Origin of the sequence: Kosakonia sp. H02, from assembly GCA_030704225.1 — a bacterium.
Taxonomy (GTDB): Bacteria; Pseudomonadota; Gammaproteobacteria; order Enterobacterales; family Enterobacteriaceae; genus Kosakonia.
On record CP131915.1, the window covers coordinates 1,436,741 to 1,494,411 of the forward strand.

At 54.1% G+C, this 57,671-nt stretch carries 55 protein-coding genes and 2 pseudogenes (2 of these 57 running past the window's edge); 13 read left to right on the forward strand and 44 right to left on the reverse strand.

Annotated elements, in window-relative coordinates; translation table 11 throughout:
• On the reverse strand, positions 1-888 hold the 5' portion of the coding sequence (gene dnaA, locus Q5705_06800; protein WLI78254.1) for a chromosomal replication initiator protein DnaA. The gene continues 510 nt to the left of window position 1, outside the view; 888 of the gene's 1,398 nt are visible here — the first part of the coding sequence; its start codon is at positions 886-888; the stop codon falls past the left edge of the window.
• A 603-nt stretch (positions 889-1,491) separates the two neighbouring features.
• Between dnaA and rpmH the strand changes: the two genes are divergently transcribed.
• From rpmH to Q5705_06830, 6 genes are all read left to right on the forward strand, one after another.
• Positions 1,492-1,632 (forward strand): 50S ribosomal protein L34, encoded by a 141-nt coding sequence (gene rpmH / locus Q5705_06805; GenBank protein WLI78255.1) that lies wholly within the window; start codon positions 1,492-1,494, stop codon positions 1,630-1,632.
• A gap of 17 nt (positions 1,633-1,649) precedes the next feature.
• On the forward strand, positions 1,650-2,009 hold the full coding sequence (rnpA, locus tag Q5705_06810) for a ribonuclease P protein component (GenBank protein WLI78256.1): 360 nt from the start codon (positions 1,650-1,652) through the stop codon (positions 2,007-2,009).
• Positions 1,973-2,230 carry a membrane protein insertion efficiency factor YidD gene (yidD, locus tag Q5705_06815; protein ID WLI78257.1) on the forward strand — a complete coding sequence of 86 codons (258 nt, stop codon included), beginning with the start codon at positions 1,973-1,975 and terminating at the stop codon, positions 2,228-2,230. Before rnpA ends, yidD begins: the two co-directional genes overlap by 37 nt.
• Before the next feature lie 2 nt (positions 2,231-2,232).
• On the forward strand, positions 2,233-3,879 hold the full coding sequence (gene yidC / locus Q5705_06820; GenBank protein WLI78258.1) for a membrane protein insertase YidC: 1,647 nt from the start codon (positions 2,233-2,235) through the stop codon (positions 3,877-3,879).
• Positions 3,880-3,984: 105 nt separating this feature from the next.
• Entirely contained in the window at positions 3,985-5,349 is a 1,365-nt protein-coding gene (gene mnmE / locus Q5705_06825; protein ID WLI78259.1) for a tRNA uridine-5-carboxymethylaminomethyl(34) synthesis GTPase MnmE, read from the forward strand.
• A gap of 210 nt (positions 5,350-5,559) precedes the next feature.
• Positions 5,560-6,306, forward strand: a complete 747-nt coding sequence (locus tag Q5705_06830) for a hypothetical protein (protein WLI78260.1) — start codon at positions 5,560-5,562, stop codon at positions 6,304-6,306.
• A 32-nt stretch (positions 6,307-6,338) separates the two neighbouring features.
• On the opposite strand, the gene Q5705_06835 is transcribed toward Q5705_06830, so the two are convergent.
• Positions 6,339-7,676 (reverse strand): NCS2 family permease, encoded by a 1,338-nt coding sequence (locus tag Q5705_06835; GenBank protein WLI78261.1) that lies wholly within the window; start codon positions 7,674-7,676, stop codon positions 6,339-6,341.
• 167 nt (positions 7,677-7,843) lie between these two features.
• Between Q5705_06835 and yieH the strand changes: the two genes are divergently transcribed.
• Both yieH and cbrC read left to right on the forward strand, forming a co-directional pair.
• Positions 7,844-8,509 (forward strand): 6-phosphogluconate phosphatase, encoded by a 666-nt coding sequence (gene yieH / locus Q5705_06840; GenBank protein ID WLI78262.1) that lies wholly within the window; start codon positions 7,844-7,846, stop codon positions 8,507-8,509.
• 25 nt (positions 8,510-8,534) lie between these two features.
• On the forward strand, positions 8,535-9,122 hold the full coding sequence (gene cbrC / locus Q5705_06845) for a PF03691 family colicin E2 tolerance protein CbrC (GenBank protein ID WLI78263.1): 588 nt from the start codon (positions 8,535-8,537) through the stop codon (positions 9,120-9,122).
• Between the two features lie 64 nt (positions 9,123-9,186).
• On the opposite strand, the gene phoU is transcribed toward cbrC, so the two are convergent.
• The 20 genes from phoU to asnC all read right to left on the reverse strand — a co-directional run bounded on the left by phoU (position 9,187) and on the right by asnC (position 29,238).
• Positions 9,187-9,912, reverse strand: coding sequence for a phosphate signaling complex protein PhoU (phoU, locus tag Q5705_06850; protein ID WLI78264.1), 726 nt, complete (start codon positions 9,910-9,912; stop codon positions 9,187-9,189).
• A 68-nt stretch (positions 9,913-9,980) separates the two neighbouring features.
• Positions 9,981-10,754: a phosphate ABC transporter ATP-binding protein PstB gene (gene pstB, locus Q5705_06855; GenBank protein ID WLI78265.1), complete on the reverse strand. Its 774-nt coding sequence runs from the start codon at positions 10,752-10,754 to the stop codon at positions 9,981-9,983.
• A 46-nt stretch (positions 10,755-10,800) separates the two neighbouring features.
• Positions 10,801-11,691, reverse strand: coding sequence for a phosphate ABC transporter permease PstA (gene pstA / locus Q5705_06860; GenBank protein ID WLI78266.1), 891 nt, complete (start codon positions 11,689-11,691; stop codon positions 10,801-10,803).
• Positions 11,691-12,650 carry a phosphate ABC transporter permease PstC gene (pstC, locus tag Q5705_06865; protein WLI78267.1) on the reverse strand — a complete coding sequence of 320 codons (960 nt, stop codon included), beginning with the start codon at positions 12,648-12,650 and terminating at the stop codon, positions 11,691-11,693. Before pstC ends, pstA begins: the two co-directional genes overlap by 1 nt.
• 125 nt (positions 12,651-12,775) lie before the next feature.
• The gene (gene pstS / locus Q5705_06870) at positions 12,776-13,816 is read right to left on the reverse strand and encodes a phosphate ABC transporter substrate-binding protein PstS (protein ID WLI78268.1); all 1,041 of its coding nucleotides are present in this window, start codon (positions 13,814-13,816) and stop codon (positions 12,776-12,778) included.
• Positions 13,817-14,121: 305 nt separating this feature from the next.
• Positions 14,122-15,951: a glutamine--fructose-6-phosphate transaminase (isomerizing) gene (gene glmS / locus Q5705_06875; GenBank protein ID WLI78269.1), complete on the reverse strand. Its 1,830-nt coding sequence runs from the start codon at positions 15,949-15,951 to the stop codon at positions 14,122-14,124.
• Positions 15,952-16,101: 150 nt separating this feature from the next.
• On the reverse strand, positions 16,102-17,472 hold the full coding sequence (gene glmU, locus Q5705_06880) for a bifunctional UDP-N-acetylglucosamine diphosphorylase/glucosamine-1-phosphate N-acetyltransferase GlmU (GenBank protein WLI78270.1): 1,371 nt from the start codon (positions 17,470-17,472) through the stop codon (positions 16,102-16,104).
• A gap of 292 nt (positions 17,473-17,764) precedes the next feature.
• Entirely contained in the window at positions 17,765-18,184 is a 420-nt protein-coding gene (locus tag Q5705_06885) for a F0F1 ATP synthase subunit epsilon (protein ID WLI78271.1), read from the reverse strand.
• Between the two features lie 20 nt (positions 18,185-18,204).
• Positions 18,205-19,587, reverse strand: a complete 1,383-nt coding sequence (gene atpD / locus Q5705_06890) for a F0F1 ATP synthase subunit beta (GenBank protein ID WLI78272.1) — start codon at positions 19,585-19,587, stop codon at positions 18,205-18,207.
• Positions 19,588-19,613: 26 nt separating this feature from the next.
• The gene (gene atpG / locus Q5705_06895; GenBank protein ID WLI78273.1) at positions 19,614-20,477 is read right to left on the reverse strand and encodes a F0F1 ATP synthase subunit gamma; all 864 of its coding nucleotides are present in this window, start codon (positions 20,475-20,477) and stop codon (positions 19,614-19,616) included.
• 50 nt (positions 20,478-20,527) lie between these two features.
• A complete protein-coding gene (gene atpA / locus Q5705_06900) occupies positions 20,528-22,069 on the reverse strand; it encodes a F0F1 ATP synthase subunit alpha (protein WLI78274.1) in 1,542 nt (513 codons plus the stop codon).
• Between the two features lie 12 nt (positions 22,070-22,081).
• On the reverse strand, positions 22,082-22,615 hold the full coding sequence (gene atpH, locus Q5705_06905; GenBank protein ID WLI78275.1) for a F0F1 ATP synthase subunit delta: 534 nt from the start codon (positions 22,613-22,615) through the stop codon (positions 22,082-22,084).
• Positions 22,616-22,628: 13 nt separating this feature from the next.
• Positions 22,629-23,099, reverse strand: coding sequence for a F0F1 ATP synthase subunit B (gene atpF, locus Q5705_06910; protein WLI78276.1), 471 nt, complete (start codon positions 23,097-23,099; stop codon positions 22,629-22,631).
• 58 nt (positions 23,100-23,157) lie between these two features.
• Positions 23,158-23,397 (reverse strand): F0F1 ATP synthase subunit C, encoded by a 240-nt coding sequence (gene atpE, locus Q5705_06915; GenBank protein WLI78277.1) that lies wholly within the window; start codon positions 23,395-23,397, stop codon positions 23,158-23,160.
• A 48-nt stretch (positions 23,398-23,445) separates the two neighbouring features.
• Complete coding sequence (gene atpB / locus Q5705_06920; protein WLI78278.1) at positions 23,446-24,264, reverse strand: F0F1 ATP synthase subunit A; 819 nt, start codon at positions 24,262-24,264, stop codon at positions 23,446-23,448.
• Between the two features lie 8 nt (positions 24,265-24,272).
• The gene (gene atpI, locus Q5705_06925; protein ID WLI78279.1) at positions 24,273-24,653 is read right to left on the reverse strand and encodes a F0F1 ATP synthase subunit I; all 381 of its coding nucleotides are present in this window, start codon (positions 24,651-24,653) and stop codon (positions 24,273-24,275) included.
• 617 nt (positions 24,654-25,270) lie between these two features.
• Positions 25,271-25,894: a 16S rRNA (guanine(527)-N(7))-methyltransferase RsmG gene (gene rsmG / locus Q5705_06930; GenBank protein ID WLI78280.1), complete on the reverse strand. Its 624-nt coding sequence runs from the start codon at positions 25,892-25,894 to the stop codon at positions 25,271-25,273.
• A 55-nt stretch (positions 25,895-25,949) separates the two neighbouring features.
• Positions 25,950-27,839 (reverse strand): tRNA uridine-5-carboxymethylaminomethyl(34) synthesis enzyme MnmG, encoded by a 1,890-nt coding sequence (gene mnmG / locus Q5705_06935; protein WLI78281.1) that lies wholly within the window; start codon positions 27,837-27,839, stop codon positions 25,950-25,952.
• A gap of 382 nt (positions 27,840-28,221) precedes the next feature.
• The gene (mioC, locus tag Q5705_06940; GenBank protein ID WLI78282.1) at positions 28,222-28,662 is read right to left on the reverse strand and encodes an FMN-binding protein MioC; all 441 of its coding nucleotides are present in this window, start codon (positions 28,660-28,662) and stop codon (positions 28,222-28,224) included.
• 117 nt (positions 28,663-28,779) lie between these two features.
• Positions 28,780-29,238, reverse strand: a complete 459-nt coding sequence (asnC, locus tag Q5705_06945; protein ID WLI78283.1) for a transcriptional regulator AsnC — start codon at positions 29,236-29,238, stop codon at positions 28,780-28,782.
• Positions 29,239-29,388: 150 nt separating this feature from the next.
• Between asnC and asnA the strand changes: the two genes are divergently transcribed.
• Positions 29,389-30,381, forward strand: a complete 993-nt coding sequence (asnA, locus tag Q5705_06950) for an aspartate--ammonia ligase (protein ID WLI78284.1) — start codon at positions 29,389-29,391, stop codon at positions 30,379-30,381.
• Here the strand turns inward: asnA and viaA are convergent.
• Positions 30,378-31,829 carry an ATPase RavA stimulator ViaA gene (gene viaA, locus Q5705_06955; GenBank protein ID WLI78285.1) on the reverse strand — a complete coding sequence of 484 codons (1,452 nt, stop codon included), beginning with the start codon at positions 31,827-31,829 and terminating at the stop codon, positions 30,378-30,380. The two genes, asnA and viaA, sit on opposite strands and share 4 nt — an antisense overlap.
• On the reverse strand, positions 31,823-33,319 hold the full coding sequence (gene ravA / locus Q5705_06960) for an ATPase RavA (protein WLI78286.1): 1,497 nt from the start codon (positions 33,317-33,319) through the stop codon (positions 31,823-31,825). Before ravA ends, viaA begins: the two co-directional genes overlap by 7 nt.
• Before the next feature lie 221 nt (positions 33,320-33,540).
• Between ravA and Q5705_06965 the strand changes: the two are divergent.
• Positions 33,541-34,035 (forward strand): annotated as a pseudogene (locus Q5705_06965) (KUP/HAK/KT family potassium transporter).
• On the opposite strand, the pseudogene Q5705_06970 reads toward Q5705_06965, so the two are convergent.
• From Q5705_06970 to Q5705_07000, 7 genes and pseudogenes are all read right to left on the reverse strand, one after another.
• Positions 34,036-34,983: pseudogene (locus Q5705_06970) on the reverse strand (serine hydrolase).
• Between the two features lie 137 nt (positions 34,984-35,120).
• A complete protein-coding gene (rlpA, locus tag Q5705_06975; protein ID WLI78287.1) occupies positions 35,121-36,293 on the reverse strand; it encodes an endolytic peptidoglycan transglycosylase RlpA in 1,173 nt (390 codons plus the stop codon).
• Between the two features lie 10 nt (positions 36,294-36,303).
• The gene (gene mrdB, locus Q5705_06980; protein ID WLI78288.1) at positions 36,304-37,416 is read right to left on the reverse strand and encodes a peptidoglycan glycosyltransferase MrdB; all 1,113 of its coding nucleotides are present in this window, start codon (positions 37,414-37,416) and stop codon (positions 36,304-36,306) included.
• Positions 37,417-37,418: 2 nt separating this feature from the next.
• Positions 37,419-39,320: a peptidoglycan DD-transpeptidase MrdA gene (gene mrdA, locus Q5705_06985; protein ID WLI78289.1), complete on the reverse strand. Its 1,902-nt coding sequence runs from the start codon at positions 39,318-39,320 to the stop codon at positions 37,419-37,421.
• Between the two features lie 26 nt (positions 39,321-39,346).
• On the reverse strand, positions 39,347-39,814 hold the full coding sequence (rlmH, locus tag Q5705_06990) for a 23S rRNA (pseudouridine(1915)-N(3))-methyltransferase RlmH (GenBank protein WLI78290.1): 468 nt from the start codon (positions 39,812-39,814) through the stop codon (positions 39,347-39,349).
• Between the two features lie 3 nt (positions 39,815-39,817).
• Positions 39,818-40,135 (reverse strand): ribosome silencing factor, encoded by a 318-nt coding sequence (gene rsfS, locus Q5705_06995; GenBank protein ID WLI78291.1) that lies wholly within the window; start codon positions 40,133-40,135, stop codon positions 39,818-39,820.
• Between the two features lie 243 nt (positions 40,136-40,378).
• Positions 40,379-40,996 (reverse strand): adenosylcobalamin/alpha-ribazole phosphatase, encoded by a 618-nt coding sequence (locus tag Q5705_07000; GenBank protein ID WLI78292.1) that lies wholly within the window; start codon positions 40,994-40,996, stop codon positions 40,379-40,381.
• Positions 40,997-41,094: 98 nt separating this feature from the next.
• On the opposite strand from Q5705_07000, the gene cobD reads away from it, so the two are divergent.
• Positions 41,095-42,189, forward strand: a complete 1,095-nt coding sequence (gene cobD / locus Q5705_07005; protein ID WLI78293.1) for a threonine-phosphate decarboxylase CobD — start codon at positions 41,095-41,097, stop codon at positions 42,187-42,189.
• Here cobD and nadD read toward each other — a convergent pair.
• The 4 genes from nadD to leuS are packed head-to-tail and all read right to left on the reverse strand — an operon-like array spanning position 42,164 to position 46,998.
• Positions 42,164-42,805 carry a nicotinate-nucleotide adenylyltransferase gene (gene nadD / locus Q5705_07010; GenBank protein WLI78989.1) on the reverse strand — a complete coding sequence of 214 codons (642 nt, stop codon included), beginning with the start codon at positions 42,803-42,805 and terminating at the stop codon, positions 42,164-42,166. The two genes, cobD and nadD, sit on opposite strands and share 26 nt — an antisense overlap.
• Before the next feature lies 1 nt (position 42,806).
• Positions 42,807-43,838: a DNA polymerase III subunit delta gene (gene holA / locus Q5705_07015; protein WLI78294.1), complete on the reverse strand. Its 1,032-nt coding sequence runs from the start codon at positions 43,836-43,838 to the stop codon at positions 42,807-42,809.
• Positions 43,838-44,401 (reverse strand): LPS assembly lipoprotein LptE, encoded by a 564-nt coding sequence (gene lptE, locus Q5705_07020; protein WLI78295.1) that lies wholly within the window; start codon positions 44,399-44,401, stop codon positions 43,838-43,840. Before lptE ends, holA begins: the two co-directional genes overlap by 1 nt.
• 14 nt (positions 44,402-44,415) lie before the next feature.
• A complete protein-coding gene (gene leuS / locus Q5705_07025; protein ID WLI78296.1) occupies positions 44,416-46,998 on the reverse strand; it encodes a leucine--tRNA ligase in 2,583 nt (860 codons plus the stop codon).
• Positions 46,999-47,234: 236 nt separating this feature from the next.
• On the opposite strand from leuS, the gene Q5705_07030 reads away from it, so the two are divergent.
• Positions 47,235-47,717, forward strand: a complete 483-nt coding sequence (locus Q5705_07030; GenBank protein ID WLI78297.1) for a zinc ribbon-containing protein — start codon at positions 47,235-47,237, stop codon at positions 47,715-47,717.
• Positions 47,718-47,758: 41 nt separating this feature from the next.
• Here Q5705_07030 and Q5705_07035 read toward each other — a convergent pair whose 3' ends face one another.
• From Q5705_07035 to miaB, 9 genes are all read right to left on the reverse strand, one after another.
• Positions 47,759-48,484 (reverse strand): amino acid ABC transporter ATP-binding protein, encoded by a 726-nt coding sequence (locus Q5705_07035; GenBank protein WLI78298.1) that lies wholly within the window; start codon positions 48,482-48,484, stop codon positions 47,759-47,761.
• Positions 48,484-49,158 carry a glutamate/aspartate ABC transporter permease GltK gene (gene gltK / locus Q5705_07040; GenBank protein WLI78299.1) on the reverse strand — a complete coding sequence of 225 codons (675 nt, stop codon included), beginning with the start codon at positions 49,156-49,158 and terminating at the stop codon, positions 48,484-48,486. The genes Q5705_07035 and gltK overlap by 1 nt, the downstream gene beginning before the upstream one ends.
• Before the next feature lie 2 nt (positions 49,159-49,160).
• On the reverse strand, positions 49,161-49,901 hold the full coding sequence (locus Q5705_07045) for an amino acid ABC transporter permease (protein WLI78300.1): 741 nt from the start codon (positions 49,899-49,901) through the stop codon (positions 49,161-49,163).
• Positions 49,902-50,059: 158 nt separating this feature from the next.
• Positions 50,060-50,980 carry an amino acid ABC transporter substrate-binding protein gene (locus Q5705_07050; protein WLI78301.1) on the reverse strand — a complete coding sequence of 307 codons (921 nt, stop codon included), beginning with the start codon at positions 50,978-50,980 and terminating at the stop codon, positions 50,060-50,062.
• A gap of 440 nt (positions 50,981-51,420) precedes the next feature.
• Positions 51,421-52,959: an apolipoprotein N-acyltransferase gene (gene lnt, locus Q5705_07055; GenBank protein WLI78302.1), complete on the reverse strand. Its 1,539-nt coding sequence runs from the start codon at positions 52,957-52,959 to the stop codon at positions 51,421-51,423.
• A 5-nt stretch (positions 52,960-52,964) separates the two neighbouring features.
• Positions 52,965-53,843 carry a CNNM family magnesium/cobalt transport protein CorC gene (corC, locus tag Q5705_07060; GenBank protein ID WLI78303.1) on the reverse strand — a complete coding sequence of 293 codons (879 nt, stop codon included), beginning with the start codon at positions 53,841-53,843 and terminating at the stop codon, positions 52,965-52,967.
• A 103-nt stretch (positions 53,844-53,946) separates the two neighbouring features.
• Complete coding sequence (gene ybeY, locus Q5705_07065) at positions 53,947-54,414, reverse strand: rRNA maturation RNase YbeY (GenBank protein WLI78304.1); 468 nt, start codon at positions 54,412-54,414, stop codon at positions 53,947-53,949.
• Positions 54,411-55,457, reverse strand: a complete 1,047-nt coding sequence (locus Q5705_07070) for a PhoH family protein (protein ID WLI78305.1) — start codon at positions 55,455-55,457, stop codon at positions 54,411-54,413. Before Q5705_07070 ends, ybeY begins: the two co-directional genes overlap by 4 nt.
• A gap of 141 nt (positions 55,458-55,598) precedes the next feature.
• Positions 55,599-57,023, reverse strand: coding sequence for a tRNA (N6-isopentenyl adenosine(37)-C2)-methylthiotransferase MiaB (gene miaB, locus Q5705_07075; protein WLI78306.1), 1,425 nt, complete (start codon positions 57,021-57,023; stop codon positions 55,599-55,601).
• A gap of 171 nt (positions 57,024-57,194) precedes the next feature.
• Between miaB and ubiF the strand changes: the two genes are divergently transcribed.
• Positions 57,195-57,671, forward strand: the 5' end (the start) of a protein-coding gene (gene ubiF / locus Q5705_07080; GenBank protein ID WLI78307.1) for a 3-demethoxyubiquinol 3-hydroxylase. The gene runs 699 nt beyond the window's last position; 477 of the gene's 1,176 nt are visible here — the first part of the coding sequence; the start codon lies at positions 57,195-57,197; its stop codon lies off the right edge, out of view.

Genomic DNA, 57,671 nt, shown 5'->3' on the forward strand with positions numbered 1-57,671 from the left:
CTCCGGCGGCTCGATCGCCACCGTTAAGCCCCAGCCGAAGCGGGATTTCAGACGATCCTCGACGCCGTTAATCTCTTTCGGATAACGATCCGAAGTGAGAATGATCTGCTGATTGCCTTCCAGCAGGGCGTTGAAGGTATGGAAAAATTCTTCCTGGGATCGTTCTTTATTAGCAAAGAATTGAATATCGTCAATCAGCAGCGCGTCAACGGAGCGGTAGTAGCGTTTAAACTCTTCGATCGCATTGTTTTGCAGGGCTTTTACCATGTCCTGGACAAAACGTTCGGAGTGCATATACACCACTTTGGCGTTCGGCTTTCGCGCCACAATGCCGTTTCCTACCGCATGCAGCAGGTGCGTTTTACCGAGACCGGTTCCGCCATATAAAAAGAGCGGGTTATACGCGCCGCCGGGGTTGTCTGCCACCTGGCGAGCCGCCGCACGGGCTAACTGGTTGGATTTACCTTCGACAAAATTATCAAAGGTATGTTTGATGTTTACGTTTGAGCGGTAGGTCGGTTCCGCCGGAGCCGGAACATTGTCCCAGCCAGGGCGCACGGTAGGCGCTACACGTTGCACAACGACCTGTGCCGCCTGCGCGGGCGCAGCAACGGTGGCAGGTTCTTTCAGGGTTTGGCTGACCGGGCGTGTGCCCACTTCGAAACGCAGCTGCGGGGCGTCCGTTCCGCAGAAATCGTTTAGCAGCCCATTGATATTATTGAGGTATTTATCCCTTACCCAATCGAGCACAAAACGGTTTGGCGCATACAAAGCCAGCGTGTTATCGCTCAGTTCCGCCTGCAACGGGCGTATCCACATACTGAATTCTGTGGCTGGTAACTCATCCTGCAATCGGGCAAGACACTGCTGCCAAAGCGAAAGTGACACGGCGGACTCCACTCGAACGTAAATCGATAAATAATAAAGACAGAGACATTAATCTTTTTTGACACACGTCGATAAGACCCAACTGGGTGACGTGCGAACCGCTCTTTACGGTTTTTGCCCTTAAACGATCCTGGATCGCGATCGGGACCGCGGATCATAGCGTAAACCGCGGCAGAGATCTTCTGTTTCTCACAGATTCTTCACGATTTATCCACAGGGCGAGTTGGAACCGGGTAAGTGTAAACGATCCAGACGCAGGTGCGGGACGATTTACGCCGCATATTGGAAAATTTAATGAGTAATGAGGAAATATTGCTTAAACGATCTAATGAAGATCCCGGCGGATCCTTGCTCTTTGCCATTTGCTCCGTATAATTCAGCCCCCGGCGCGTCTTGCTCTTTTTCAGGCGTCGAATACTGCTTATTTTTCGCGCAGATCTGTGCGAAAATGCGTGCGCTATAAGGAAAGAGAATTGACTCCGGAGTGTACAATTATTACAATCCGGCCTCTTTATTACCCATGGCTTGCGCGCCAGTCGTTCGATTTCCGTTCGGGCATACGCAAAAGTCAGTGAATTTATTCAAGTTTAGGTAGAAACCGCCATGAAACGCACTTTTCAACCGTCTGTACTGAAGCGCAACCGTTCTCACGGCTTCCGTGCTCGTATGGCTACTAAAAATGGTCGCCAGGTTCTGGCTCGTCGTCGCGCTAAAGGCCGCGCACGTCTGACCGTTTCCAAGTAATAAAAGCTAACCCCTGAGTGGTTAAGCTCGCTTTTCCCAGGGAGTTACGTTTGTTAACTCCCACTCATTTCACTTTCGTCTTCCAGCAGCCACAACGGGCTGGCACGCCGCAAATCACCATCCTCGGCCGCCTAAATTCGCTGGGGCATCCCCGTATCGGTCTTACCGTCGCCAAGAAAAACGTCAAACGCGCCCATGAACGCAATCGGATTAAACGTCTGACGCGTGAAAGTTTCCGTTTACGCCAGCATGAACTGCCGGCAATGGATTTTGTGGTGGTGGCAAAGAAAGGGGTTGCCGACCTCGATAACCGTGCTCTCTCGGAAGCGTTGGAAAAATTATGGCGTCGCCATTGTCGCCTGGCTCAAGGGTCCTGATAGCCCTTATTCGGGTTTACCAACGCCTGATTAGTCCGCTACTCGGGCCGCACTGCCGTTTCACCCCTACCTGCTCTCACTATGGAATTGAGGCATTGCGCAGGTTTGGAGTGATAAAAGGCAGTTGGTTGACAGTGAAACGCGTATTAAAATGCCACCCTTTACACCCGGGTGGAGACGATCCCGTCCCGCCAGGACCTTCTAAAACCAGAGAACACTAACGATGGATTCGCAACGCAATCTTTTTATCATCGCTTTGTTGTTCGTGTCTTTCATGATCTGGCAAACGTGGGAGAAGGAACAAAATCCTCCTCCGGCGCAGCAGCAGACCACGCAGACTACGACCACCGCAGCGGGTAACGCAGCCGACCAGGGCGTTCCGGCCAGTGGCCAGGGGAAACTGATAACGGTTAAAACCGATGTGCTTGAGCTGACCATCAACACCCGTGGTGGTGATGTTGAGCAGGCACTGCTCCCAACGTACCCGAAAGAGCTGGGTGCCAGCGAGCCGTTCCAGTTACTGGAAACCACACCTGAGTTTATCTACCAGGCGCAAAGCGGCCTGACGGGTCCGAACGGCCCGGATAATCCGGCTAACGGCCCACGTCCGCTGTATAACGTGGATAAAGATGCGTTTGTACTGGCAGACGGCCAGAACGAGTTGGCTATTCCGCTGACCTATACCGATGCCGCAGGCAACACCTTCACCAAGACTTTCACGCTGAAACGCGGCGAATATGCGGTGAATGTCGGCTATAGCGTGCATAACGCCGGTGCAACAGAACTGCAAGTGGCCTCTTTCGGTCAGTTGAAGCAGACCATTAATCTGCCGTCTCACCGTGATACCGGTAGCAGCAACTTTGCGCTGCATACTTTCCGCGGTGCTGCGTACTCCACGCCTGACGAGAAGTATGAGAAATACAAGTTCGACACCATCGCCGATAACGAAAACCTGAACATCAGCGCCAACGGTGGCTGGGTTGCGATGCTGCAACAGTATTTCGCCACGGCGTGGATCCCACGCAACGACGGTACGAACAACTTCTATACCAGCAATCTGGGTAATGGCGTTGCGGCAATCGGCTATAAATCTCAGCCGGTTAAAATTGCGGCAGGCCAGACTGGCATGTTGAACAGCACCCTGTGGGTTGGCCCGGAAATTCAGGACAAAATGGCTGCGGCAGCGCCTCACCTGGATCTGACCGTCGATTACGGCTGGTTGTGGTTTATCTCTCAGCCGCTGTTCAAATTGCTGAAATGGATCCATAGCTTCCTGGGCAACTGGGGCTTCTCCATCATCGCAATCACCTTTATCGTGCGTGGCATCATGTACCCGCTGACCAAGGCGCAGTACACCTCCATGGCGAAAATGCGCATGCTGCAACCGAAAATTCAGGCAATGCGTGAGCGCCTGGGTGACGACAAGCAGCGCATGAGCCAGGAAATGATGGCGATGTACAAAGCGGAGAAAGTGAACCCGCTGGGCGGCTGCTTCCCGCTGATCATTCAGATGCCAATCTTCCTGGCGCTGTACTACATGCTGATGGGCTCCGTTGAACTTCGCCATGCGCCGTTCGCCCTGTGGATCCATGACTTGTCCGCACAAGACCCGTACTACATCCTGCCGATCCTGATGGGCGTAACGATGTTCTTCATTCAGAAGATGTCGCCGACCACCGTGACCGACCCGATGCAGCAGAAGATCATGACCTTTATGCCGGTCATCTTCACGGTGTTCTTCCTGTGGTTCCCGTCAGGTCTGGTGCTGTACTACATCGTCAGCAACCTGGTGACCATTCTTCAGCAGCAGCTGATTTACCGTGGTCTGGAGAAACGTGGTTTACATAGCCGCGAGAAGAAAAGCTCCTGATACGCTGTAGGCCGGGTAAGCGAAGCGCCACCCGGCAAAAGGAATAACAAACAAAGGGCGGTCAACTGACCGCCTTTCTTATTTTGAGATTTTGGAAAATAAACCATGAGCCACAACGACACTATCGTCGCCCAGGCTACCCCACCAGGACGCGGCGGTGTGGGCATTCTGCGTATCTCTGGCACGAAAGCGCGGGACGTGGCGCAGGCGGTGCTGGGCAAACTGCCTAAACCGCGTTACGCCGACTATCTGCCATTCCTGGACGTCGACGGCACCGCGCTGGATCAGGGCATTGCGCTGTGGTTCCCCGGCCCCAACTCCTTTACCGGCGAAGACGTGCTGGAACTGCAAGGTCACGGCGGCCCGGTGATCCTCGATCTGCTGCTAAAACGCATTCTGACGCTGCCGGGGTTGCGTATTGCGAGGCCTGGGGAGTTTTCCGAGCGCGCGTTTCTTAACGATAAGCTCGACCTGGCGCAGGCGGAAGCCATTGCCGACTTGATTGATGCCAGCTCTGAGCAGGCGGCGCGTTCCGCGCTGAACTCATTGCAGGGCGCATTCTCCGCCCGCGTCAATCATCTGGTGGAAGCACTTACTCACCTGCGCATCTACGTCGAAGCAGCGATCGACTTCCCGGACGAAGAAATCGATTTTCTCTCCGATGGCAAAATCGAAGCCCAGCTTAACGATGTCATCACCGATCTCGACGCGGTTCGCGCCGAAGCGCGTCAGGGCAGCCTGCTGCGTGAAGGGATGAAAGTGGTGATTGCCGGTCGTCCTAACGCCGGTAAATCCAGCCTGCTGAATGCGCTGGCCGGGCGCGAAGCGGCCATTGTCACGGATATCGCCGGGACCACCCGCGATGTACTGCGTGAGCATATTCATATCGACGGTATGCCGCTGCATATCATCGATACCGCTGGACTGCGCGAAGCCAGCGACGAAGTAGAGCGTATCGGTATTGAGCGCGCCTGGCAGGAGATTGAGCAGGCAGATCGCGTGCTGTTTATGGTCGATGGCACCACCACGGATGCGGTCGATCCGGCGGAAATCTGGCCCGATTTTATCGCCCGTTTACCGGCAAAACTGCCGATTACCGTGGTACGCAACAAAGCGGATGTCACGGGTGAACAGCCAGGCATCAGCGAAGTGAATAATCACTCACTTGTGCGGCTTTCAGCACGTACCAGCGAAGGCGTTGATGTTCTGCGCCAGCATCTCAAGCAGAGCATGGGTTTTGATACCAGCATGGAAGGCGGCTTCCTGGCGCGCCGTCGCCATCTTCAGGCGCTGGAAACGGCAGCGGAGCACCTGCAACAGGGCAAAGCGCAGTTACTGGGTGCCTGGGCGGGCGAACTGCTGGCCGAAGAGCTGCGCCTGGCGCAACAGAACTTAAGCGAAATCACCGGCGCGTTTACCTCCGATGATTTGCTGGGCAGGATTTTCTCAAGCTTCTGTATCGGCAAATAATCGCTCATTCGGCTGTGGGCGGGCGTTTTAACGTCCGCTTTGCCTTATCACAGCGGATTTTCCTAAAGTGTTCCCTATTAGCAAAAGAAAGTGTAAAGATCATCCCTTAGGACTTTTCAGATGCGAATTTCCGCATTAAAACCTGGTCACTATGGGCGATAATGTTATTTATCGATTCGATTAACGCAGACCATTATCACGGAGCGAAAAATGGCGACACATTTTGCAAGAGGGATCCTGTCAGAAGGACATCTCGTCTCAACCCGGCTACCTCTGGCCTGCCACGACACTGCCCGCCAGCTTCCTGAACACCGCCGTTCCCGTTTTCTGGCTTCCCGGGCTTTACTCGCTGAAATGATGTTTATGCTGTATGGCGTCAGCGAACTGCCGGAGATTGAGATTGAGCCTGGTGGACGACCGAAATTCACCGATGACAGCTTGCCGAACTTCTCACTGGCGTATGCCGGAAATATGGTTGGCGCCGCCATTACGACCGAAGGCGAATGCGGCCTCGATATGGAATTGCAACGCGCAACGCGAAGCTTTCATAGCCCGCACGGGCAAAAGCACGTTTTCACCAATAACGAACAGTTGTGGATCAATAACCAAAACGATCCTAACGAAGCGCAAACCCAGATCGTGACGCTGCGTCAGAGCGTGATGAAACTGATCCACCAAATGCAGGACGATCCCGCGCGGCTTCAATTGTTACCCGGCTCCGGGCGGCTTCGTGTCGCACAGCATGCACGGGTAGAAGTGATGTGTGATGCCGAAGATGTGCTGATTTGGTCGGTCGCGGTGGCACCGGCCATTGAAAGCCTGCGCATCTGGGAATTCGATAGCCAGAAAGGGTGGCGCTATCTTGCGGATGTGCAAACGCGCGCTAACGATCCGGCTTCCCGCCTGATGCGCTTCACCAGCCTGCCTGCGGAAAAAGCGTTAACGCTAAATGAGTGAATCCCTCCCCCGGCCGGGAGAGGGAAAAGATATTAATGCGCGTCGATAAAGACGATTTTCAGCAGGAACAGCACCGCCACCACAATGACGCACGGGCTGAGGTCGCGCAGGCGGCCGGTACCGATTTTCATCACGCAGTAGGAGATAAAGCCCAGCGCGATACCCTCGGTAATGGAGAAGCTAAACGGCATCATCACGGCGGTGATAAACGCCGGTACCGCTTCTGTCATATCTTCCCATTTCACACGCGCAAGGCTGGATGTCATCAATACGCCCACGTAAATCAGCGCACCCGCAGCAGCGTAAGCCGGAACCATGCCCGCCAGCGGCGACAGGAAGATAACCAGCAGGAACAACAGACCGACCACGACGGCCGTCAGGCCAGTGCGACCACCTACGGAAACGCCGGAAGACGATTCGATATACGCCGTCACTGAAGAGGTGCCGATAAAGGAACCGGCCACTGAGGAGATACTGTCGACAAACAGCGCCTGCTTCATCCGCGGGAATTTGCCGTTTTCGTCCACCAGCCCGGCTTTATCGGTCACGCCAATCAGCGTACCGGAGGAGTCGAACAGGTTCACCAGCATAAACGAGAAGATAACGCCCGCCAGACCGATATTGAACGAGCCAGCCAGATCTACATTGCCGACGACGGTTGCCACGCTTGGCGGCGCGGAAACAATGCCGTGATATTGCACATCGCCCAGCAGCCAGCCCAAAAGCGTCGTCACCACAATGGAGACCAGCACGGCGGCGTGGATATTACGCGACGCCAGAATGGCGATGATGAAGAAACCAAGAACGCCCAGCAGCACGCTGTGTGAGGTTAAGTTACCAATGCTAACCAGCGTATCTTTGTTCGGCACAATCACGCCCGCGTTTTTCAGGCCCATCATGCCGATAAACAGACCGATACCGCTGGTGATGCCGACGCGCAGGCTGACCGGGATATTGGCAATCATCCAGTAACGCACGCGGAAAATGGTCAGCAGCAGCAGACCGACAGCGCCCCAGAATATTGCGCCCATACCGATTTGCCAGGAAAGCCCCATTGCGCCAACGACAACGAACGCGAAGAAGGCGTTCAGGCCCATTGCCGGTGCCAGCGCCACCGGCAGGTTGGCAAAAAGCCCCATCAAAATACTCCCGAAGGCAGCAATCAGACAGGTGGTCACAAATACTGCGCTGGTATCCATCCCGGCGACGCCCAGAATCTGGGGGTTAACAAAAACGATATACACCATCGTCAAAAACGTCGTGAAACCGGCGATTACTTCGGTACGTGCCGTTGTACCGTGCTCGCGCAATTTAAACACGCGGTCGAGCAATCCCTGGTTTGAGGCCTGGGAAGTCTGTTGTTGGCTCATTATCAATTTCCGGAATAGGAGGGAAAATTCGTCGCTATCCTATACCAAAATGAGACAATGTTGACGCTTATCACTCACTTTTTTTCATTGAATTTGCTTATACGGCAACGATTGCGTCCCGCAATCTGCGTTAAGTAAACGGTAAACTTGCAATAACAGGAAATGGCATGTCCCCCATTGAAGCGATCTTTTTCGACTGTGACGGCACCCTGGTCGACAGTGAAGTAATTTGTTCCCGCGCCTACGTGCATATGTTTGCGGAATTTGGCATCTCGCTGGATCTGGAAGAGGTGTTTAAGCGTTTTAAAGGCATGAAACTGTACGAGATTATTGATGTTATCGGCGAGGAGCACGGTAAAAAGCTGGATAAGGCGGCGCTGGAACCCGTCTATCGCGCAGAAGTCGCGCGTCTGTTTGATAGCGAGCTGGAAGTTATTGCCGGCGCGAATGCATTACTGGACGCAGTCAGCGTGCCAATGTGTGTTGTCTCTAACGGTCCGGTCAGCAAAATGCAGCACTCGTTGGGAAAACTTGGGATGCTGCACCACTTTCCTGACAAACTGTTTAGCGGCTATGACATCCAGCGCTGGAAGCCCGATCCGGCGTTAATGTACCATGCAGCACAGGCGCTGAATGTTTCTCCGGCAAATTGCATTCTGGTGGATGATTCCACCGCCGGAGCACAATCAGGCATTGCGGCAGGAATGGAAGTCTTTTATTTCTGCGCCGATCCGCATAACTTGCCTATTGATCACCCGAAAGTGACGACGTTCACTGATTTAGCGCAGTTGCCGGAGCTGTGGCGCGCACGCGGGTGGTCCGTTACGCGTTAATCTAACCTTTAAACAGGATGTTTTTATGGAACAGAACAGTCGCCCTCTACCGGTATTTAAATACCACCCGCAGCCCCTGGAAACGGGCGTTTTTTCAGAAGCCAAAACCGTGACTTGTGCCTGTTGTGCGCAGTCAACCAGCGTGTATTACACCAATCCTTTCTATACCACAGAGGATGTCGATACCCTCTGCCCCTGGTGTATAGCCGATGGTTCGGCGGCGACGAAATTTAGCGGGAGTTTTCAGGATGATTGCAGTATTGAGGGTGTGGAGAGTGAATTCGACGAAGAAGGCGAGTTTACCGGCATCAAAAATCCGTGGTCAGAAGCCAGCTTAACCGAGCTGACGCAGCGCACGCCCGGCTACTGCGGATGGCAGCAGGAGTACTGGCTGGCACACTGCAACGATTTTTGCGCATTTGTTGGCTATGTCGGCTGGGCGGAAATTGCCGATAAACTCGATCAGTTTGTCGATCTGCAAGCGGATTGCCAGGCATTCGGTGTGGATTACCAGAAGCTACCGGAATATCTGCGCGATGGCGGCGACTGCCAGGGCTATCTCTTCCGCTGCTTGCATTGTGGGAAGCTGCGCCTGTGGGCAGATTTTTCCTGACCGTTGCGCAGTAAATCAGCCGGAAAACAAAACCCCCTCATCAACGAGGGGGTTTTTATTGACATCACTCTTTGGGATCTTTGCCGGCGAGCAGCTTGTCCAGCTCGTCGCCGCCAACGTGACGGAAGTCCTGACCCTTCACGAAGTAGAAGATGTATTCGCAGATGTTCTGGCAGCGATCTCCAATACGCTCGATGGAGCGCGCGCAGAACAGAGCGGTGAGTACGCTTGGGATAGTGCGGGGATCTTCCATCATGTAGGTCATTAACTGACGCACAATGCCTTCGTATTCCTGATCCACTTTCTTATCTTCACGATAGATACGCACTGCTTCGTCGAGATCCATACGGGCGAACGCGTCCAGCACATCATGCAGCATCTGCACGGTGTGGCGGCCTAACGACTCCAGGCTCACCAGCAACGGCTGGTGCTGCTGGGAGAACTTCTCAAGCGCGGTACGGCAGATTTTGTCCGCCACATCACCAATACGTTCCAGCTCGGCGATAGTTTTGATGATCGCCATTACCAGGCGTAAATCGCTCGCCGTCGGCTGACGCTTGGCGATAATGCGCACGCAGGCTTCGTCGATGGCGACTTCCATCATATTGACCTGCTTGTCACCCTCAACAACGCGCTTTGCCAGCTCGCTGTCCTGGTTGTGCATGGCGGTGATCGCATCAGAAAGCTGCTGCTCCACCATTCCACCCATGGTCATGACCTGAGTGCGAATGTTTTCCAGCTCAGCGTTGAACTGTCCGGAAATGTGTTTGTTAAGGTTGAGATTGTCCATGGTGCACTCCAAATGCCCGACAGATTTCACGTGGTAACGAGGTTGCTAGCACCTTTGCGGTTCGGCAATCAGCCATAGCGCCCGGTAATATAGTCTTCCGTTTGCTTCTTCTTCGGCTTAGTGAACAGATCATCTGTATTGCTGAACTCAATCAACTCACCGAGATACATAAACGCCGTGTGATCGGAGCAACGCGCAGCCTGCTGCATGTTGTGCGTCACGATAACCACGGTGTAATCCTGTTTAAGCTCGGTGATCAGCTCTTCAATACGACCGGTTGAGATCGGGTCAAGCGCTGAGCAAGGCTCATCCAGTAGCAACACTTCCGGACGGATCGCAATACCACGGGCGATGCACAGACGCTGCTGCTGACCGCCGGAGAGAGAGTACCCGCTCTGGTGCAGTTTATCCTTGGTTTCATTCCATAGTGCGGCCTTGGTCAAAGCCCACTGCACGCGCTCGTCCATATCCGGGCGCGAGAGCTTTTCAAACAGGCGCACGCCAAACGCGATGTTGTCGTAAATCGACATCGGGAACGGCGTCGGTTTCTGGAACACCATGCCCACTTTCGCACGCAGCAGCGCGATATCCTGGGTATTGGTGAGAATGTTGTCGCCGTCCAGCAGGATTTCGCCTTCGGCGCGCTGCTCCGGGTAAAGCTCAAACATTTTGTTAAAGGTACGCAGCAGCGTGGATTTACCGCAGCCGGACGGCCCGATAAACGCCGTCACCTGATTTTGGGCAATATCCAGGCTGATGTTTTTCAGTGCATGGAATTTGCCGTAATAGAAGTTCAAATCACGAACCTGAATCTTGTCCGGCGTCATATCAACCATACTCATTTATCTCTTTCCTCAACTCGACGCCGCTTTCGCCGCGTCGCAAAAATTAACCGTGTTTACCCTTGGCGAAAATGACGCGCGCCAGAATATTCAACAACAGTACGCAGAGCGTGATAATCAGCACCCCGGCCCAGGCCAATTGCTGCCATTCGGCAAAGGGGCTCATGGCGAATTTGAAAATGGTCACCGGCAGGTTCGCGATAGGCTGCATCATATCGGTGCTCCAGAACTGGTTGGAGAGCGCGGTAAACAGCAATGGCGCCGTTTCACCGGCAATACGCGCAACCGCCAGCAACACGCCGGTCATAATCCCGGAAACAGACGCTTTCAGCGTGATGGCGGAAATCATCTTCCATTTTGGCGTACCCAGCGCGTAAGCGGCTTCGCGCAGGCTATCCGGCACCAGTTTCAGCATGTTTTCCGTGGTACGAATCACGATCGGTACCTGAAGCAGCGCCAGCGCAATCACGCCCGCCCAACCGGAGAAGTGCTGCATCTGCGCCACAACGATGGTGTAGACAAACAGCCCCACCACAATAGAGGGCGCGGAGAGCAAAATGTCGTTGATAAAACGGATAATTTCCGCAAGCCAGGATTTGCGGCCATACTCCGCCAGATAAATCCCCGCCATAATACCCAACGGTGTACCAATAACGGTTGCCCACAGGATCAGCAGGCCGCTACCGGCAAGGGCGTTCGCCAGACCACCGCCTGCGGTATTCGGCGGCGGCGTCATTTCCGTAAACAGCGCCAGCGACATGCCGTCAAAACCGCGCGTTACGGTGGATAACAGGATCCATACCAGCCAGAACAGACCGAACGCCATGGTCGCCATTGAGAGCGTCAGGGCGATACGGTTTTTCAGGCGGCGCTTAGCCTGCATCTTGCGGCGCGATTCAGCGAGCTGCGCAGTGCTTTGCATTTCAAGCGTAGCCATCAGCGTGCCCCCTCGTTTTTCGCCAGGCGCAGGATCATAAATTTAGAGATAGCCAACACGATAAAGGTGATCACGAACAGGATCAGGCCCAGTTCCATCAGCGCGGCAACGTGCAAGCCCGATTCCGCTTCGGCGAACTCATTCGCCAGCGCGGACGTAATACTGTTGCCTGGCATAAACAGCGAAGCACTGTCGAGTTGGTAGGTGTTGCCGATGATAAAGGTCACCGCCATGGTTTCACCCAGCGCGCGCCCCAGTCCCAGCATCACGCCACCGATCACCCCGTTTTTGGTAAAAGGCAACACGATGCGCCAGATAACCTCCCAGGTGGTGCAGCCAATGCCGTAGGCCGACTCTTTCATCATTACCGGCGTTTGTTCGAAGACATCGCGCATCACCGCCGCAATGTACGGAATAATCATAATCGCGAGGATAACCCCGGCAGCCAGAATCCCGATACCGAACGCCGGGCCGGAGAAGAGCGCGCCCACGAACGGGATAGTGGAAAGCACATTGCCTACCGGCTCCTGGAAGTAGGTCGCAAACAGCGGCGCGAAGATAAACAGCCCCCACATGCCATAGACGATACTCGGGATAGCGGCCAGCAGTTCGATGGCGATGCCCAGCGGACGCTTCAGCCAGCCTGGCGACAGTTCCGTCAGAAACAGCGCGATACCGAAGCTCACCGGAACGGCAATCAGCAGTGCGATAACAGACGTGACGACAGTCCCGTAAATGGGCACCAACGCACCGTAAATATCGTTCGGCGCATCCCACTCTTTGGTCCACAGAAAGGAGAAACCAAACTTCTGAATGCTTGGCCAGGAGGAGAAAATCAACGACACAATAATGCCGCTGAGCAGCAATAACACAATCAGCGCAGCCAGTCTTACCAGTGCGCTGAAAATCATGTCGCCTTTTTTACCCGGTGGGTTAAATGCCGGCTTGGTTGCAGCCATAAAATACTCTTCAGTTAGAACGTCTTACGAAGTTGCCCGCAGGCGCTTGCGCTTACCGGGCCTACAGAGGATCTGTAAGGCGGATGGTGTAAGCGCCATCCGCCATGTTCTTCAAATTTCAGCGATTAGTAAACTGCTTTACCGCTGCTGTCTTTTACGCTGGTTTTCCAGGCTGCGCGAACTTGTTCAACAACGCTATCCGGCAGGGTGGCGTAGTCAAGGTCGTTAGCTTGTTTGCCGCCTTTTTTGTAGGCCCAGTCAAAGAATTTCAGCACTTCAGCGCCTTGTTCAGGTTTGGCCTGCTCTTTGTGTACCAGGATAAAGGTGGTGGAGGTGATTGGCCACACATCCGCGCCTTTCTGGTTTGTCAGGTCCTGAGCGAAGGATTTGCTCCAGTCGATATCTTTCGCCGCGTTAGAGAAGCTCTCTTCAGTCGGGCTAACGGCTTTGCCGTCGGCAGAGATCAATTTGGTGTAGGTCAGGTTGTTCTGCTTAGCGTAAGCATATTCAACATAGCCAATAGAGCCCGGCAGACGCTGTACGAATGCCGCGATACCGTCGTTACCTTTACCGCCCAGACCGGTCGGCCAGTTAACCGTTGAGCCAGAGCCGACTTTGGATTTCCACTCTTCGTTCACTTTCGCCAGGTAGCTGGTGAAAACGAAAGAGGTACCGGAACCGTCAGCGCGGCGAACCACAGCAATATTCTGAGAAGGCAGTTTCAGGCCTGGGTTGAGCTTAGCGATTGCTGCGTCATCCCATTTTTTGATATTACCCAGGTAGATGTCGCCCAGGGTTTTACCGTCGAGCACCAGCTCACCGGCTTTCACGCCCGGAACGTTGATAGCCAGTACGATCCCGCCGATAACAGTCGGGAACTGGAACAGACCTTCCTGCGCCAGTTTGTCGTCAGCCAGCGGAGCATCAGATGCACCGAAATCGACAGTTTTAGCGGTAATTTGTTTTACGCCACCGGAAGAGCCGATGCCCTGATAGTTAATCTTATTACCGGTTTCTTTTTGGTAGGTGTCAGCCCACTTGGCATACACCGGCGCAGGGAAAGTTGCACCCGCACCAGTCAGGCTAGCGGCGGCGTTTACAGCAAAAGCACTCAGAGAAAAGGTCGCGGCGACAACAGTTGCGACAGTGGTACGCATAACGTTCATAATGTCTCCTGCCAGGGATTGTAAATCGTTGTTTGAGTTGCTACTCGGAGCAAAATAGGACACTTTGATGACAGTTATATGCAACGATTGTTACTGTTTGATGACAGCAAAAAAATAAAGTTACCGCACTCTTTTAACGACATTTAAATCAATAGCTTACTTTTTTATGGCTCAGAAAAATTTCAGTCATATTTTATATTTGTGACAATGAAAAAGTAGCTGAACCTGACGATAACCCCTAAAAAAATGCAAAAAAAGAGGCTGCTGAAAGGCAACCTCTTGTTCGTTATTACGGCAGTAAAAAATTATTCCACGGTCACCGATTTCGCCAGGTTACGCGGCTGGTCAACGTCAGTGCCTTTGATCAGCGCGACGTGGTAAGCCAGCAGTTGCAGCGGCACGGTGTAGAAGATAGGCGCGATAACCTCTTCCACGTGCGGCATTTCGATGATGTGCATATTGTCGCTGCTGGTGAAGCCAGCATCCTGATCGGCGAAGACATACAGCACGCCGCCACGGGCGCGCACTTCTTCGATGTTGGATTTCAGTTTTTCCAGCAATTCGTTGTTGGGTGCCACAACGATAACCGGCATATCCGCATCGATCAGCGCCAGCGGGCCATGTTTCAACTCACCGGCGGCATAGGCTTCTGCGTGAATATAGGAGATCTCTTTCAGCTTCAATGCGCCTTCCAGCGCGATCGGGTACTGATCGCCACGACCGAGGAACAGCGCGTGATGCTTGTCAGAGAAGTCCTCCGCCAGCGCTTCGATGCGTTTATCCTGCGACAGCATCTGCTCAATACGGCTCGGCAGCGCCTGCAAACCATGAACGATATCGTGTTCAATGGCTACATCCTGACCTTTCAGGCGGCTCAGTTTCGCCACCAGCATCAACAGCACCGTTAACTGCGTGGTAAATGCTTTGGTCGATGCGACACCGATTTCGGTACCCGCATTGGTCATCATTGCCAGGTCGGATTCACGCACCAGCGAGGAGCCCGGCACGTTACAAATCGCCAGCGAACCTAAATAGCCCAGCTCTTTGGACAGACGCAGAGCGGCCAGCGTATCGGCCGTTTCCCCGGATTGCGATAGCGTAATCATCAGGCTGTTACGACGCACGGCGGATTTGCGATAGCGGAATTCAGAGGCGATTTCGACATCGCACGGCACACCGGCCAGCGCTTCAAACCAGTAACGGGAAACCATACCGGAGTTATAAGACGTCCCGCAGGCAACGATCTGAATATGCTCGACTTTTGTCAGCATTTCGTTGGCGTTTGGCCCCAGTTCGCTCAGATCCACTTCGCCGTGGCTGATGCGCCCGGTCAGGGTGTTTTTGATGGCGTTCGGCTGCTCGTAGATCTCTTTTTGCATGTAGTGGCGATAAATACCTTTATCACCGGCATCGTATTGCAGACTGGATTCGATATCCGGGCGTTTAATCTGTGCGCCTGATTTATCGAATACCGTCACGCTGCGGCGGGTTACTTCAGCAATATCGCCCTCTTCGAGGAAGATAAAGCGGCGAGTCACCGGCAGTAAGGCCAACTGATCGGACGCGATAAAGTTTTCACCCATACCGAGACCGATAACCAGCGGGCTACCAGAGCGCGCGGCCAGCAGCGTATCAGGATGGCGCGTATCCATAATCACCGTGCCGTAAGCGCCGCGTAACTGTGGGATGGCGCGCAGTACCGCTTCACGCAGCGTACCGCCCTGTTCCAGCTCCCAGTGCACCAGGTGCGCGATCACTTCAGTATCGGTTTCAGAAACAAAGACATAGCCACGCGCTTGTAACGTTTCGCGCAGCGGTTCATGGTTTTCGATAATGCCGTTATGGACGACGACGATATGGTCAGACACATGCGGGTGCGCGTTGCCTTCCGACGGCTCACCATGCGTTGCCCAGCGCGTGTGCGCGATACCTGTTCCGCCATGCAACGGATGGTCTTCCGCCGCCTGGGAGAGCATCTGCACTTTACCGAGGCGACGCAGACGGGTCATGTGACCTTCGTTGTCGACGACGGCTAGACCGGCAGAGTCATAACCACGGTATTCAAGGCGACGTAAGCCTTCGAGAAGAATTTCTGCAACATCACGCTGCGCGACTGCGCCTACAATTCCACACATATTTTTTGATTCCGATTTTGGCGTTATGCCTTTTGTTGTCGGTCAACCTGTATGTCCGTTTTTCGGACGCCCCGAGCCTTGTAGAGAGTGGGGTTATTTTTATAGGTACTGCATTAAATCCATTGCCGGATGGCGCTGCGCTTATCCGGACTACTTCTTCTTAACCGGGCGTTTCCAGCCCTGTTTGTTGATCTGTGGTACGCGGCTTATAACCAGTTCATTTTCTGCGACATCGCGCGTGACGGTCGTTCCGGCGGCAATGGTCGCGCCTTTTGCAACGGTAACCGGCGCCACAAGTTGCGTATCGGAGCCAACAAACACATCGTCGCCAATGATAGTTTTAAATTTGTTTGCGCCATTGTAGTTGCAGGTAATGACACCCGCGCCGACATTCACGTTGTCGCCAATTTCCGCATCGCCCAGGTAGGTCAGATGACCGGCTTTGGAACCTTTACCGAGACGCGCTTTTTTCATCTCAACAAAGTTACCAACGTGCGCGCCCACCAGCAGCTCTGCGCCCGGGCGTAAACGGGCAAACGGCCCAATGGTGCAGTCAGCTTCCAGACGGGCATCTTCCACCACGCTGTAGGGGCTGATGTCGCAATCATCGCCAATCACGCTGTTTTTGATAATGCAACCCGCGCCAATCTTGACGCGATCGCCCAATTTAACGTTGCCTTCGATAATGACGTTAGCATCGATCTCCACATCCCGCCCGTGCTCCAGCGTACCGCGCAGGTCAAAGCGCGACGGATCGCGCAACATCACGCCCGCCAGCAGCAGTTTTTCAGCTTGTTCTGTCTGATAAGCGCGCTCGAGACGCGAAAGCTGGAGGCGATTATTCACGCCTTCGACTTCGCTTAAGCGCTGCGGATGCACGGCAGCAATTTCACGCCCTTCGTGATAAGCCAGGCTGATGATGTCGGTGATGTAGTATTCACCCTGGGCATTATTATTGGTGAGCTTGCCGAGCCAGCGTTTCAAATCGCCGCCGTTGGCGACAAGAATGCCGGTATTGATTTCATTGATCTGACGCTGGGCTTCGCTGGCATCTTTCTGCTCGACAATCCCGGTCACCACGCCATTCTCACGCGTGATACGGCCATAGCCGGTTGGATCGTCGAGTACAACGGTGAGCAGACCGATTCCGCCCTGCGGTTTTGCTTCACGCAGGCGCTCAAGCGTCTCGACCGAGATCAGTGGCACATCGCCGTAGAGCATTAAAATATCTTCGTCGTCAGCAAAAAATGGCGCGGCCTGCTGCATGGCATGACCGGTGCCGAGCTGTTCAGCTTGCAACACCCAGTTGAGTTTGTCGTCGGTGAGACGTTGCCTGAGCAATTCACCGCCGTGACCATAGACAAGATGAACCTGATGAGCGCCAAGATTATTAGCGGTATCAATGACATGCTGAACCATCGCTTTCCCTGCAAGGGTATGCAGCACTTTGGGAAGATCGGAATACATGCGTGTGCCTTTGCCAGCAGCAAGGATCACCACACTCATTTTTGTGTTCAACATATTCGTCCTGACTATCATTTGGGAAAGAAGTTAACCTCTTTCATGTTGAAATTACTACATCTTTTGCAGCATGAAATGGACTGTCGGTGAAATGTGCAATCTCCCCGCTCACAGGCCATTTGAAGGTCATTTTGCGGGCAGAGTAAATCAGCTTTACCCTGAAACATAGCGCCATTTCGCCCTGTTATTCATTTATACAATGAGTTAGTGATTTTTTTCATCCTGAATAAAGATTACGCATAAAAAAAGCCAGCCTGGAAACCAGACTGGCTTTTTAACGTTCAAGCCGGTGTTACATCGCTTTTTTCGTCAACTCGATAACACGCAGTTTCGCGATGGCTTTCGCCAGCTCCGCAGACGCCTGAGCGTAATCCACGTCACCGTGAGAGCTATTAATGTGCTCTTCTGCTTTGCGCTTCGATTCCAGGGCTCGCGCTTCGTCGAGATCCTGACCACGAATAGCGGTATCAGCCAGAACGGTCACACTGCCAGGCTGCACTTCGAGAATGCCGCCGGACAGGTAGATAAACTCTTCATGACCGAACTGTTTTACGATGCGGATCATACCAGGCTTAATGGCGGTGAGCAGCGGCGCGTGACCCGGGAACACACCCAGTTCACCTTCACTGCCCGTTACCTGGATTTTTTCGACCAGACCAGAGAACATCTGTTTCTCTGCGCTGACGACGTCCAGGTGGTAAGTCATTGCCATATCACCCTCCGATTAAGGCGTTAAAGTTTTTTGGCTTTTTCCACGGCTTCTTCGATGGAACCGACCATGTAGAACGCCTGCTCCGGCAGGTGGTCGTATTCGCCTTCCATAATGCCTTTAAAGCCACGGATGGTGTCTTTCAGGGAAACGTATTTACCCGGAGAACCGGTGAATACTTCCGCAACGAAGAACGGCTGGGACAGGAAGCGCTGGATCTTACGAGCGCGCGCAACCACCAGTTTGTCTTCTTCAGACAGTTCATCCATACCCAGAATGGCAATAATGTCTTTCAGTTCCTGGTAACGTTGCAGCAGAGACTGTACTCCACGCGCGGTGTCGTAGTGCTCCTGACCAACCACCAGCGGATCCAGCTGACGGCTGGTGGAATCCAGCGGGTCAACGGCCGGGTAGATACCCAGAGAAGCGATCTGACGGCTCAGTACCACGGTTGCGTCAAGGTGCGCAAAGGTGGTTGCCGGAGACGGGTCAGTCAAGTCATCCGCAGGTACGTATACCGCCTGAACGGAGGTGATAGAACCGGTTTTGGTGGAGGTGATACGTTCTTGCAGAACACCCATCTCTTCCGCCAGCGTCGGCTGGTAACCTACCGCTGAAGGCATACGGCCCAGCAGTGCGGATACTTCAGTACCGGCGAGGGTATAACGGTAGATGTTGTCGACGAACAGCAGAACGTCACGACCTTCGTCACGGAACTTCTCAGCCATGGTCAGGCCGGTCAGTGCAACGCGCAGACGGTTTCCCGGCGGCTCGTTCATCTGGCCGTACACCAGGGATACTTTGTCCAGTACGTTGGAGTCGGTCATTTCGTGGTAGAAGTCGTTACCCTCACGAGTACGTTCACCCACGCCCGCAAACACAGAGTAACCGGAGTGCTCAATCGCGATGTTACGAATAAGCTCCATCATGTTTACGGTTTTACCTACGCCCGCACCACCGAACAGACCGACTTTACCGCCCTTGGCGAACGGACACATCAGGTCGATAACTTTGATGCCGGTTTCCAGCAGTTCCTGAGAGCTGGAGAGCTCTTCATAGGACGGTGCTGCGCGGTGGATAGCCCAACGCTCTTCTTCACCGATGTCGCCTTTCATGTCGATCGGCTGACCGAGCACGTTCATGATACGACCCAGTGTTGCTTTACCTACCGGGACTTCGATCGGGTGCGAAAGGTCAGTCACTTCAAGACCACGACGCAGACCGTCGGAAGAACCCATGGCGATGGTACGTACGATACCGCCGCCGAGCTGCTGCTGAACTTCCAGCACCAGCGTCTCGTTACCATTCTTAACCTCAAGAGCATCGTACACGCGCGGTACGGCATCCTGAGGGAATTCGACGTCAACCACGGCGCCGATTACCTGGACAATTTTTCCAGTAGCCATCATGAATCCTCTACGAATTAACCTGGTTATACCGCGGATGCACCACCGACGATCTCGGTGAGTTCCTGAGTAATGCTGGCCTGACGAGCTTTGTTGTATACCAACTGCAGCTCTTTGATCAGGCTGCCGCCATTGTCGGTCGCGGCTTTCATCGCCACCATACGTGCGGCCTGCTCGCTGGCCAGGTTTTCAACAACACCCTGATAAACCTGAGATTCAACATAACGGCGCAGGAGAGTATCCAGCAGCGCTTTTGGATCAGGCTCGTACAGATAATCCCAGGATTTACGCTTCAAATCTTCATCTTCTGCGGCCGGTAACGGCAGCAGCTGAGTGATGGTCGGAGCCTGAGACATGGTGTTGATAAATTTATTACTAACAATATAAAGCTTGTCCAAACGACCTTCGTCGTAGGCCTGTAGCATGACTTTAACGGGGCCGATCAGTTCCGACAGGGACGGGTTATCACCCATACCGGTCACCTGAGCGACAACGTTGCCACCTACGGAATTGAAGAAAGACACGCCTTTAGAGCCGATCATCGCGAGTTCGCTCTGAACGCCTTTATCGGACCATGCTTTCATATCCGCCAGCAGTTTTTTGAACAGGTTAATGTTCAAACCACCGCACAGACCACGGTCGGTCGACACTACCAGGTAGCCCACGCGTTTAACGTCGCGTTCTTCCAGGTAGGGGTGCTTATATTCCAGATTACCGTTCGCAAGGTGACCAATCACTTTGCGCATGGTATCTGCATAAGGACGGCTGGACGCCATGCGATCCTGCGATTTACGCATTTTGGAAGCGGCGACCATCTCCATCGCTTTAGTGATCTTTTGCGTGTTCTGGACGCTTGCGATCTTACTACGTATCTCTTTTGCGCCGGCCATGAGCTTCTCCTCAATGCCTTACGGCCTGCCCTAAGACAGGCCGCCAGACGTTACCAGGACTGGGTTGCTTTGAAGGAATCGAGGATGCTTTTCAGCTTGCCTTCGATTTCGTCGTTATAGCCACCGGACTGGTTAATCTCTTGCATCAGCGGAGCGTGTTCACGGTCAACGTACGCCAGCAGAGCGGCTTCGAAGCTACCGATTTTCGCCAGTTCCACATCTTCGAGGTAACCGCGTTCAGCCGCGAACAGCACCAGGCCCTGTTGTGCAACAGACATAGGGGCATACTGTTTCTGTTTCAGCAGCTCGGTCACTTTCTGACCATGGCTCAGCTGTTTACGGGTTGCTTCATCCAGATCGGATGCGAACTGCGAGAACGCCGCCAGTTCACGATACTGCGCCAGCGCGGTACGAATACCACCGGACAGTTTCTTGATGATCTTGGTCTGCGCTGCGCCACCCACACGGGATACGGAGATACCCGGGTTAACCGCCGGACGAATACCGGAGTTGAACAGGTTAGTTTCCAGGAAGATCTGACCATCGGTAATAGAAATTACGTTGGTCGGAACGAACGCGGAAACGTCACCCGCCTGCGTTTCGATAATCGGCAGAGCGGTCAGGGAGCCGGTTTTACCTTTCACTTCACCTTTGGTGAAGTTCTCAACGTATTCCGCGTTTACGCGGGATGCGCGCTCCAGCAGACGGGAGTGGAGGTAAAATACGTCGCCCGGGAATGCTTCACGTCCTGGCGGACGACGGAGCAGCAGGGAAACCTGACGGTAAGCAACAGCCTGTTTGGACAGGTCATCGTAAACGATCAGTGCATCTTCACCGCGGTCACGGAAGTATTCGCCCATTGCGCAACCGGCATACGGAGCCAGGTATTGCAGTGCAGCAGATTCAGAAGCGGTTGCCACAACAACGATGGTGTTGGCCAGCGCGCCGTGCTCTTCCAGTTTACGAACCACGTTGGAAATGGTGGACGCTTTCTGGCCGATAGCCACGTACACACATTTGATGCCGGAGTCGCGCTGGTTGATGATCGCATCGATAGCCATCGCCGTTTTACCGGTCTGACGGTCGCCGATGATCAGCTCACGCTGACCACGACCGATTGGGATCATGGCATCAACGGATTTATAACCGGTCTGTACCGGCTGATCGACGGACTGACGATCGATAACGCCCGGTGCGATAACTTCGATTGGCGAGAAGCCATCGTTATCAACAGGGCCTTTACCGTCGATTGGCGCACCCAGGGTGTTCACCACGCGGCCTAACATGCCACGACCAACCGGAACTTCAAGAATACGGCCAGTACACTTAACCTTCATGCCTTCGGCGAGGTCAGCATACGGACCCATCACAACTGCACCTACGGAGTCGCGCTCCAGGTTCAGTGCGATAGCGTAACGGTTACCCGGCAGAGAAATCATCTCGCCCTGCATACAATCGGCCAGGCCGTGGATGCGGATAACACCGTCGCTTACAGAAACAATAGTACCTTCGTTGTGAGCTTCACTCACAACACTGAACTGAGCAATGCGCTGCTTGATCAGTTCGCTGATTTCGGTGGAATTCAGTTGCATGCTCCAGTCCCCTTAAGACTGCAAGACGTCTGCAAGGCGTTCAAGACGGCCGCGTACGCTACCATCAATGACCATATCACCCGCACGGATGATTACGCCTGCCATTACAGACTTATCGATATTGCAATTCAGCTTAACTTTGCGTGACAGACGTTTTTCCATCGCGGCGCTGATTTTCGCAAGCTGTTCTTCACTCAGTGCGGTGGCGGAAGTCACATCGACTTCGGCGATAGCCTCGCTTGCCGCGCGCAATTGAATAAACTGCTCAAGAACATCAGGGAGCGCCTTCAGACGACCGTTTTCGGCCATCACACGAATCAGGTTTTGGCCTTTTTCGTCAAGTTGCTCACCACATACGGCGTTAAACGACTCAGCGAGCGTTTCCGGTGCAAGCGCACCGGAGAGAAGCTCTGCCATATGTTCGTTTTTCGTCACCTCGGCGGCAAACGCCAGCATATCCTGCCAGCGATCAACGCTTTGGGTTTCGACGGCAAAGTCAAAAGCTGCTTTGGCGTAGGGGCGAGCTACCGTTACAAATTCAGACATCAGCCCCTCCTCCTTACAGTTCAGCGACCAGTTTATTCACGATGTCGCTGTTAGCAGCTTCATCCACGGAACGCTCGATGATCTTCTCGGCACCGGCAACAGCCAGCAGAGCCACTTGTTTACGCAGCTCTTCGCGGGCGCGTTTACGTTCGGCGTCAATTTCCGCCTGCGCCTGCGCCACGATTTTGTTACGTTCCTGCTCGGCTTCAGTTTTCGCTTCGTCCAGGATCTGAGAACGACGTTTGTTCGCCTGTTCAATGATTACCTGAGCTTCAGCTTTCGCTTTTTTCAGCTGGTCGGTCGCATTGGCCTGCGCAAGATCCAGGTCCTTTTTAGCTCGTTCTGCGGAAGCGAGACCGTCAGCAATTTCTTTTTGACGTTTTTCGATGGCAGCCATTAACGGTGGCCATACATACTTCATGCAGAACAGAACGAACAGGACAAACGCGATGGCCTGGCCGAGGATTGTTGCGTTTAGATTCACAGCACAATGCCTCTTATCTGGTTAACATTCTAAACAATTGCTTGGAAAGCAACCCTTACTACGCGACAGCAAACATCACGTACAGACCCAGACCTACAGCGATCATCGGGATAGCATCCACCAGACCCATAACGATAAAGAACTGAGTACGCAGCAGAGGAATCAGATCCGGCTGACGTGCTGCGCCTTCCAGGAATTTACCCCCGAGGATGCCGATACCGATCGCAGCACCGATTGCCGCCAGACCCATCATCACAGCGGCAGCCAAGTACAGCAGATCCATATTCAGGTTTTCCATGACAGTCTCCAGTTTGTTTCAGTTAAAACGTAGTAGTGTTGTTAAAAATCAATGTTCTTCGGACGCCATCGACAGATAGACAATCGTCAGAACCATGAAGATAAAGGCTTGCAGCGTAATGATCAGGATGTGGAAAATGGCCCATGGCACATTCAGAATCCACTGTGACCACCACGGCAGAAGACCCGCGATCAGAATGAAAATCAACTCACCCGCGTACATGTTGCCGAACAGTCGCAGACCGAGAGAAACCGGTTTGGACAGCAGGCTCACGCCTTCAAGGATAAGGTTTACCGGAATAAATACCGGATGGTTGAACGGCTGGAGAGTCAGCTCTTTAGCGAAACCGCCAATACCCTTCATTTTGATGCTGTAGAACAGAATCAGGATAAACACGCCCAGCGCCATAGACAGCGTGATGTTGACGTCAGCAGACGGCACCACACGCAGGGCAGGCAGACCAAGAACATGCTCGCCGATATACGGCAGCAGATCGATAGGCAGCAAATCCATCAGGTTCATCAGGAATACCCAGACGAAAATCGTCAGGGCCAGTGGAGCGATAAGCTTGCTTTTGCCGTGGTACATGTCTTTGACGCTACCATGAACAAAACCAATAACCAGCTCAATCGCCGTCTGGAATTTCCCCGGGACGCCGCTGGTCGCTCTTTTCGCCACGCTACGGAACATCACCAGGAACAACAGACCCAGTACCACCGAGAAAAACATGGAGTCGATATTCAGCGTCCAGAAAGTGGCCGGGGGGTTATGCGGATCCACCAGCGAGAAGGTACGTAAGTCAATCTGAAGGTTATTCAGATGGTGACCGATGTACTCCTGCGGTGTTGAGATTTCTCCTGCAGACATGATGCCTCTTACCCTTTGTTGTTAATTACAGCAGGTGCCAGTATTTGAACGACCAGCACCGAAACCCACGTGACTATCAGCGGCAAAAAAGCCACCTTAAAAACCGCCAGCGCCACCACCAGTAACACGAATGTCAACAACACCTTGAGTGCTTCACCGAAGGCGAAGGTCCAGGCCACGCGGCCTTTAGCAGGTGTATGCGCCTGATGACGCCAGGCAAAAATCATAAACAACATATTCGGCAATAAGACTGCCATACCTCCGCTCACGGCGGAAATGCCCCAGAAGGGGTCTTTGAGGCTAAACAGCAATCCACTTGCCATTACTGCCAGAAACTGAATAAGCAGAAGCTTGCGAGCAGCGTTTCGACTTAAGAGCGACACAGACATTACGTTTCTTAACTCCTGCTCCCTTTGAGGTATGCCGCGTGTCGTATAAAACGTTCTTTAAGGCCCGGAGTCAAGCAGCAAAAAGCGGTCAAATTATACGGTGCGGCCTCGTGATTTCAAACAATAAGTAGCGAAAAGGTGAATAAATGTTTAAATATTTTTCCCGAGGGCTATTTTTAAACTTTTGAATAAACTGTGAACCTTCGGGCAAAAGTGCAAATAACGCGAAAAACCTGCCAACAAAGCGTGCACTCGGTCACAAATTAAACACACAGGCGTCAACCCAAATAAACGTGCAAAGATTATGGTTCTTTTCATCGTTATGAAATTTAAGGCGATTTATCACAACTCTTTTTAAAACAGCTACCTCTATACCGAAAACCTTTCATTGACATTTTTAATAATTATTTTACAAGCGAATTTGGTTCTCATTGCCGATTTGTAGCGGACTGATATTTTCGCTGTTGATTATTTTCTCGGTTAACAGAATTTACGTCGTTAAATGTCAGAAAAATCCTGGTAAAAATTTAGTTAAATGTAACTGAACGTATCACCGCTTTTAGTGTCGTTTTTTAACATTTCAGCAACCGCACGAATTCTACATTTTTTGATAAAAATTAAACTTTATTTGTTTTAACGATCACCAAATGGCGCTCGCCGTCCAGGTGCGGAATAGACAATTTAACGATAGATTCTACGGCTAAATCAGCAGGTAACAGCGCAATCTCATCATCTGGCACCTGCCCTTTGAGTGCGTAATAGCGGCCCGCTTCGCCCGGCAAATGATGACACCAGCTCACCATGTCGTTCAGCGAGGCAAACGCGCGGCTGATAACACCGTCGAACGGCGGTTCGGCAGGAAAGTTTTCCACCCGGCTCTGTACCGGTTCGATATTGCTCAATTTCAACTCATGCTGCACCTGGCGCAAAAAGCGTACGCGTTTTCCAAGGCTGTCGAGCAGGGTGAAGTGGGATTCAGGGCGAACGATGGAGAGCGGTATGCCCGGAAGACCAGGGCCAGTACCGACATCGATAAAACGCGTCCCTTGCAGCCAGGGAGCAACCACGATGCTGTCGAGAATATGGCGGATCAGCATCTCGTTGGGATCGCGTACCGAGGTCAGGTTGTACGCTTTGTTCCATTTGTGCAGCAGTTCGACGTAGGCAACCAGCTGATGTTGTTGTTGATCGGACAGCGAAATGCCGGCTTCATCCAGCAGACGAGAGAGTTTGTTGAGCACGGTGAATACCTGTGAAAATTAAAATGCCCGGTAAAAACCGGGCAGAATACGAAAATTAAGCGCTACGGCGCAGCATGCCCTGTTTTTTCAGCCACACCAGCAGAATGGAGATTGCCGCCGGGGTGATCCCGGAGATACGCGACGCCTGGCCAATGGAAGACGGTTTATGATCGTTGAGTTTCGCGATCACCTCGTTGGACAGGCCGTTCACCTGGCGGTAATCCAGCGTTGCCGGCAGCAGCGTGTTTTCATTGCGCTGCTGTTTTTCGATTTCATCCTGCTGGCGCGCAATGTAACCCTCATATTTCACCTGGATTTCCACCTGTTCCGCTGCCTGCTGGTCTTCCAGACCCGGAGCGAATGGCGTTAGCTGTACCAATTGCTCATAGGTCATTTCCGGGCGACGCAGCAGATCTTCACCGTTGGCCTCACGTGAGAGCGGCGCGGTAAGTTGTGCGTTAACCGCAGGAGCATGTTCGGATGCAGGCGACACCCACTGGGATTTCAGGCGCTGACGTTCGCGCTCAATGGTCTCCAGTTTCTGGTTGAAACGCGCCCAGCGCTCATCGTCCACCAGACCCAACTCACGACCGGCTTCGGTCAGACGCAGATCGGCATTGTCTTCACGCAGCATCAGGCGGTATTCCGCGCGGGAGGTAAACATGCGGTACGGCTCTTTGGTTCCCAGCGTGCAGAGATCGTCCACCAGCACCCCCAGGTAAGCCTGATCGCGACGCGGAGCCCAGCCCTCTTTGTCGGCCGAGTAGCGCCCGGCGTTTAAACCTGCCAGCAGCCCCTGGGCCGCCGCTTCTTCGTAACCGGTGGTGCCATTGATCTGGCCGGCAAAGAACAACCCGTGAATGTATTTACTTTCCAGCGTCGGTTTCAGATCGCGCGGATCGAAGAAATCGTACTCAATGGCATAGCCAGGACGAACAATCTTCGCGTTTTCCATCCCCTGCATAGAGCGGACAATCTGCATTTGCACATCGAACGGCAGGCTGGTGGAGATACCGTTCGGGTAAATTTCGTTGGAGGTCAGGCCTTCCGGCTCGAGGAAGATTTGATGCTGATTGCGATCGGCAAAACGCATCACTTTATCTTCAATTGACGGGCAGTAACGCGGGCCAATCCCTTCGATCACCCCGGCATACATCGGGCTGCGATCGAGGTTATTACGAATCACGTCGTGGGTTTTTTCGTTAGTGTGCGTGACATAGCATGGTACCTGACGCGGATGCTGAGCAGCATTGCCCATAAACGAGAACACTGGCATCGGGTTATCGCCATGCTGTTGCGCCAGCACGCTGAAATCAATGGTGCGCGCATCAATACGCGGCGGCGTGCCGGTTTTCAGGCGGCTGACGCGCAGCGGCAGTTCACGCAGACGGCGCGACAGCGGGATGGACGGCGGATCGCCTGCGCGGCCACCGCTGTAGTTATCCAGCCCGATGTGTATCTTGCCGTCAAGGAAGGTCCCGACCGTAAGCACCACCGCTTTGGCGCGGAATTTTAGCCCCATCTGGGTCACGACACCGACCACCTGATCGTTTTCAACAATCAGATCTTCAACCGCCTGCTGGAAGATCATCAGGTTCGGTTGATTCTCCAGCGCAGTGCGTACGGCCTGGCGGTAAAGCACGCGATCCGCCTGTGCCCGGGTTGCACGAACGGCCGGGCCTTTGCTTGCGTTTAGTATCCTAAACTGGATGCCTGCCTGATCGATGGCTTTCGCCATCAGTCCGCCAAGCGCATCCACTTCTTTCACCAGGTGTCCTTTCCCAATACCGCCGATCGCCGGGTTGCAGCTCATTTGCCCCAGGGTGTCGATATTGTGTGTCAAAAGCAGAGTCTGCTGACCCATACGCGCTGCGGCCATCGCGGCCTCAGTGCCTGCATGACCCCCGCCAATGATGATGACGTCAAAAGGATCCGGATAAAACATGGTGGTATGCCTCGCCTGAGCGGTTAAGAAATTGGATTGAAGCCCCGGGCCGTGGATTCTACTCAACTTTAGTCCAGTGAGAAAGGATCGGATCCCGGGTATTAAAAAGAAGATCTTTATGTAGAGAGATCTGTTCTATTGTGATCTCTTATTAGGATCGCGATGCCTTGTGGATAACCTGGATCATCGCTTTAAGATCAAGTTATTAGAAAGGATCATTAGCTGTGAATGATCGGTGATCCTGCACCGTATAAGCTGGGATCAAAAAGGGTAGTTATGCACAACTCAAAAACTGTACTGCGGTTATTCATTGGATAACTACTGGTTAATAAGGCCTTTTAAGCATAGTTATCCACATCTGATCGCACGATCTTTACACAAATCAGAGTAAATTTTTCCAGGATCCCAGCCATTCTTCCGCCGGATCCTCAGGAATGTCGTGTTCAAGGATGTTGATCTTCAGTGTTTCACCGATCTGTTTGGCCCCGTTTGCTTTCAATGCCGCATCCAGTTTTTCAATCGCCTGACAGAAGGTGTCATATTCGCGACTGCCGATACCGATAGCGCCAAAACGCACCTGCGACAGATCCGGTTTCTGTTCGTTGAGATCATCAAGGAAGGGTTGCAGGTTGTCAGGCAGATCGCCCGCCCCATGGGTGGAACTGATCACCAACCAGATCCCCTGCGGCTGCACATCATCTAATAGCGGGCCATGAAACGTCTCGGTACTGAAACCTGCCTCTTCCAGCTTTTCGGCCAGATGTTCCGCAACGTATTCAGCACCGCCAAGGGTGCTGCCGCTAATAAGAGTAATGTCTGCCATGAACCCGCTCCGTTTTACTCGCCCTTCGGCGACAAATTGGGACGTATTGTACGCTGTGAACGGGCTGGGATCTACCTGTGGACAATATGGGTATTGATCGTTAACGAAAACGCCCGGTTACGGGCGGATGGTGCGCATTATCGGGTTTTGCAGGGAGATCAGCGTCTCCGTGGACTGAATTTCATCAATTGTTTGGATCTTGTTGATAAGTACCTGCTGGAGCGCGTCGATCGAGCGGCACATGACTTTAATAAAGATGCTGTAGTGGCCGGTGGTGTAATAGGCCTCCGTCACTTCTTCCAGACTCTCAAGCTTCGCCAGGGCAGACGGGTAATCTTTGGCGCTTTTCAAAATGATGCCGATAAAACAGCACACGTCGTAACCGAGTTGCTTCGGGCTGACATCAATGCGCGCACCGGTGATGATCCCGGCCTGTTTCATCTTCTCAACGCGCACATGAATTGTGCCGGGGCTGACGCCGAATTGTTTCGCCAGTTCGGCGTAGGCGGTACGTGCATTCGCCATTAACGCCTCGAGGATGCCGCGGTCGAGATTGTCGATCTGATAATTTTCCATATGATTTTCTTATGAAGAATGAGGATTCATTTTATTTTAGCCGTGTATTTTATCGATTCAAAAGTGCTTTAGTCTTTTTAATTGCGATTTATTGAGTTGTGACGCTGTTTTGTTGCTTAATTGAAAGCCTCAGGACACAGGAGTTAAATAATGAAAACCGCTTACATCGCAAAACAACGCCAGATTGCCTTCGTGAAATCCTTCTTTTCCCGCCAACTGGAAGAAAAGCTGGGCCTGATTGAAGTCCAGGCGCCGATCCTCAGCCGCGTGGGAGATGGCACGCAAGATAACCTGTCGGGTTGCGAAAAAGCGGTACAGGTAAATGTGAAAACGTTACCGGATGCCCATTTCGAAGTGGTGCACTCCCTGGCGAAATGGAAACGTCAGACGCTGGGGCAGCATGACTTCAGCGCCGGAGAAGGGCTGTATACGCACATGAAAGCCCTGCGCCCGGATGAAGACCGCCTCTCACCGATTCACTCTGTCTATGTTGATCAGTGGGACTGGGAGCGCGTTCTGGGCGATGGTCAGCGCGAGCTTGCAACATTAAAAGCCACGGTAGACGCGATCTGGGCCGGGATCAAAGCCACCGAAGCCGCTGTCAGCGAACAATTTGGTCTGGCACCGTTCCTGCCAGAGCAGATCCACTTCGTGCACAGCGAAACCCTGCTCAGCCGCTTCCCGGATCTCGATGCCAAAGGGCGTGAAAAAGCGATCGCCAAAGAGTTGGGCGCGGTGTTCCTGATGGGCATTGGCGGCAAGCTCAGCGACGGCAAACGTCACGATGTTCGCGCACCGGATTATGATGACTGGAGCACGCCAGCGGAAGCCGGTTTTGGCGGCCTCAACGGCGATATTCTGGTGTGGAACCCGGCGCTGGAAGATGCGCTGGAACTCTCTTCGATGGGGATTCGCGTCGATGCCGAAGCGTTAAAACGCCAGTTGAAGCTGACCGGCGATGAAGACCGGCTGCAACTCGGCTGGCACCAGGCGCTGCTGCGTGGTGAAATGCCGCAAACCATCGGCGGCGGGATTGGTCAGTCGCGCCTCACCATGTTGCTGCTGCAATTACCGCATATCGGCCAGGTGCAGTGCGGTGTATGGCCGACCTCTGTACGTGAACAGGTTGCCGATTTGCTCTAACGCCGCCAGCGGCGTAACAGGCGGCTGCGCATCCCGGTATCGAAGCGCCAGATATGGTCAAAGATGCGCATGATACCGGGCTTGCCATGCGCCGACATCGCCACCGCGTGAAAGCGGTGTTGATGAAGATGCTGTAGCTCCTTAACCTTATTGATCACCTCGTCCGGCAGGCGCTGGGCGATAAAATCAGAAATAACCACCGCATCAGCGTCGTACCACTCCCCGCCCTGCATCCGTTCGATCACCGCGCGAAAACAGCTCGCCAGATCGGTGCCGCCGCGAAAGCGCTGGCTGAGAAAGCGGATCGCCTGCTCCAGCCCCTGCGCGCTGGTCAGCTCATAACGCACCACTTCGCTGGAAAAAAGCATAATAAAGCAGCGGCGTTTGTCCGCCAGCGCTACGCGCATGAGCGCCAGACAAAACGCCTTTGCGCACCGCTCATTAAACCCGCCCATGGAGCCGGACGTATCCACGCAGACAATAAATGGTCCGCGCGGTTGTTCATCAACGTGCTGATGAATGACCGGACGTTCGGTCACCTTTTCCCGCCAGGCATCGCCGTGCAGCCGGTACGTCAGTAACTGTTTCTCCACCAGCCGCCGGTAAAATTCATATTCCAGTTCGGTAATGCCGAGCGTTGCCAGTTCGGGCGGCAAAAGCCGCAAAATATCATCGCTCTGATGCAGCCCGTCTACTTGTTCGGGGACGGTGGCCGGTTCACGCACCAGGGTGCGGAAGGTTTCCATTGGCGCATCTTTGCGTGGCACGGATCGGGCTTCACGCGAGCGACCAAGCTGTTCTGCCAGTTGCTGAAGCTCCGGCTGCTCTTTGAGGAAATCGCCATAGTTAACAATTAGCTGGTAATCGCCGCGCTTAAGCTGCCCGGCGCTCATATCCCATAACCGACCGGCGGCGTTCTCATTTTCAATCAATACCGGCTCAAGCTGGCCGCTGAGGGTCATGCGCTCCTGCACTTCACTGAGCAGTTGCTCCCGCTCCTCTTCCAGAAGCTGCTGATTAAAAGCGGTAGTTTGCACTACCAGGCTCAGCCGCCAGCGTTGTAAAAACAGAGTGTGCAGGGCAGGAGAAAAGACCGGGTTATCTCCGATCATCTGCCGGGCCTGCGCCGCGTAAGGGGATTGCAATTGATCGAGCAGCGCCAGGATTTGCGGCAACTGCACGGTAAATTGTGAGGTGGAGAGCAACTGGTTCTGCTGATAGCTCAGCACCTCCTGCGCCAGTTCCTGCGGAACTTCAGCTTCTTTCAGGTGCTTTTTTAGTGCTTCGCGCCAGCGGGGAACATCTTCTGTAATAGCGTGTTTGAGTTTGGGAAACTTTTCGAAAAACAGCGCCAGTTGCGGCGAAGCCAGCAGGAGGACGATGAGATCTTCAATCAACGCCTCTTCACTGATGGTAAGCATGACATTGAGTGTTTCCAGCGTTAGCATTGCCGCGCCTGTTGGATCTGCGCTCTGACATCCTGCAAGCTGGCTTCAATGCGACCTAACCAGTCGCCAGGAATAAACAGGCATTTCTGCTGTTCGCTAAAGCGGGTGTGCTGCTGGTGCCAGTTGTTGTCCAGTGTTTCCAGTTGCTGTTTTATCTCTTCCGGAACGTTATCCGTTGTCGTACCCGGTAGCGCAAGGCGCGATCCCTGCAAACTGACATCGCGGATCACTAAATGCAGGCTGGCATCCACTTCCATATTCAGCGGTTGCGCAAAACCAATACCATTAAGCTTGCCGCGGATCTCGCCGCCTTTCGCCAGCCACTGCTCCAGCGCGCTACGCTCAAGCGTGATGTGAATAACGTTGAGATCGTGCAGTTTCAGCGGCTGCTGTAACAAGAGCGTTAGCACCGATTCGTTCAGGTAGGCCGGCAGATCGTAATGGGGACGGCGGTTGAACATGCCGCCCTGACGACTGACTTTGAGCGCGGTTTTGTCGCTTTGCTGCTGCTGAAGCTGTAAATGGCGCTGCACGATAGCGCTCAGTTGCGTCGCCATTGCTTGCTGCTGCCAGGCGTGCCCGGTCATCAATATTTCTAATTGCTGCTGCATCAAGCGCAGGCCTTCTGCATCGTGCCACAGGCAATCTTTCAGCAAGATTAAATCGACAGGAGCGACCGACTCGCGGCCGCTGAAAAAGGCGCTGGCCTGCAACAGACGAATCGCTTTTTTCCAGCGCCTGTCGGAAACATAAGGCGCATTTGGCAAAGTATCGAGCTGCTGGCGCAGGGTATAGATCAGTTCAAACACGTGTTCGGGCAGAGTGACTTGCGTTATCTCATATTGCCAGCGCGTGTATTCATCATCGGTGATTTGCAAATCAACGGGCACCGGGTTTTCGCTCTCATCCTGCTGGTTGATAAGCATCGCGCGGAAGTTGCTCTTCTCCTGCACTTTGTCCAGCCACAGGCGAATCAACATGCGGTCATACAGCGCTTCCAGGCTGCTGTCGGCTTCCGGCAGTTCGTTAGAGGCGGCCACCAGCAAGCGCATCGGGATTTTCGCTTCACTCGCGCCGTTACGAAAGCGCCGCTCGTTAATCGCGGTAAGTAGCGTGTTGAGGATGGCCGGACCGGCTTTCCAGATTTCATCAAGAAAAACGATTTCCGCTTCCGGTAAATAGCCGCTGGTTAAGCGCTCATAGCGCCCTTCATCTTTCAGCGCCTGAATAGAAAGCGGGCCAAAGACCTCTTCCGGCGTAGAGAAGCGGGTCATTAAATATTCAAAGGCGCGGGCATGCTGGAAGGCAAATTTCAGGCGGCGCGCAATCAGGCTTTTGGCTATCCCCGGTGGGCCAAGGAGAAAGACGCTTTCGCCGCTCAGGGCGGCCAGCAAACAGAGCCGAATCGCATGGCTACGCTCAAAGAGCCCCTTTTCCAGCGCGCTGCTTAAGCGGGAAATTCTTTCTGCTAATAAATGTAAGTGAGCCATAATGAATCTGCGTCCTTTCGCCGCGTTATTCGGCTTGTCAGAGCGAGTATAAACGTTCCTGAAAGTGCGTGTAATAGACTGAAGCGCGGCTTTATTTTCTTTGCGCCAGATTAATGTGGCTGCATTTAGGGGTACGATTCTGCCGATAATCGTGCATACTGTGCGCTTTTTGTGGGCCAAGGGACTAAGCACACATTTGCATCCAATCAAAAGATTAGTCTATGAGCACTGATAATAAGCAATCGTTACCCGCAGTCACGCTCGCGGCAATTGGGGTTGTCTATGGTGATATTGGCACCAGCCCACTTTATACACTTCGTGAATGTTTGTCCGGCCAGTTCGGCTTTGGCGTTGAGCGCGATGCCGTGTTCGGTTTCTTATCGCTGATCTTCTGGCTGCTGGTTTTCGTTGTCTCCATTAAATACCTGACCTTTGTCATGCGGGCAGATAACGCCGGTGAAGGCGGGATTTTAACCCTGATGTCCCTCGCTGGCCGCAACACCTCCGCCAGAATGACCTCCGTGCTGGTGATCATGGGGCTGATTGGCGGCAGCTTCTTCTATGGCGAAGTGGTGATTACGCCCGCCATTTCGGTGATGTCGGCAATAGAAGGCCTGGAGATTGTCGCGCCGTCGCTCGACGCCTGGATTGTGCCACTGTCGATTGTTGTCCTGACGCTGTTGTTTATGATTCAGAAACACGGTACGGGGTTGGTCGCGATCGCTGTCGCCGAACCAGGCTGGCTCAGAAGCGAATTCTTTACCCGCTTTCAACGGATTGACAGTTTCGAAGAAACGGAAGCCCCAGGTCAGCAGTTTTTTACTTTCTGCTTCACGGCCTTTAAAGGTACGACCGCCCATTACTGCCGAGATCAAACGCATCTGGCCTTCGGTTGCCGAAGCCACCAGGTTGTACCCGGCTTTATCCGTGTGACCGGTTTTGATCCCGTCAACGTTCAGGCTGTTATCCCACAGCAAACCGTTACGGTTAGTCTGGCGAATGCCGTTGAAGGTGAACTCTTTCTCTTTATAGATAGAGTATTCATTCGGCACGTCGCGGATCAGCGCCTGGCCAATCAGCGCCATATCGCGTGCGGAGCTGAACTGACCATCGGCATCCAGGCCGTGCACGGTCTGGAAGTGGCTGTTTTTCAGACCCAGCGCGCTAACGTAGCTGTTCATCAGGCCAACAAACGCGTCCTGGCTTCCGGCAACGTAATCGGCCATCGCCACGCAGGCGTCATTACCCGATTGCAGGTTGATACCGCGAATAAGCTGGGAAACCGGCACTTGCATGCCTGGTTTGAGGAACATCAGGGAAGATCCACGGAACACCGGATTTCCGGTTGCCCACGCGTCGTTACCGATAGTCACCAGATCGCTGTCTTTGAATTTACCCGCTTTCATCGCCTGGCCGATGACGTAGCTGGTCATCATTTTGGTCAGACTTGCCGGATCGCGACGCGCATCGGCGTTTTGTTCTGCCAGCACTTTGCCGGAGTTGTAATCGATCAGGATATAGGACTCCGCGTCGATCTGCGGAACGCCTGGGATCATGGTTTTAATATTCAGGTCATCGGCATGCGCAGCAGAGAGCGTGGCTGCGGTCAGCGCCGTGGTGAGCGCCAGGCGCTGCACGAAACGAGCGGAAAAAGTGGTCTTCATGGTCGAACAACGACATCCGTGATGGAGTTAAGAAAGAGCCTTACTATAGCAAAAGCTATACCGGCAGGCATCTGACTTTCAGCATGAGAGTGTTAATGTTGCTTACATAAACTGACACAGTCAGACACCTTTCCCAATTACTGCGCGCTGGTAATAAACGACTGTAACTGCGCTTCATTTTGCAAACGCTGCTGCAAAGCGCTGGCATCCGATTTATTACTGAACGGGCCTAACTGCACGCGCCATACCGCACCGTTTTGCATCACGCGCCCTGGCACGGAAAATTGCTGCGCCAGACGTTGCTGATACTGTTGCGCACGCGCCTGATCGCTCACCGCGCCAACCTGCACCATATAGCTGCCGCTGGCGGAAACCGCTGGCGCACTGGTTGTTGGCGTTGCTGTCTGGACAGAGCCCTGTACCGAACCCGGTGCGGTGACCGGGGAAGCGCGGTTGGCAGGCGCAGCCGTCTGAACCACGGGTTCGGTTTGTGTTACTGGCGTTACTGGAGTAGTAGCAGTCGGTTGCGCGGTTTCACTGCTTTCCAGCACGCCAGAAGCGAGTGGCGTTTGCGCCCCAAGGAAGCCGCCGCTGCTTACTGGCGCACCGGTGGCATCATCACTTTTCAGCGTATCGTTACTGATAGGCTGGATATTGCTCTGCGGCTGAACCGGCTGCGGTTCAGCGGTGGCGCTGCCCATGCCGCCGCTGAGATCCGGGCGAGCGGGCAGCACATAGGTCTGCTGCGCCACTTTAGTACAGGCCATACCCGGGCCTGAAAGGGAGCCATCCTGCGCAACGATAATCGGGTCGATACGCACTTTGGTGTTATTCGAGGTGTTAAGGCGATCGGCCGCGGCGCGCGAAAGGGAGATCACGCGATCGGTGCCGTACGGGCCACGATCGTTAATACGCACAACAATCATGCGACCATTTGCCAGGTTGGTAATGCGCGCATAGCTCGGGATCGGTAAGGTCGGATGCGCCGCTGTCAGTTGCATCGGATCGAACGCTTCACCAGAGGCGGTCAGATTACTGCCCGGTTCCGCATCATAAATGGCGGCAAGGCCTGCCTGGCTGAAAGTCGACGGATCCTGCACCACTTTGTAACCTTTACCGTCACGCTCGTAATCCTGATTCGCCGTCGCATTGAGCTGCTCGTAGTGAGGCTCTGCGCCGCTGATTTCAACGACGGGGCCGTTGCAGACGGCAGGTTGGGGGGCGACCATCGTTTGCTGCTGATTATCGTTATTCGAACATGCCGCCAGTAACCCTGCCGCTATGCAGATCCCAGGCCAAAGCTTATGCATTGCGCACCTCTTATACGTTCTTTGACAACATTTTCCTGTGGGTATGGATCGACATAACGATACCAAACCCGGCCATGAGTACAATCAGGGCGGAACCCCCATAACTGATCAGCGGTAGCGGGACACCCACCACCGGCAAGATACCGCTCACCATACCAATATTTACGAAGACATAAACAAACAGAATCAGCATCAAGCCACCGGCCATCACCCGACCAAATGTAGTCTGTGCCCGGGCAGCGATCCACAATCCGCGCATAATCAGCAGCACATACAGCGCCAGCAAAATCAGGATCCCCACCAGACCAAGCTCTTCCGCCAGCACGGCGAAGATAAAGTCGGTATGGCGCTCCGGCAGAAACTCAAGCTGCGACTGTGTACCGTGCAGCCAGCCCTTCCCGGTCAGGCCGCCGGAACCAATAGCGATTTTCGACTGAATAATATGGTAGCCCGCACCGAGCGGATCGGTTTCCGGATCGAGCAGCATCATGACGCGCTGGCGCTGATAATCATGCATCAGGAAGAACCACAGCACGGGAATAAACGCCGCCACCAGCACCGCCGCAATGCCTATCAGCCGCCAGCTCAGGCCGGAGAGGAACAGCACAAACAGCCCGGAGAGCACCACCAGAATTGATGTGCCGAGATCCGGTTGCGCCGCCACGAGCAGCGTAGGCACAAAAATCAGCACCAGCGCAATGCCGGTATTTTTCAGGGAAGGGGGGCAAACATCGCGGTTAATGAAGCGCGCCACCATCAGAGGCACGGCGATTTTTGCAATCTCTGAAGGCTGGAAACGCACCACGCCGAGATCGAGCCAGCGCTGCGCGCCTTTTGAAATGGCACCGAACGCATCCACTGCAATCAGTAAGATCACGCAGAAAATATAGAGATAGGGTGCCCAGCCTTCGTACACGCGCGGCGGCACCTGCGCCAGCACCACCATGACGACCAGACCCATGGCTATCTGGCCGATTTTACGTTCGGTCATGCCGATATCCTGACCGCTGGCGCTCCAGATAACCATCGCACTGTAAAAAAGTAGCGCGAGGATGATGAGCAGCAGAGCTGGATCGAGATGGACTTTATCCCAGAACGATTTTTTGTTCGGATTATCCGTCATGATTATTGGTCCTCCGCCGCTGCCGTGGACGGGTTTTCCGCCGGCAACTCGGTGTTGTTATCGCCAAGCATAATATGGTCGAGGATCTGGCGCATAAGAGTCCCGACAGCCGGGCCTGCACCGCCGTTTTCCAGAATTATCGCCACCGCAACCTGTGGATTGTCATACGGTGCGAAGGCGGTCATCAATTTGTGATCGCGCAGACGCTCGGCAATGCGATGAGCGTTATAGGTTTCGTTAGCTTTCAGGCCAAAGACCTGCGCGGTACCGGATTTTGCCGCCGCTTTATACGGCGCATTAGCAAAGTATTTATGGCCGGTTCCGTTCGGGCGATTCGCCACGCCGTACATCCCATCTTTGGCAATTTCCCAGTAACCGGAGTGAATATCACCAACCGGCGGCTGAACGGGTTGCTTCCACGGCACCTGTTTGCCGTCTTCCACAGTGCTCATCAGCAGGTGCGGCACTTTAACCACGCCGTCGTTGATCAGGGTCATCATCGCTTTATTCATCTGCAACGGCGTGGCGGTCCAGTAACCCTGGCCGATCCCCACCGGGATGGTGTCGCCCTGATACCACGGTTTTTTAAAGCGTTTCAGCTTCCATTCGCGGGTCGGCATATTCCCCGAGCGCTCTTCCGAAAGATCGATACCGGTATAGTGACCGTAGCCAAATTTGCTCATCCACTCCGACAAGCGATCGATGCCCATGTCATAGGCGACCTGGTAGAAGAAGGTATCGGCGGACTCTTCCAGCGACTTGGTGACGTTCAGATGGCCGTGGCCCCATTTTTTCCAGTCGCGATAGCGTTTTTCAGAACCCGGTAACTGCCACCAACCCGGATCAAACAGGCTGGTGTTGCGGGTGATCACCCCGGCGCTCAGCGCGGAGACGGCGACATAGGGTTTCACCGTTGATGCTGGCGGGTAAACCCCCTGCGTCGCGCGGTTGATCAGCGGCGTATTCAGATCGTTTAACAGGGACGAGTAATCTTTGCTGGAGATGCCATCGACAAACAGGTTTGGGTCATAGCTCGGCATGGAAACCAGTGCCAGGATGCTGCCGCTGCGCGGATCGGTCACCACCACCGCAGCACGGCTACCGGCAAGCAGCGTTTCGATATACTGCTGTAATTTCAAATCCAGCGTCAGGTAGATATCATGCCCGGCCTGCGGCGGCACCTCTTTGAGCTGGCGGATCACCCGGCCACGGTTGTTGACTTCAACTTCTTCATAACCGGTCTCACCGTGCAGCACATCTTCGTAATAGCGCTCGATCCCAAGCTTACCGATATCGTGGGTGGCGGCGTAGTTGGCGAGTTTGCCCTCTTTATCCAGCCGTTCGACATCTTTATCGTTGATTTTCGACACATAGCCAATAACGTGCGTCAGCGCGGAACCATACGGATAAAAGCGGCGTTTATAGCCTTTCACTTCCACGCCGGGAAAACGGTACTGGTTAACGGCAAAGCGAGCAACCTGCACTTCGGTCAGGTTGGTTTTTACCGGAATAGAGGTAAAACGGTGCGAGCGGGAACGCTCTTTTTTAAAGTTGGCGATATCATCGTCGTTCAGATCGACCACATCGCGCAGCGCATCCAGCGTTTGCTGCACGTTATCGACCTTCTCCGGCATCATTTCCACCTGGTAAATGGTGCGGTTCAGCGCCAGCGGCGTGCCGTTGCGATCGTAAATAATGCCGCGGCTCGGGGCGATAGGCACCAGTTTGATGCGGTTTTCGTTGGAGCGTGTCTGGTAATCCGCAAAACGGACGATTTGCAGATTATAAAGGTTGGCGATCAGCACGCCGGTAAGCAGCAAAATCCCCGTAAAAGCGACCACCGCCCGGCGCACAAACAGCGCGGACTCAGCCGTATAGTCGCGAAAAGAATTCTGTAATTTCATCCGCTGCTTAATCTGCCTAAGACTCGTTACTCACGGTGATAAGGATGATTGGTCGTAATACTCCATGCGCGATACAGGCTTTCAGCAACCAGCACACGCACCAGCGGGTGAGGAAGAGTCAGCGCAGAGAGTGACCAACTTTGTTCTGCCGCCGCTTTGCAGGCAGGGGATAACCCTTCCGGCCCGCCAATCAGTAAACTGACGTCGCGCCCGTCCTGCTTCCAGCGTTCCAGCTCGTTTGCCAGTTGCGGCGTATCCCAGGGTTTCCCGGGGATATCGAGAGTGACGATGCGGTTTTTGCCCGCTGCGGCTAGCATCAGTTCACCCTCTTTATCAAGGATCCGCTTGATATCGGCGTTTTTACCGCGCTTTCCGGCAGGAATTTCCACCAGCTCGAATGGCATATCTTTCGGAAAGCGACGCAGATATTCACTAAAACCTGTCTGTACCCAGTCCGGCATTTTTGTGCCGACGGCGACCAGTTGCAGCTTCACGCATTAACCCCAGAGTTTTTCCAGTTCATACAGGCGGCGACTCTCTTCCTGCATCACATGGACAATCACATCGCCCAGATCGACCACTACCCAGTCGGCGACGCTTTCGCCTTCAACGCCCAGCGGCAGCAAGCCAGCGGCGCGGGATTCCTGAACCACGTGATCGGCGATGGAGACAACATGACGAGTGGATGTGCCGGTGCAGATAATCATGCAGTCGGTGATGCTGGATTTGCCCTGAACGTCAATGGCAACGATGTCCTGACCTTTCAGGTCATCAATTTTGTCGATTACAAAATCCTGGAGTGCTTTACCCTGCAAGTGTTCCCCCTGGGTGAATAAAAAGTGTACTGTTAATGAACGGCCTGACATTATACCTGAACTGCATCAATTGTCGGGACAAATGTCTCCTCCCGCCAATTTCAAAAGCTGGCTATCATCCCATCCTGGCCATGCGATTGCATTGCCAATTTTGTAAAACAATTCTGCGCGCGGAGAATAGCAGCCTGGAAGGGCGTGTCAATGACCGAATCAGCGGCGTGAATGCGATGCGTGAAAAACAGGCTATGCCTCGCCATCACGGCACACCGCGCGGCTATTCAGCACCCGTAGCGTGGCAAAGTCATCCTGGATTTCGACCAGACTCCAGCAGCCCTGTTCGACCCGAAAATGCCACAGCGAAGCGGCGGGCATGTTGAGTAAGCGGGCAATCAACAGGCTAATCACTCCCTGATGGCTGGCGATCAGCACGTTGTTCTGCGTCTGTTTTAATTCATTCAACAACGCAATAACGCGCTCAATACGGGCGGAAAAAGCCTGAAACCCTTCACCATTGGTGGGGATCGCATGTTGCCAGTCGGTACACCAGGCGGCATAACTCTCAGGATCTTCCCGCGTTAAATCACGGTGGTGGCGCATTTCCCAGTCGCCGAAAAACATTTCGTTAAGCAACGGTGTCGTGTGAATCGTCAGATCGCGTGATGCGAGTACGTACTCTGCCGTTTGCTGCGCACGTTCCAGTTCGCTACAAAGCACATAATCGAAGGGCACGCTATGCAGTAAATCATGCAGGGTCTGCGCCTGGGCAAGCCCTTTCGGCGTTAACGGCGTTGGGGTATGTCCGCTATAAAGCCCGGCGACATTGGCTTCGGTTTCCCCGTGGCGTATTAACCAGAGTCGCATTCTTCTCTCCCGGCTGAATTTCTGCGCAAAGTTTATCATCGCCCCCTGAATCCACCTCCCTTTTTCGCTAAGATAGCGACTTTTGACCGGAGCGGAAGATGACTCTGTTTCATAGCGCGCACGGCGGCAATACCCGCGAGGCGGCCGAGCTGCTCGGCATCGCGCCAGCGCAATTGCTCGATTTTAGCGCCAATATCAACCCGGCAGGAATGCCCGAATCACTGAAACACGCTTTGCTCAACAACCTGGCGCTGGCCGAGCGTTACCCGGATGCCGACTATCAGCGCCTGCATCAGGTGCTGGCGGCGCACCATAACGTGCCGGTGTCGTGGGTGCTGGCCGGTAATGGGGAAACGGAAGCGATTTTCGCGCTGGTCAATGCGCTTGCGCCGCGCAAAGCACTGCTGATTACGCCCGGTTTTGCCGAATATCGCCGGGCGTTGTCGCGTGTGGGATGTGAAATTACGCAGTTTGCTCTGCGGGAAGAAGAGGGCTGGCAACTGACCGAACGGTTGTTAGCCGCACTGAGTGCCGATATAGATTGCCTGTTTCTCTGTACGCCCAATAACCCCACCGGCTTATTGCCGGACGATGCGCTGCTCCATGCGATTTGTGCTCGCTGCAAGACGCTGGGGATCCAGCTTATCCTTGATGAAGCGTTTATGGATTTCATTCCCGAACGCACAGGGTTTATCCCGCATCTGGCCGATAATCCGCACCTGTGGGTGCTGCGTTCGCTGACTAAGTTTTATGCCATTCCCGGCCTGCGGCTGGGCTATCTGCTGGGCAGTAATGTTAAAAAAGTCAATCAGATGCGCACGGCGCAAATGCCGTGGTCAATCAATGCCTTCGCGGCGCTGGCGGGGGAAGTGATTTTGCAGGATAGCGATTATCAGCAGACAAGCTGGCAATGGGTGGAACGCGAGCGCCCACGCCTGTTCAATGCGCTCAACGCACTGCCTGCGCTGGCCGTCTGGCCAGGGGCGGCGAACTACCTTTTTCTGCGCTGTGATGCGCCGGATATCGATTTACAGCGTGCCTTGCTCGAACAGTATGTATTGATTCGCAGTTGTGCGAATTATCCGGGGCTGGACGGGCGTTATTATCGTGTCGCGGTGCGCGGTGGGGCGGAAAACGACGCGCTGATTGCGGCCATGACGGCAGTGTTCAGCGGTATAAACCCTGCTCGTTGATGTAATCCAGCACGGCGGCGGGCAGCAGATCGTCGCACGGTTCGCCGCTCTCCAGCCGTTCGCGAATCAGCGTGGCGGAGATGTTAAACCACGGCGTTTCGGCAAGGTAAATCTTTCCGGCAGGCAGCGTATGCAGATCTTCCGGATCGCGGGTGAGATGGGCTTCCAGCCACTGTTGGTGCGCGTCCTGCTCCATCGTCAGCGGGTAGCCGGGGCGACGGCAAACAATCAAATGGCAATTGTCGAGAATGGTGTCGTAATGGTGCCAGGTGGGGAAATGGAGCAGCGAGTCCTGGCCGATAATAAAAGCCAGCGGTCTCTGCGCCCCCTGTTCTTCGCGCCACTCCTGCAAGGTTTGCGCCGTGTAAGAGGGCGTATCGCGGCGCAGTTCGCGTTCATCAAGGGTAAAAAGCGGTTTGTCGGCAATCGCCAGTTCAACCATTTTTTTGCGTTGCTGGCTGCTGGCTTCCGGCTGCGGGCGATGCGGCGGCACATTATTGGGCATAATGATCACCTTTGACAGGCCAATCAAATTCGCCAGTGCTTCGACAGGTTTAAGATGCCCGTAATGGACAGGATCGAACGTACCACCAAACAGTGCCTGCAACTGATTCATATCAACCATCAATAAAAACGTCTGCCAGTGCCTTATGACAGAGTAGCAGAGAAAGCCCTTCCAGCTCCGCCCATACCGACTGGCCGAAATCCTGCTTCACAATCAGCTCAATACGGCTCAGCAGATGTACCGCCTGGCGTAGCTGATCGAGGCTAAGGCGATTGAGCGCGTCGGTCGTCACACCCCGGCGGTTTTGCCATACCCGGTGTTTATCAAACAAAGCGCGCAGAGGGGTTTGCGCCATCTGGCGTTTCAGCGTCACCAGCAGCAACAGTTCCCGCTGCACGGTGCGCAGCAAAATCACCGGTTCGCAGGCTTCCAGCCGTAACTGGGTGAGAATATGCAGCGCGCGTTTACTTTTCCCGGCCAGCAGGGCATCGACCCAGTGAAACGGCGTAAAGTGCGCCGCATCGTTAACCGCCTGTTCTACGCGGGGCAGGGTCAGTTTGCCATCCGGCCACAGCAGCGCCAGCCGCTCCAGTGCCTGTGCCAGTGCCAGCAGATTGCCTTCGTAGCAGTAGCAGAGTAGCTGATTCGCGGCTTCATCCAGCTCGAGTTTGTTTTGCTTTGCCCGCGCCGCAACCCAACGCGGCAGATTCGCCTGCTCCGGCGCCTGGCAACTGACCTGCACAATCTGGTTATTCAGTTGCGTTAGCCAGGCGGCGTTTTCCTGCGCTTTGGTTAATTTATTACCGCGCACAATCAGGATCAGATCGTCATGCAGCAGGCTGACAAGCTTTGCCAGTTGCTCATTGATAGCCGCATTGGGGCCGTTTTCGGGCAGTTGCAGCAACAGCGTTTGACGGCTGGCGAACAGGCTCAGGGCCTGGCAAATTGAGAAAACAGCATCCCAGTCGGTGCTGTTATCGAGGGAAAAGGTGTGGTGTTCAGTGAAACCTTGCACGGCGGCAACCTGGCGCACGGCATCCTGGCTTTCCTGAAGCAGTAACGGATCGTTACCCAGCAGCAGATACGCCGCGCGCAGCCCTTCGTTGAGCTGCGCGCGGAGTTGTTCCGGATACAACCTGAGCATTAGCTGCCTGGCGTTGCCGATACAGGCGCAACGGTAGGTGTCGCGGCGTCACGCGGATTTTTTGCATCAGCCGTGCGCACGCTTGGCAACTGGCGAATCAGTTGCTCGGCGGCTTTGTTGTACATTTCCTGAACAATGATCTCCTGCTCAGCCGCTTTTGCCAGCGCCTTTTGCGGGTTATCAAAGAACGAACGATAGACTTTGGTGCTGATCGGGTAGATATCATGCCCCGGGATCAGCACGCTCGCGTTTACTGTCATAACCATTTGATATTCGGCAGTACGGCCATCCTGAAAAACGGAGGCTGTATCGCTGGTCAATGACGAGGATTTTACGCGAAGTGACGGCACGTCCTGACGCGTTGAACTGCTGTCCAGCAGCGTCACGCCGTTCAGGCGAAGCTGGCTGCGGATCGCGCGGCTCAGCGGACCATTCGGGTCGGCAGAATCAAAGATCATCGTTTTCATTTCGGGTGGCACCTGCGTGGTACTACGCAGATGCCAGCCACATCCGGCGGTGATCAGCACCGCCAGTGCTACGAACAATGTTGCCAGATATCGCACGCTTCCTCCCGCGCTTAACCAACGACCAGGTTGAGCAGTTTACCCGGTACGTAAATCACTTTACGCACGGTAACGCCCTCAAGATATTTCGCTACCAGGTGTTCCTGGCCCGCACGTTCACGCACTTGCTCTTCGGTTGCGTCGACGGCAACGGTAATTTTACCGCGCACTTTGCCGTTAACCTGCACAACAACCAGCGTGGTGTTTTCGACCATTGCTTTTTCGTCTGCGACCGGCCACGGTGCGTTGTCGATATCGCCTTCGCCACCCAGCTCCTGCCAGAGCGTAAAGCTTGCGTGCGGCGTGAACGGGTTCAGCATACGCACTACCGCCAGCAGCGCTTCCTGCATTAAGGCGCGATCTTGCGCGCTTTCTTGCGGGGCTTTCGCCAGCTTGTTCATCAGTTCCATAATCGCCGCGATAGCAGTGTTGAAGGTCTGACGACGGCCAATATCATCGGAAACTTTAGCGATGGTTTTGTGCACGTCGCGACGCAGTGCTTGCTGATCTTCGCTCAATGCAGCCACATCCAGCGGGGAAACGGCACCCTGAGCGGTATGTTCGTAAACCAGTTTCCAGACGCGTTTCAGGAAGCGGTTCGCCCCTTCAACGCCGGACTCTTGCCACTCCAGCGTCATATCTGCCGGAGAAGCAAACATCATAAACAGACGCACGGTGTCCGCGCCGTAACGTTCAACCATTTCTTGCGGATCGATACCGTTATTTTTCGACTTGGACATTTTGCTCATGCCGGTATAGACCAGCTCGTGACCTGCTGCATCATGGGCTTTCACGATACGGCCTTTTTCGTCACGCTCAACGATAGCCTCTTTCGGCGAAACCCAGTTACGCTCGCCGCTCGTGCCAACGTAGTAGAAGGCATCTGCCAGCACCATCCCCTGGCAAAGCAGTTGTTTCGCTGGCTCGTCAGAGTTGACCATGCCTGCATCGCGCATCAATTTATGGAAGAAGCGGAAGTAGAGCAGGTGCATGATTGCGTGTTCGATACCGCCGATATAAATATCAACCGGCAGCCAGTAGTTCGCCGCGTTGGGATCCAGCATCCCTTTGTCGTACTGCGGGCAGGTGTAGCGCGCGTAGTACCAGGAAGACTCCATAAAGGTATCGAAGGTGTCAGTTTCACGCAGCGCAGGCTGGCCGTTAACCGTGGTTTTCGCCCACTGTGGATCGGCCTTGATCGGGCTGGTAATGCCGTCCATGACGACATCTTCCGGCAGGATAACTGGCAGTTGATCTTCTGGCGTAGGGATGACGGTGCCGTCTTCCAGCGTCACCATTGGAATTGGCGCGCCCCAGTAACGCTGGCGGGAAACGCCCCAGTCGCGCAGACGGAAATTCACTTTGCGTTCGCCGACGCCTTTGGCTGCCAGCTTATCGGCAATTGCGTTAAAGGCAGCGGTAAAATCGAGACCGTCAAACTCGCCAGAGTTAAACAGTACGCCTTTTTCGGTCATCGCCTGCGCGCTGAGATCCGGCTCGCTGCCGTCGGCGTTGAGGATAACCGGCTTGATCGGCAGGCTGTATTTGGTGGCAAATTCATAATCGCGCTGATCGTGGCCCGGAACGGCCATCACCGCGCCAGTGCCATATTCCATCAGGACAAAGTTTGCCGCCCACACCGGAATGGCTTCGCCGGTCAGGGGATGAATCGCTTTCAAACCGGTGTCGACGCCTTTTTTCTCCATCGTCGCCATATCGGCTTCCGCCACTTTGGTATTGCGGCATTCATCGATAAAGCTCGCCAGCGCCGGGTTGTTTTGCGCACCCTGCTGGGCCAGCGGGTGACCAGCGGCAACGGCGAGGTAAGTGGCACCGATAAAGGTATCCGGGCGAGTGGTGTAGACGGTCAGTTTCTGGTCGCTGTTTTGCACGTCAAAGGTGATTTCCACCCCTTCGGAACGGCCAATCCAGTTACGCTGCATGGTTTTAACGGTGTCTGGCCATTGATCCATCTTATCCAGATCGTTCAGCAGCTCGTCGGCATAAGCGGTGATTTTGATAAACCACTGCGGGATCTCTTTACGCTCAACTTTGGTATCGCAGCGCCAGCAGCAGCCGTCGATAACCTGTTCGTTCGCCAGGACGGTCTGGTCGTTCGGGCACCAGTTCACCGCAGAGGTTTTTTTGTAGACGAGGCCTTTTTTATACAGCTCAGTGAAGAACTTCTGTTCCCAGCGATAGTACTCTGGCGTACAGGTCGCCAGCTCGCGGCTCCAGTCATAACCGAAGCCCAGCATTTTGAGCTGGTTTTTCATGTAGGCGATGTTGTCGTAAGTCCACGGCGCGGGCGCAGTGTTGTTCTTTACGGCCGCCCCTTCCGCTGGCAGACCGAACGCATCCCAACCGATAGGTTGCAGCACGTTTTTGCCCAGCATGCGCTGGTAGCGGGAAATAACATCACCGATGGTGTAGTTACGGACGTGGCCCATGTGTAGTCGGCCAGAAGGATAGGGGAGCATCGACAGGCAATAGTATTTCTCTTTGCTCTCGTCTTCGGTAACTTCGAATGTGCGTTTCTCTTCCCAGTGACGCTGTACGTTGGATTCTATCTCTTCCGGGCGGTATTGCTCTTGCATGGCAGCCAGTAGTCCTGTTTTTGCTACAGCTACAAATGTAGCGTTGATACGTGATTTTTCAGTCGGCATAGCATAGCCCAAACGCCAGCCTCAAAACAGCCTTTCCTAAAAAGCGGAAGTGAAATAGCCGCCCTCTTTAGAACGTGACTTTTTGTCGACTGTGCGGGCGAGTCGGCACTGAGGATGAAAAATAACGTCTATCATTAGAATTAGTTACTTAACCGGGAGGCGAAACGATGAACAAGGTTGCTCATTTTTACCGTGAACTGGTTGCCTCATTGACCGAACGCCTGCGTAATGGCGATCGTGATATTGACGCATTAGTCGAACAGGCACGCCAGCGGGTCGCACAGACCGGTGAATTAACGCGCACAGAAGTTGACGAGCTGATGCGGGCCATCCGCCGCGATCTGGAAGAGTTTGCGCGCAGTTATAACGAAAGTCAGGATGAGGTCACCGACGGCGTTTTTATGCGGGTGATTAAAGAGAGCATCTGGCAGGAGCTGGCGGATATCACCGATAAAACGCAACTGGAGTGGCGCGAGGTGTTCCAGGATCTTAATCACCACGGCGTGTATCACAGCGGCGAAGTGGTGGGGCTGGGGAATCTGGTTTGTGAGAAGTGCCATTTTCACCTGGCGGTTTATACGCCTGATGTGTTGCCGCTGTGCCCTAAATGCGGTCACGATCAGTTCCAGCGTCGTCCGTTTGAACCTTGATGAAAGCGCCTGCCCACGAATGAGGGGCAGGCGTAACGCGGTTAGTGCAGGATCTTGGCAAGGAAGTCTTTGGCGCGTTCCGATTTCGGGTTGTCGAAGAAGGCCTCTTTCTCGGAGTCTTCGACAATTTTCCCTTCATCCATAAAGATCACGCGGTTCGCCACTTTACGGGCAAAGCCCATTTCGTGAGTCACCACCATCATCGTCATCCCTTCGTTTGCCAGTTCGACCATCACGTCCAGCACTTCGTTGATCATCTCCGGATCGAGGGCGGAAGTCGGTTCATCAAACAGCATCGCTACCGGATCCATACACAGCGCGCGGGCGATGGCCACACGTTGCTGCTGACCCCCGGAAAGCTGCGCCGGGAATTTATTGGCATGGGCCGACAGGCCGACGCGTTCCAGTAGCTTAAGCCCTTTGTCCCGCGCGGCGGCTTTATCACGCTTGAGCACTTTCACCTGTGCCAGCGTCAGGTTTTCGATAATCGACAAGTGCGGGAACAGCTCAAAGTGCTGGAACACCATACCGACATGGGAACGCAGTTCTGCCAGATTGGTTTTCTTGTCATTCACTTTGGTGCCGTTAACCACGATCTCGCCTTTTTGCACCGGCTCCAGACCGTTCACCGTTTTAATCAGCGTCGATTTGCCGGAACCCGACGGGCCGCAAACCACCACCACTTCACCTTTTTTCACTTCTGTGGAGCAGTCGGTCAGCACCTGAAAGTGGCCATACCATTTCGAAACATTTTTCAGGGAAATCATTAGACGGTCCTTTTCTTCAGCCAGCTGACCAACAGCGAAGCACTAAGACTGATAACAAAATAGACAGCGCCAGCAAACAGGATCATTTCGACCTGGGTGCCGTCACGCTCGCCAATCGTAGAGGCCGTGCGGAAGAAATCCGCCAGGCTCAGGACATATACCAACGAGGTGTCCTGGAATAAGACGATCCCCTGCGTAAGCAGCAGTGGAACCATGGCGCGAAACGCCTGCGGCAGGATGATAAGTTTCATCGACTGCCAGTGCGTCATGCCCAGCGCCAGCGCGGCGCTGGATTGCCCGCGGGAAATACTCTGGATACCAGCGCGAATGATTTCGGAGTAGTAGGCCGCTTCAAACATTGAGAAGGCCACCATCGCGGAAATCAGGCGGATATCGGTTTGTGGTGACAGACCGAGCACATTTTGCAGAAAACCCGGCACAATCAGATAGAACCACAACAGCACCATTACCAGCGGAATGGAGCGGAACACGTTCACGTAACTTTTGGCGAACCAGCGCAGCGGGGTGAAGGTCGACAGGCGCATCACCGCCAACAGCGTTCCCCAGACGATGCCGACAATAATAGCGATAATGGTGATTTTCAGCGTGACAATCAGCCCGTCCACCAGATACGGCAGGGCAGGGACGACAGAACTCCAGTCAAACTCGTACATGATTATTTGCCTCCCATATTGCCCGGCAGGCGAATTTTGCGTTCAACCAGGTTCATCGCCAACATAATGACGGCGTTAATCAACACATAAGCGACGGTAATTGCGGTAAAGGATTCCCACGCATGGGCGGAGTAATCCAGCAATTTTCCCGCCTGCGCCGCCATGTCCACCAGGCCGATAGTCGAGGCGATGGCCGAGTTTTTCACCAGGTTCATCATCTCAGAGGTCATTGGCGGCACAATCACGCGATAGGCATTAGGCAGCAGTACGTAGCGGTAGGTTTGCGGTAGCGTTAATCCCATCGCCAGACCGGCATTTTTTTGGCCACGCGGCAGCGACTGGATCGCCGCGCGGACCTGTTCGCACACACGGGCGGCGGTAAACAGCCCGAGACAAACCATCGACGAAACGAAGAACTGAATGTTGGGATCCAGCTCCGCCTTGAACCACATGCCGATATCTTCCGGCAGCAATTCTGGTACCACCAGATACCAGGTGAAGAACTGCACGATCAGCGGCACGTTACGGAACAGCTCGACATAGCAAGTGCCAATGCCGGACAAGAAACGGTTAGGAACGGTGCGCAGGATGCCAAACAGAGAACCGACCAGGAAAGCGATAATCCAGGCCGTCACGGAAAGCGCGATAGTGACCTGAAAACCACTCCATAGCCAGCCAAGATAGGTGGTGTTGCCGAACGGGGCTTGTTGCAGGAAAATTCCCCAGTTCCAGTCTATGGACATAAATCTACTCCGGAAAAAAAAGGGTAGCAGCGCTACCCTCGAAGATTGTATGAAGTGCGAGTTTTCACGCTGAAGGGGGAACGACCCCTCAACGCATAGTCTGTCCGTGCAACTTCGACAATCGAGAGGGCAGGTAAACCCGCCCCTAATGGTTGTAATTAGTTCAGAGCTTTGTCATTCGGTTCTTTGAACAGCGCTTTCATATCGTCAGAGAGTTCGAAGTTCAGGTTCATGTTTTTTGGCGGAATGGGGTTTTTAAACCACTTGTCGAAGGATTTTTCCGCCGCGCCGGAGGTTTGCACCTGAGCAATGGTGTCATCCATCAGCTTTTTAAACTCGGGATCGTTTTTGCGCAGCATGCAGCCGTAGGCTTCTTTCGATTGCGGAGTGCCAACGATGTCCCAGTTATCCGGTTTCTTGGCTTTCGCGCGTTCACCGGCAAGCAGGGCGTCATCCATCATAAAGGCCACTGCACGGCCGCTTTCCAGGGTACGGAATGAGTCGCCATGATCTTTTGCGCTGATGATGCGCATATCCATTTTTTTCTCGTCGTTCAGCTTGTTCAGCAGGATCTCGGAAGTGGTACCGGAGGTCACGACGACCGCTTTGCCTTTCAGATCGGCGAAATCTTTAATCGCACCGCCTTTTTTGGTCAGCAGGCGCGTACCGACGACGAAAATGGTGTCAGAGAAAGCCGCTTGTTTCTGGCGTTCAACGTTGTTGGTGGTGGAACCACATTCAAAGTCAAAAGTGCCGTTTTGCAGCAGTGGAATACGGTTTTGAGAAGTGATGGGGATAAGCTTCACGGCCAGGTCCGGCTTGTTGAGCTTTTTCTTCACCGCTTCGACGATGGCATTGGAGTAGTCCTGAGAGTAACCCACGACTTTTTGTGTGTTGTCGTAATAGGAGAACGGTACGGAAGACTCACGGTGACCGACGACGATAACGCCATTTTTGGCAATTTTATCCAGCGTCGATTGCTGAGCCGCTGCGTCGGCAGGTTTCGCATCTTCAGCATGGACCAGGCCGGCGGAAATTCCCATCACCAGCATCGCGGCGGCCAGTTTACGTAATTGCATATCCAGACTCCTTTATCGTCAGTGCGAAAAGCACGTTGATACCCGTTGTGTTGTTGTTATGTGCTGCCACATATTCGTGCAGTGTCGAGTGTGTTTGTTACATCCAGTCTGGCTTAATGTAAAGATTTTGCTGCGGTATTGTTTATTTTTGCGAGGCGCGCCGCACCGTTAAGAGGCAAAAATCTTTCATTGCACCAGAATGGTGCTGCTACTGTTCCCTGCCGGTGCGACAAGATTGCACATAAGCGGATTTCATAGCTGCGGGGTAGATATAAGCAAGCGGCATGCCAAAACAAGCATTTGATCGGCGGGCAGATCTGTATGTAGGCCGGATAAGGCGCAGCCGCCATCCGGCAAGTATGTCCGGTGGCGTTTTATCGCCGGATGGCGCTGACGCTTATCCGGCCTACAGAGTGAGAAGGCCGGGGAGTGGAAAGGCGTTAACGACGACGCTGGCGCAGGCTGATTATCAGCGCGGCAAAGCCCAACAGACCAGAGATTACCCACACCGGCCAGTTGCCCATTCGCGCGTACGGCGTCAGGCCCGTTGTCGGCGTGACGTGGGTCGTCAGCACCTCACGGGTAAATTGCGGCAGCATGGCCTGAATCTCGCCCTGCGGGCCAATCACGGCGGTAATACCATTATTGGTGCTGCGCAGCAGCGGGCGCGCCAGTTCCAGCGAGCGCATACGCGCCATCTGGAAATGTTGCCACGGGCCGATCGACTTACCGAACCAGGCATCGTTTGAGATAGTCAGCAGGAAATCAGTATCCGGGCGGAAATTGTCGCGCACCTGTTCGCCGAGAATGATTTCATAGCAAATCGCCGCCGTGAGTTTGAAACCGTGCGCACTCAACGGCGGTTGCACATAGGGCCCTCGGCTGAAGGATGACATCGGCAAATCAAAGAACGGGGCCAGCGGGCGTAAAATCGACTCCAGCGGCACAAACTCGCCAAACGGCACCAGATGGTTTTTGTTGTAACGATCCGTCGAACTGTAGCTGTAGGCGCTGTCTTTACCGAGCGTAATCACCGTGTTGTAGGTGTCGTAACGGTTTTGCTTGTTGAGGCGCGCATCGACAATGCCGGTGATCAGCGTGCTGTTATTTTCGCGCAGCACATTATCCATCTCGTTCAAAAAGCGTTGCTGATTGATTTCCAGATCCGGGATTGCTGATTCCGGCCAGATAATCAGCTGCGATTTGCCCAGCACCTGCCCGGTCGCACCGGCATAAATCTTCAGCGTATTAATCAGTTGCCCTTCGTCCCACTTCAGGGATTGCGGGATATTTCCCTGCACCATCGTCACCTGGGTGGTGCGGTCTGGCAGCAGTTGATACCACTGAATAAAACGCAGCGGGAACGGCAGGGCAAACAACACGATAGCCGCCACCAGCGGACGCCAGTTACGCGTCACCAGCGCCAGTGCCAGCAGGCCACTGACGACCATCAGCAGAAAGTTGATCGACTCAACGCCCAGCACCGGCGCCAGGCCTTTCAGCGGGCCGTCAATCTGGCTGTAGCCAAACTGCAACCACGGGAAGCCGGTCAGGATCCAGCCGCGCAGAAACTCGGTGATTTGCCAGACGACGGGTGCCGCAATCGCTACGCGCAACCAGCTGGTTTGCGGCCACAGGCGCGACAATATTCCGGCAAACAGGCCGGTATATAACGACAGGTACGCCGCCAGCAACACCACCAGGAAAATATTGACCGGGCCCGGCATCCCGCCGAATTGGGCGATGCTGACATACACCCAGTGAACGCCGCTGCCAAACAGGCCAAGACCCCAGAAATAGCCAATCCAGGCGGCCTGTAACGGGCGACGATTGAGGGTTAAGCCTTGCAGACCGATAAGGGAAATGAGCGCTGCGGGCCAGAAGTCATAAGGAGAAAAAGCCAGCGTTCCGCTGGCTCCGAACAGTAACGCCAGCAGCAGACGCACGCGCTGGCGCTCAAACAGTGGGGCAAATACCATTTACATTACTCATCCAGTTTCGGTTGCGGAGAATCATCCGGCATTCTGACATGGACCTGAATAATACGTCGACTGTCTGCCATAGCGACCTTGAATTGGTAACCATCAATTTCAATGGCTTCGCCGCGTGCGGGCAGGTGGCCGAACGCCTGCATCACCAGCCCGCCGATGGTATCCACCTCTTCATCACTGAAGTGGGTGCCGAAGGCTTCGTTGAAGTCTTCAATCGGGGCCAGCGCACGCACCGTCCAGGTGTGGCGGCTGAGCTGGCGGAAATCGATATCCTCTTCTTCGTCGTATTCGTCTTCGATTTCGCCGACGATCAGTTCAAGGATATCTTCGATAGTCACCAGACCGGAGACACCACCAAACTCATCAATAACGATAGCCATATGGTAGCGCTGGGAGCGGAACTCTTTCAGCATGCGATCGACGCGCTTGCTTTCCGGTACCACCACTGCCGGGCGTAATACTTTTTCCATGCTGAATGCTTCGGCGTCGCTGCGCATAAACGGCAGCAGATCCTTAGCCATCAGAATCCCTTCGATGTGATCTTTGTCTTCGCTAATGACCGGAAAACGCGAGTGGGCGGACTCGATAATGACATCAAGACATTCGTCCAGTGTCTGGTTGCGTTTCAGGGTAATCATTTGTGAACGGGGGATCATGATGTCGCGAACGCGCTGGTCGGCGATATCCATTACCCCTTCAAGCATGTCGCGCGTATCGTTGTCGATAAGCTCGTTCTGCCCGGAGTCTCGGATCAGAGCCAGTAATTCATCGCGGTTTTTCGGTTCGCCGTGAAAAAGCTGGCTGAGTAAAAGGGAGAAGAATCCCTTTTTGCTGTGGGTATTGTCGCTACTGTGTGAGTTATCGTCGCTCATGGCGTCGTGTGGGTTCTCATGTTAGTTAAACTGTCGCTCGTCACGCGTAAACTCAGCGCCGGACGGCATTTTGTGTCGATGCGCCAGCGAACCGGCGCACAGACTACTCCTTCTCGGAAATGTACGGATCCTCATAGCCCAGAGCAAGCATTATCTCTGTCTCGATCCCTTCCATCTCTTCGGCTTCCTCGTCTTCAATATGGTCGTAACCCAGCAGGTGTAAACTGCCGTGCACCACCATATGCGCCCAGTGGGCATCAAGCGGTTTGCCTTGTTCCTGCGCTTCCTGTTCCACCACCTGGCGGCAGATTATCAGATCGCCAAGCAATGGCATTTCGATGCCGGGCGGGGCTTCGAACGGGAAAGAGAGCACGTTGGTTGGCTTGTCTTTCCCGCGATACGTCAGATTCAACTCGTGGCTTTCCGCGGTGTCGACCAGGCGAATGGTCACTTCCGCTTCTTCCTGAAACTGCGGGATAACAGCGTCCAGCCATTTCTGAAACTGCGCCTCTTCTGGCAGGCCGCTGTTATCCTCACACGCCAGTTGTAAATCCAGGATCACCTGACTCATTTCTGCTCCTGCTCCTGGGCTTCGCGTTTACGCTCGGCGGCCAGTTCGGCTTTCCGTTTCTGTTCTGCTTCTTCCCAGGCTTCATAGGCGATAACGATACGCGCAACCACCGGGTGACGCACCACGTCTTCGCTGTGGAAGAAGTTAAAGCTGATTTCATCGACGTTCGCCAGCACTTCAACGGCGTGACGCAAACCGGATTTGGTGTTACGCGGCAGGTCAATCTGCGTTACGTCGCCGGTAACGACGGCTTTCGAGTTAAAGCCGATACGCGTCAGAAACATCTTCATCTGTTCGATGGTGGTGTTCTGGCTTTCATCAAGAATGATAAACGCATCGTTAAGAGTACGACCGCGCATGTATGCCAGTGGCGCAACTTCAATCACGTTGCGTTCAATCAGCTTCTCGACACGTTCAAAGCCGAGCATTTCAAACAGCGCGTCATACAGCGGGCGCAGGTAAGGGTCGACTTTCTGGCTGAGATCGCCGGGCAGGAAGCCGAGTTTTTCACCCGCTTCAACCGCCGGGCGGGTCAGCAGAATACGGCGTACTTCCTGGCGCTCCAGCGCGTCCACCGCGGCTGCCACCGCAAGGTAAGTTTTACCGGTACCGGCCGGGCCCACGCCGAAGGTGATGTCATGATCAAGAATATTGGCGATGTATTGCGCCTGGTTCGGCGTGCGCGGCTTGATAACACCCCGCTTGGTCTTGATATTGACCGCTTTGCCGTAATCCGGCACGCTCTCGGCGCTCTGTTCCAGTACGCGGGCTTCTTTGATCGCCAGGTGAATTTGTTCCGGCTCGATATCCTGCGTCTGACCGCGCATCGGGGCGGTATCGACATACAGGCTCTTCAAAATATCGGCAGCTGCACTGACGCAAATTTCGCGCCCGGTGAGTTTGAAGTGGTTATCGCGGCGGTTGATTTCGATGCCCAGTCGCCGCTCCAGTTGTTTGATATTGTCGTCAAACGGGCCGCACAGACTTAACAGACGTGCGTTGTCCGCTGGCTCAAGGGTAATTTCACGAGTGTCTATGTTCAAACTGTTCCTCTTTGATATGTATTGCCGCAGCACTTATAAAGGAAGTATTTACGGCATAGAGAGAAGTCGCAAGCATCGGGCATGATGTGGGGATGAGCACGGGGAAAAGCAAGGCCTGCCAGAAAGAGCAGACCAGGGATATTACGGCTGATACATACCGACGCCGAGATCGTTCTCTTTACGCGTTCGCGCAATAACAGATTCCGGGGATTCGGCCACGCGCAGCCCCATCTCCTCTTCCGTGCGCACCAGCACACCGCGCAGCGAGTTCGGATAAACATCGACAATTTCCACGTCGACGAATTTACCGATCATCTCCGGCTTACCTTCGAAGTTCACCACGCGGTTGTTCTCGGTACGACCGGACAACTCCATGATGCTCTTACGCGAGGTGCCTTCCACCAGAATGCGCTGCGTGGTGCCGAGCATGCGGCGGCTCCAGGCCATCGCATGCTGGTTGATGCGCTCTTGCAGAATATAGAGGCGCTGCTTTTTCTCCTCTTCTGGCACATCGTCGACCATATCGGCGGCTGGCGTACCCGGACGGGCAGAGAAGATAAAGCTATAGCTCATGTCGAAATTCACATCGGCAATCAGCTTCATGGTTTTTTCGAAATCGTCGGTAGTTTCGCCAGGGAAGCCCACGATAAAGTCGGAACTGATTTGAATATCCGGGCGCGCCGCACGCAGCTTACGAATAATGGCTTTATATTCCAGCGTAGTATGGGTACGGCCCATCATATTCAGCACGCGATCGGAACCGCTCTGCACCGGCAGATGCAGGAAACTCACCAGTTCCGGCGTGTCGCGGTAAACCTCGACGATGTCGTCAGTGAACTCAATCGGATGACTGGTGGTAAAGCGGATACGATCTATCCCGTCGATAGCGGCCACCAGACGCAGCAGATCGGCGAAGGTGCCGGTGCTGCCATCAAAGTTTTCGCCGCGCCAGGCGTTCACGTTCTGGCCGAGCAGGTTCACTTCACGCACGCCTTGTGCCGCCAACTGGGCGATTTCAAACAGGATATCATCGGAAGGGCGGCTGACTTCTTCACCGCGGGTATAAGGCACCACGCAGAAAGTACAATATTTATTGCAGCCTTCCATGATGGAGACAAATGCGGTCGGGCCGTCGGCGCGCGGTTCCGGCAGACGGTCGAACTTTTCAATTTCCGGGAAGCTGATATCCACGACCGGGCTGCGATTACCGCGCACGGCGTTGATCATTTCCGGCAGGCGGTGCAGGGTTTGCGGCCCAAAAATAATGTCGACATAGTGGGCGCGCTGGCGAATGTGGTCCCCTTCCTGCGAGGCAACACAGCCGCCGACACCGATAATCAGGTCCGGTTTTTTCTCTTTTAGCAGCTTCCAGCGTCCCAACTGATGGAAAACTTTTTCCTGGGCTTTCTCGCGGATTGAGCAGGTATTGAGCAGCAGCACATCCGCTTCTTCTGCCACGTCGGTCAGTTGATAGCCGTGGGTGGCATCCAGCAGATCGGCCATCTTCGATGAATCGTATTCGTTCATCTGACAGCCCCAGGTTTTAATGTGGAGTTTTTTTGTCATCGACTTGCTCTTGCTTAAGTTCGTATACCCGGAGTATGACGGGTATAAGCCAGGATTGCAGGCCGCGTATTGTAATGCTTTGGTTGCGCCCTGACCAGTGTGACGGTTGTCAGGCGCAAGGCGTGAAAAATCCGGTAAACTTATGGGATTCTCGTTTAAGGACAATTAGCCATGACAAATCAATCCACTGAGGTCGCCATTGTCGGCGGCGGCCTGGTCGGCGGGGCGCTGGCGTTAGGGCTGGCACAACACGGTTTTGCCGTCACGGTCATCGAAAAGCACGAGCCGGTGGCCTTTGATGCAACCGCACAGCCGGACGTGCGCATTTCGGCTATAAGCGCCTCTTCGGTCGCGCTGCTGCGCGGGCTGGGCGTCTGGGAAAACATCCAGGCGATGCGTTGCCATCCCTGGCGACAACTGGAAACCTGGGAGTGGGAAAATGCCCATGTGCTGTTTGATGCCCGGGATCTGAAATTACCATTGCTCGGCTATATGGTTGAGAACAATGTCTTACAGCGCGCGCTGTGGGACGCGCTACAGGCGCATCCGCTGGTGACGCTACGTACAACGGGAACATTAAGCGCACTTCAGACGCACAGCGATTACCAGGAGCTGCTTTTTGACGATGGCGATACGCTGATGGTGAAA

Coding starts and splice junctions, on each gene's coding strand:
- cbrC (WLI78263.1), top strand. CDS start 8,535: ATGGAACAGAACAGTCGCCCTCTACCGGTATTTAAATACCACCCGCAG.
- leuS (WLI78296.1), bottom strand. CDS start 46,998: ATGCAAGAGCAATACCGCCCGGAAGAGATAGAATCCAACGTACAGCGT.
- atpD (WLI78272.1), bottom strand. CDS start 19,587: ATGGCTACTGGAAAAATTGTCCAGGTAATCGGCGCCGTGGTTGACGTC.
- phoU (WLI78264.1), bottom strand. CDS start 9,912: ATGGACAATCTCAACCTTAACAAACACATTTCCGGACAGTTCAACGCT.
- corC (WLI78303.1), bottom strand. CDS start 53,843: ATGAGCGACGATAACTCACACAGTAGCGACAATACCCACAGCAAAAAG.
- viaA (WLI78285.1), bottom strand. CDS start 31,829: ATGCTAACGCTGGAAACACTCAATGTCATGCTTACCATCAGTGAAGAG.
- pstS (WLI78268.1), bottom strand. CDS start 13,816: ATGAACGTTATGCGTACCACTGTCGCAACTGTTGTCGCCGCGACCTTT.
- pstB (WLI78265.1), bottom strand. CDS start 10,754: ATGAGTATGGTTGATATGACGCCGGACAAGATTCAGGTTCGTGATTTG.
- Q5705_07045 (WLI78300.1), bottom strand. CDS start 49,901: ATGTCCATAGACTGGAACTGGGGAATTTTCCTGCAACAAGCCCCGTTC.
- asnC (WLI78283.1), bottom strand. CDS start 29,238: ATGGAAAATTATCAGATCGACAATCTCGACCGCGGCATCCTCGAGGCG.
- Q5705_07050 (WLI78301.1), bottom strand. CDS start 50,980: ATGCAATTACGTAAACTGGCCGCCGCGATGCTGGTGATGGGAATTTCC.
- Q5705_06885 (WLI78271.1), bottom strand. CDS start 18,184: ATGGCAATGACTTACCACCTGGACGTCGTCAGCGCAGAGAAACAGATG.
- pstC (WLI78267.1), bottom strand. CDS start 12,650: ATGGCTGCAACCAAGCCGGCATTTAACCCACCGGGTAAAAAAGGCGAC.
- mrdA (WLI78289.1), bottom strand. CDS start 39,320: ATGAAATTACAGAATTCTTTTCGCGACTATACGGCTGAGTCCGCGCTG.
- Q5705_07000 (WLI78292.1), bottom strand. CDS start 40,996: ATGCGACTCTGGTTAATACGCCACGGGGAAACCGAAGCCAATGTCGCC.
- mnmE (WLI78259.1), top strand. CDS start 3,985: ATGAGCCACAACGACACTATCGTCGCCCAGGCTACCCCACCAGGACGC.
- cobD (WLI78293.1), top strand. CDS start 41,095: ATGACTCTGTTTCATAGCGCGCACGGCGGCAATACCCGCGAGGCGGCC.
- atpA (WLI78274.1), bottom strand. CDS start 22,069: ATGCAACTGAATTCCACCGAAATCAGCGAACTGATCAAGCAGCGCATT.
- lnt (WLI78302.1), bottom strand. CDS start 52,959: ATGGTATTTGCCCCACTGTTTGAGCGCCAGCGCGTGCGTCTGCTGCTG.
- ybeY (WLI78304.1), bottom strand. CDS start 54,414: ATGAGTCAGGTGATCCTGGATTTACAACTGGCGTGTGAGGATAACAGC.
- asnA (WLI78284.1), top strand. CDS start 29,389: ATGAAAACCGCTTACATCGCAAAACAACGCCAGATTGCCTTCGTGAAA.
- rlpA (WLI78287.1), bottom strand. CDS start 36,293: ATGCATAAGCTTTGGCCTGGGATCTGCATAGCGGCAGGGTTACTGGCG.
- glmS (WLI78269.1), bottom strand. CDS start 15,951: ATGTGTGGAATTGTAGGCGCAGTCGCGCAGCGTGATGTTGCAGAAATT.
- mnmG (WLI78281.1), bottom strand. CDS start 27,839: ATGTTTTATCCGGATCCTTTTGACGTCATCATCATTGGCGGGGGTCAT.
- holA (WLI78294.1), bottom strand. CDS start 43,838: ATGCTCAGGTTGTATCCGGAACAACTCCGCGCGCAGCTCAACGAAGGG.
- mioC (WLI78282.1), bottom strand. CDS start 28,662: ATGGCAGACATTACTCTTATTAGCGGCAGCACCCTTGGCGGTGCTGAA.
- gltK (WLI78299.1), bottom strand. CDS start 49,158: ATGTACGAGTTTGACTGGAGTTCTGTCGTCCCTGCCCTGCCGTATCTG.
- rpmH (WLI78255.1), top strand. CDS start 1,492: ATGAAACGCACTTTTCAACCGTCTGTACTGAAGCGCAACCGTTCTCAC.
- yidD (WLI78257.1), top strand. CDS start 1,973: ATGGCGTCGCCATTGTCGCCTGGCTCAAGGGTCCTGATAGCCCTTATT.
- Q5705_07030 (WLI78297.1), top strand. CDS start 47,235: ATGAACAAGGTTGCTCATTTTTACCGTGAACTGGTTGCCTCATTGACC.
- glmU (WLI78270.1), bottom strand. CDS start 17,472: ATGTTGAACACAAAAATGAGTGTGGTGATCCTTGCTGCTGGCAAAGGC.
- yidC (WLI78258.1), top strand. CDS start 2,233: ATGGATTCGCAACGCAATCTTTTTATCATCGCTTTGTTGTTCGTGTCT.
- miaB (WLI78306.1), bottom strand. CDS start 57,023: ATGACAAAAAAACTCCACATTAAAACCTGGGGCTGTCAGATGAACGAA.
- Q5705_06830 (WLI78260.1), top strand. CDS start 5,560: ATGGCGACACATTTTGCAAGAGGGATCCTGTCAGAAGGACATCTCGTC.
- Q5705_06835 (WLI78261.1), bottom strand. CDS start 7,676: ATGAGCCAACAACAGACTTCCCAGGCCTCAAACCAGGGATTGCTCGAC.
- atpG (WLI78273.1), bottom strand. CDS start 20,477: ATGGCCGGCGCAAAAGAGATACGTAGTAAGATCGCAAGCGTCCAGAAC.
- atpI (WLI78279.1), bottom strand. CDS start 24,653: ATGTCTGTGTCGCTCTTAAGTCGAAACGCTGCTCGCAAGCTTCTGCTT.
- atpH (WLI78275.1), bottom strand. CDS start 22,615: ATGTCTGAATTTGTAACGGTAGCTCGCCCCTACGCCAAAGCAGCTTTT.
- Q5705_07035 (WLI78298.1), bottom strand. CDS start 48,484: ATGATTTCCCTGAAAAATGTTTCGAAATGGTATGGCCACTTTCAGGTG.
- atpB (WLI78278.1), bottom strand. CDS start 24,264: ATGTCTGCAGGAGAAATCTCAACACCGCAGGAGTACATCGGTCACCAT.
- atpE (WLI78277.1), bottom strand. CDS start 23,397: ATGGAAAACCTGAATATGGATCTGCTGTACTTGGCTGCCGCTGTGATG.
- nadD (WLI78989.1), bottom strand. CDS start 42,805: ATGAATCAGTTGCAGGCACTGTTTGGTGGTACGTTCGATCCTGTCCAT.
- ravA (WLI78286.1), bottom strand. CDS start 33,319: ATGGCTCACTTACATTTATTAGCAGAAAGAATTTCCCGCTTAAGCAGC.
- yieH (WLI78262.1), top strand. CDS start 7,844: ATGTCCCCCATTGAAGCGATCTTTTTCGACTGTGACGGCACCCTGGTC.
- pstA (WLI78266.1), bottom strand. CDS start 11,691: ATGGCTACGCTTGAAATGCAAAGCACTGCGCAGCTCGCTGAATCGCGC.
- mrdB (WLI78288.1), bottom strand. CDS start 37,416: ATGACGGATAATCCGAACAAAAAATCGTTCTGGGATAAAGTCCATCTC.